The organism is Proteus sp. G2673 (genome assembly GCF_009915125.1).
GTDB classification, from domain to species: Bacteria; Pseudomonadota; Gammaproteobacteria; order Enterobacterales; family Enterobacteriaceae; genus Proteus; species Proteus penneri.
In genome coordinates this window covers 1-57,671 of sequence record NZ_JAABLT010000021.1, presented here as the reverse complement: position 1 = coordinate 57,671, position 57,671 = coordinate 1, and the positions used below count along the sequence as shown (strand labels likewise).

At 37.7% G+C, this 57,671-nt stretch carries 44 protein-coding genes (1 of these 44 running past the window's edge); 26 read left to right on the top strand and 18 right to left on the bottom strand.

Annotation, left to right across the window (positions count from 1 at the left end; all coding sequences use genetic code 11):
- On the bottom strand, positions 1 to 472 hold the start of the coding sequence (gene hcp, locus GWI59_RS12040) for a hydroxylamine reductase (RefSeq protein WP_115065532.1). Its footprint begins 1,181 nt before the window's first position; the window shows 472 of its 1,653 coding nt (coding positions 1-472); it begins with the start codon at positions 470 to 472; its stop codon lies beyond the left edge, outside the window.
- A gap of 494 nt (positions 473 to 966) precedes the next feature.
- Here hcp and GWI59_RS12035 point away from each other — a divergent pair, with 494 nt between their 5' ends.
- Positions 967 to 2,448, top strand: coding sequence for an aldehyde dehydrogenase family protein (locus tag GWI59_RS12035; protein WP_109847803.1), 1,482 nt, complete (start codon positions 967 to 969; stop codon positions 2,446 to 2,448).
- Between the two features lie 187 nt (positions 2,449 to 2,635).
- On the opposite strand, the gene GWI59_RS12030 is transcribed toward GWI59_RS12035, so the two are convergent.
- Entirely contained in the window at positions 2,636 to 4,036 is a 1,401-nt protein-coding gene (locus GWI59_RS12030) for an alanine/glycine:cation symporter family protein (protein ID WP_072063403.1), read from the bottom strand.
- 195 nt (positions 4,037 to 4,231) lie between these two features.
- On the opposite strand from GWI59_RS12030, the gene clcA reads away from it, so the two are divergent.
- Positions 4,232 to 5,653, top strand: coding sequence for a H(+)/Cl(-) exchange transporter ClcA (gene clcA, locus GWI59_RS12025; protein WP_109847805.1), 1,422 nt, complete (start codon positions 4,232 to 4,234; stop codon positions 5,651 to 5,653).
- 68 nt (positions 5,654 to 5,721) lie between these two features.
- Here clcA and tehB read toward each other — a convergent pair whose 3' ends face one another.
- From tehB to GWI59_RS12000, 5 genes are all read right to left on the bottom strand, one after another.
- The gene (tehB, locus tag GWI59_RS12020) at positions 5,722 to 6,576 is read right to left on the bottom strand and encodes an SAM-dependent methyltransferase TehB (RefSeq protein ID WP_109847806.1); all 855 of its coding nucleotides are present in this window, start codon (positions 6,574 to 6,576) and stop codon (positions 5,722 to 5,724) included.
- Positions 6,577 to 6,654: 78 nt separating this feature from the next.
- Positions 6,655 to 7,770: an NAD-binding protein gene (locus GWI59_RS12015; RefSeq protein ID WP_229096600.1), complete on the bottom strand. Its 1,116-nt coding sequence runs from the start codon at positions 7,768 to 7,770 to the stop codon at positions 6,655 to 6,657.
- A gap of 79 nt (positions 7,771 to 7,849) precedes the next feature.
- The gene (locus GWI59_RS12010) at positions 7,850 to 8,932 is read right to left on the bottom strand and encodes a linear amide C-N hydrolase (protein ID WP_202608842.1); all 1,083 of its coding nucleotides are present in this window, start codon (positions 8,930 to 8,932) and stop codon (positions 7,850 to 7,852) included.
- A 235-nt stretch (positions 8,933 to 9,167) separates the two neighbouring features.
- The gene (locus tag GWI59_RS12005; RefSeq protein ID WP_072063408.1) at positions 9,168 to 9,746 is read right to left on the bottom strand and encodes a YceI family protein; all 579 of its coding nucleotides are present in this window, start codon (positions 9,744 to 9,746) and stop codon (positions 9,168 to 9,170) included.
- 33 nt (positions 9,747 to 9,779) lie between these two features.
- Positions 9,780 to 10,334, bottom strand: coding sequence for a cytochrome b (locus tag GWI59_RS12000; RefSeq protein ID WP_072063409.1), 555 nt, complete (start codon positions 10,332 to 10,334; stop codon positions 9,780 to 9,782).
- A gap of 1,008 nt (positions 10,335 to 11,342) precedes the next feature.
- Here GWI59_RS12000 and GWI59_RS11995 point away from each other — a divergent pair.
- The 8 genes from GWI59_RS11995 to GWI59_RS11960 all read left to right on the top strand — a co-directional run bounded on the left by GWI59_RS11995 (position 11,343) and on the right by GWI59_RS11960 (position 25,173).
- Complete coding sequence (locus GWI59_RS11995) at positions 11,343 to 12,170, top strand: MurR/RpiR family transcriptional regulator (protein WP_072063411.1); 828 nt, start codon at positions 11,343 to 11,345, stop codon at positions 12,168 to 12,170.
- 228 nt (positions 12,171 to 12,398) lie between these two features.
- Positions 12,399 to 13,148 carry a YadA-like family protein gene (locus GWI59_RS11990; protein WP_161724749.1) on the top strand — a complete coding sequence of 250 codons (750 nt, stop codon included), beginning with the start codon at positions 12,399 to 12,401 and terminating at the stop codon, positions 13,146 to 13,148.
- Between the two features lie 228 nt (positions 13,149 to 13,376).
- On the top strand, positions 13,377 to 13,868 hold the full coding sequence (locus GWI59_RS11985) for an N-acetyltransferase (RefSeq protein WP_072063413.1): 492 nt from the start codon (positions 13,377 to 13,379) through the stop codon (positions 13,866 to 13,868).
- 325 nt (positions 13,869 to 14,193) lie between these two features.
- Positions 14,194 to 15,753 carry a sulfatase-like hydrolase/transferase gene (locus GWI59_RS11980; RefSeq protein WP_072063414.1) on the top strand — a complete coding sequence of 520 codons (1,560 nt, stop codon included), beginning with the start codon at positions 14,194 to 14,196 and terminating at the stop codon, positions 15,751 to 15,753.
- Between the two features lie 151 nt (positions 15,754 to 15,904).
- Complete coding sequence (locus GWI59_RS11975) at positions 15,905 to 16,789, top strand: OmpG porin family protein (protein ID WP_161669499.1); 885 nt, start codon at positions 15,905 to 15,907, stop codon at positions 16,787 to 16,789.
- 36 nt (positions 16,790 to 16,825) lie between these two features.
- On the top strand, positions 16,826 to 18,991 hold the full coding sequence (locus tag GWI59_RS11970; protein ID WP_161724746.1) for an autotransporter family protein: 2,166 nt from the start codon (positions 16,826 to 16,828) through the stop codon (positions 18,989 to 18,991).
- An 11-nt stretch (positions 18,992 to 19,002) separates the two neighbouring features.
- Positions 19,003 to 22,068 carry a chondroitinase family polysaccharide lyase gene (locus GWI59_RS11965; protein ID WP_161724743.1) on the top strand — a complete coding sequence of 1,022 codons (3,066 nt, stop codon included), beginning with the start codon at positions 19,003 to 19,005 and terminating at the stop codon, positions 22,066 to 22,068.
- A gap of 54 nt (positions 22,069 to 22,122) precedes the next feature.
- Complete coding sequence (locus tag GWI59_RS11960) at positions 22,123 to 25,173, top strand: chondroitinase family polysaccharide lyase (RefSeq protein ID WP_161724741.1); 3,051 nt, start codon at positions 22,123 to 22,125, stop codon at positions 25,171 to 25,173.
- A 1,199-nt stretch (positions 25,174 to 26,372) separates the two neighbouring features.
- Here GWI59_RS11960 and GWI59_RS11955 read toward each other — a convergent pair.
- From GWI59_RS11955 to agaR, 11 genes are all read right to left on the bottom strand, one after another.
- Complete coding sequence (locus GWI59_RS11955; protein WP_006533832.1) at positions 26,373 to 27,434, bottom strand: glycoside hydrolase family 88/105 protein; 1,062 nt, start codon at positions 27,432 to 27,434, stop codon at positions 26,373 to 26,375.
- Positions 27,435 to 27,451: 17 nt separating this feature from the next.
- Positions 27,452 to 28,207: a 2-dehydro-3-deoxy-D-gluconate 5-dehydrogenase KduD gene (gene kduD, locus GWI59_RS11950; protein ID WP_161724738.1), complete on the bottom strand. Its 756-nt coding sequence runs from the start codon at positions 28,205 to 28,207 to the stop codon at positions 27,452 to 27,454.
- 84 nt (positions 28,208 to 28,291) lie between these two features.
- Positions 28,292 to 29,122 (bottom strand): 5-dehydro-4-deoxy-D-glucuronate isomerase, encoded by an 831-nt coding sequence (gene kduI / locus GWI59_RS11945; protein WP_006533834.1) that lies wholly within the window; start codon positions 29,120 to 29,122, stop codon positions 28,292 to 28,294.
- A 42-nt stretch (positions 29,123 to 29,164) separates the two neighbouring features.
- Positions 29,165 to 30,334 carry an N-acetylglucosamine-6-phosphate deacetylase gene (gene nagA, locus GWI59_RS11940; protein ID WP_109847813.1) on the bottom strand — a complete coding sequence of 390 codons (1,170 nt, stop codon included), beginning with the start codon at positions 30,332 to 30,334 and terminating at the stop codon, positions 29,165 to 29,167.
- The gene (gene agaF, locus GWI59_RS11935) at positions 30,331 to 30,765 is read right to left on the bottom strand and encodes a PTS galactosamine/N-acetylgalactosamine transporter subunit IIA (protein WP_161724734.1); all 435 of its coding nucleotides are present in this window, start codon (positions 30,763 to 30,765) and stop codon (positions 30,331 to 30,333) included. Before agaF ends, nagA begins: the two co-directional genes overlap by 4 nt.
- Positions 30,766 to 30,864: 99 nt before the next feature.
- Entirely contained in the window at positions 30,865 to 31,755 is an 891-nt protein-coding gene (locus tag GWI59_RS11930) for a PTS system mannose/fructose/sorbose family transporter subunit IID (RefSeq protein ID WP_161724732.1), read from the bottom strand.
- Entirely contained in the window at positions 31,745 to 32,512 is a 768-nt protein-coding gene (gene agaW / locus GWI59_RS11925; RefSeq protein WP_006533840.1) for a PTS N-acetylgalactosamine transporter subunit IIC, read from the bottom strand. Before agaW ends, GWI59_RS11930 begins: the two co-directional genes overlap by 11 nt.
- Positions 32,513 to 32,559: 47 nt before the next feature.
- Positions 32,560 to 33,054: a PTS N-acetylgalactosamine transporter subunit IIB gene (gene agaV, locus GWI59_RS11920; RefSeq protein ID WP_072063422.1), complete on the bottom strand. Its 495-nt coding sequence runs from the start codon at positions 33,052 to 33,054 to the stop codon at positions 32,560 to 32,562.
- A gap of 24 nt (positions 33,055 to 33,078) precedes the next feature.
- Positions 33,079 to 34,269: an SIS domain-containing protein gene (locus GWI59_RS11915; RefSeq protein WP_109847815.1), complete on the bottom strand. Its 1,191-nt coding sequence runs from the start codon at positions 34,267 to 34,269 to the stop codon at positions 33,079 to 33,081.
- Between the two features lie 12 nt (positions 34,270 to 34,281).
- On the bottom strand, positions 34,282 to 35,562 hold the full coding sequence (kbaZ, locus tag GWI59_RS11910; protein ID WP_109399912.1) for a tagatose-bisphosphate aldolase subunit KbaZ: 1,281 nt from the start codon (positions 35,560 to 35,562) through the stop codon (positions 34,282 to 34,284).
- A 52-nt stretch (positions 35,563 to 35,614) separates the two neighbouring features.
- A complete protein-coding gene (gene agaR, locus GWI59_RS11905; RefSeq protein ID WP_006533848.1) occupies positions 35,615 to 36,394 on the bottom strand; it encodes a transcriptional repressor AgaR in 780 nt (259 codons plus the stop codon).
- A 535-nt stretch (positions 36,395 to 36,929) separates the two neighbouring features.
- On the opposite strand from agaR, the gene GWI59_RS11900 reads away from it, so the two are divergent.
- The 16 genes from GWI59_RS11900 to GWI59_RS11825 form a co-directional block, all read left to right on the top strand.
- Complete coding sequence (locus tag GWI59_RS11900) at positions 36,930 to 38,165, top strand: anaerobic sulfatase maturase (RefSeq protein ID WP_109399731.1); 1,236 nt, start codon at positions 36,930 to 36,932, stop codon at positions 38,163 to 38,165.
- 33 nt (positions 38,166 to 38,198) lie between these two features.
- A complete protein-coding gene (locus GWI59_RS11895) occupies positions 38,199 to 39,809 on the top strand; it encodes a sulfatase-like hydrolase/transferase (protein WP_161724729.1) in 1,611 nt (536 codons plus the stop codon).
- Between the two features lie 54 nt (positions 39,810 to 39,863).
- Positions 39,864 to 41,339, top strand: coding sequence for a DUF2264 domain-containing protein (locus GWI59_RS11890; protein WP_109847818.1), 1,476 nt, complete (start codon positions 39,864 to 39,866; stop codon positions 41,337 to 41,339).
- Between the two features lie 113 nt (positions 41,340 to 41,452).
- Positions 41,453 to 42,307: a tagatose bisphosphate family class II aldolase gene (locus GWI59_RS11885; protein WP_161669494.1), complete on the top strand. Its 855-nt coding sequence runs from the start codon at positions 41,453 to 41,455 to the stop codon at positions 42,305 to 42,307.
- A complete protein-coding gene (locus GWI59_RS11880; protein ID WP_109847820.1) occupies positions 42,304 to 43,275 on the top strand; it encodes a sugar kinase in 972 nt (323 codons plus the stop codon). Before GWI59_RS11885 ends, GWI59_RS11880 begins: the two co-directional genes overlap by 4 nt.
- Complete coding sequence (locus GWI59_RS11875) at positions 43,256 to 43,897, top strand: bifunctional 4-hydroxy-2-oxoglutarate aldolase/2-dehydro-3-deoxy-phosphogluconate aldolase (RefSeq protein ID WP_006533858.1); 642 nt, start codon at positions 43,256 to 43,258, stop codon at positions 43,895 to 43,897. Before GWI59_RS11880 ends, GWI59_RS11875 begins: the two co-directional genes overlap by 20 nt.
- A gap of 5 nt (positions 43,898 to 43,902) precedes the next feature.
- Positions 43,903 to 44,484 (top strand): DJ-1/PfpI family protein, encoded by a 582-nt coding sequence (locus tag GWI59_RS11870; protein ID WP_006533859.1) that lies wholly within the window; start codon positions 43,903 to 43,905, stop codon positions 44,482 to 44,484.
- Between the two features lie 706 nt (positions 44,485 to 45,190).
- Positions 45,191 to 45,688: a type VI secretion system contractile sheath small subunit gene (gene tssB / locus GWI59_RS11865; RefSeq protein WP_072063430.1), complete on the top strand. Its 498-nt coding sequence runs from the start codon at positions 45,191 to 45,193 to the stop codon at positions 45,686 to 45,688.
- Positions 45,689 to 45,711: 23 nt separating this feature from the next.
- Complete coding sequence (gene tssC, locus GWI59_RS11860; protein ID WP_109399726.1) at positions 45,712 to 47,259, top strand: type VI secretion system contractile sheath large subunit; 1,548 nt, start codon at positions 45,712 to 45,714, stop codon at positions 47,257 to 47,259.
- A 12-nt stretch (positions 47,260 to 47,271) separates the two neighbouring features.
- Positions 47,272 to 48,609 (top strand): type VI secretion system baseplate subunit TssK, encoded by a 1,338-nt coding sequence (tssK, locus tag GWI59_RS11855; protein WP_109399725.1) that lies wholly within the window; start codon positions 47,272 to 47,274, stop codon positions 48,607 to 48,609.
- Positions 48,606 to 49,274 (top strand): type VI secretion system protein TssL, short form, encoded by a 669-nt coding sequence (gene tssL / locus GWI59_RS11850; protein ID WP_006533865.1) that lies wholly within the window; start codon positions 48,606 to 48,608, stop codon positions 49,272 to 49,274. Before tssK ends, tssL begins: the two co-directional genes overlap by 4 nt.
- Complete coding sequence (locus GWI59_RS11845; protein WP_237585314.1) at positions 49,274 to 50,992, top strand: OmpA family protein; 1,719 nt, start codon at positions 49,274 to 49,276, stop codon at positions 50,990 to 50,992. The genes tssL and GWI59_RS11845 overlap by 1 nt, the downstream gene beginning before the upstream one ends.
- 22 nt (positions 50,993 to 51,014) lie before the next feature.
- Positions 51,015 to 51,506 (top strand): Hcp family type VI secretion system effector, encoded by a 492-nt coding sequence (locus tag GWI59_RS11840; protein WP_109399722.1) that lies wholly within the window; start codon positions 51,015 to 51,017, stop codon positions 51,504 to 51,506.
- 325 nt (positions 51,507 to 51,831) lie between these two features.
- Positions 51,832 to 54,540: a type VI secretion system ATPase TssH gene (gene tssH / locus GWI59_RS11835; RefSeq protein WP_161724723.1), complete on the top strand. Its 2,709-nt coding sequence runs from the start codon at positions 51,832 to 51,834 to the stop codon at positions 54,538 to 54,540.
- A complete protein-coding gene (locus tag GWI59_RS11830) occupies positions 54,537 to 57,065 on the top strand; it encodes a type VI secretion system Vgr family protein (RefSeq protein WP_161671315.1) in 2,529 nt (842 codons plus the stop codon). Before tssH ends, GWI59_RS11830 begins: the two co-directional genes overlap by 4 nt.
- On the top strand, positions 57,065 to 57,671 hold a 607-nt coding region (locus GWI59_RS11825), incomplete at its 3' end, for a T6SS immunity protein Tli3 family protein (RefSeq protein ID WP_161724720.1). The genes GWI59_RS11830 and GWI59_RS11825, both read left to right, overlap by 1 nt.

Sequence of the window (57,671 nt, the reverse complement as noted above, 5' to 3'; positions counted from 1 at the left end):
CATATAAACACAGCATACGTAAACCATGAAGGTCATCACCAATCTGTGCTTTATCACCATTTAAGGCAAAAAGCTGGGCTTGTTTTTGTAAACTGTCTAAATCATTTCCAGCTAATTGAATTTCAGCTCTTGGATTAGTGACTTGAATCGCTGCATTTTTTGCTAAGGTACGAGATTTTAGACTTTCACGGAAATAGATAGCTTCTTTCGCATAACCGACAATACGATCAGAATCAAAGTTGACGTTAGTTAATGTAGAGAAAAAAGCGCGAGGCGCAAAACTGTCTACATCATGATCAATAATATCAACACTACGTGCCGCTAATGCCCAAGCAGAAAGCCCTTCCAACACAGCAACCAGTAAATCTTGAAGATCTGAAGTTTCTGCTGTTTTACCACACATACCTTGCGCATAGGCACAACCATTGCCTACAGGCGTTTTCATTGTTTGTTCACATTGCACACAATACATATCGTATTCCTTCTAATTATAAGATAACGCTTTATTTTTATAAGTTGCATTCTATATGCAACATAAGAATACGCCATTTTTATCAGAGAGAAAGTGCAATATTGAACAATTTAAATGTTGTTTGATCTAACGCAATTTCTAGTGAATCTTTTAATATCTCTTTTTTTATCTTTTGATCTCACATAAGTCTAAAGCCTGCTTTTTTAAACAGATTGCTTAATCGCATTACACCTTTAATAAGTAAATAAGAAAGAATATTGAAGAATAACGGATGGGTATTTTTTATTTAATTATATAAAGACTGATAGATGAAACGATTAAGTTAATTCATTTTTGTTAAATCCGTAATATTCATTACTATTTTTTATAGTTAATATCACCTATTGCATCAATAGCTAATCAAATTATTTCATTTGATATATGTTATTGGCACGAGTATTACGAAATGAAACTATAAGTTTAAATGATGCTCACCCCTACATTGGAGATTAAAAATGATTAAATTAAATAATGTTCCATCAGAATTTCGTCCTCTAGAAAGCTACAAAATGCTAATTGGAGGAGAATGGGTAACTAGCACATCGCAAAAAACAACTAAAACCTATAGCCCTGCAACCGGTGAATTACTAAGTGAATACCAATCAGGAAGTGCCGAAGACGTAGATCGCGCAGTCACTGCCGCACGTAATGCATTCAAAACATGGAGTAAAACATCTCCAGCAGAGCGTCAAGCCCTCTTATTAAAAATTGCAGATCGCTTAGAGCAAGAGCAAGAACGCTTTGCTTGGATTGAATCATTAGATAATGGTAAGCCACTCAATGAGTCGAAAAACATAGATTTACCTGCCTCTATTGACCATTTTCGATATTTTGCAGGCGTGATACGCTCTCATACCGATGAAAGTGCCGTCCTAGACGAAAATACCATTAGCCTTGTTATTCGTGAACCCATTGGTGTAGTTGGACAAATTATTCCATGGAACTTCCCATTATTAATGGCTGCATGGAAATTAGCGCCAGCAATTGCCGCGGGTGATACTGTCGTAATAAACCCAGCAACACTGACTTCCCTTTCATTATTAGAGCTAGGTCGTATTTTAAATGAAATATTACCAGCTGGTGTAATTAATATTGTTACGGGACGTGGATCTGTTGTAGGACAAGCTATTTTAGAGCATCAAGATATTGATAAACTGGCGTTTACAGGTTCTACCAATGTGGGTTATACCGTAGCAGAAGCAGCAGCGAAAAAAATGGTTCCAGCAACATTAGAATTAGGCGGTAAATCAGCCAATATTGTGTTCCCTGATGCAAATATGAAAAAAGCAGTCAAATATTCAGCATTAGCTATATTGATGAACCAAGGACAAGCTTGTGAATCAGGTTCGCGTCTGTTCTTACATAAAGATATTCATGATGAATTCTTGAAAGCATTAAAAACTGAATTTGAGAGTATTCGTGTCGGTGATCCCCTTGATCCTAATACACAAATGGGTACACAAGTTAGTCAAGATCAAATGGATACCATCTTAGCCTACGTTGAACTCGCGAAAAAAGAAGGTGCAACTGTTTTAACAGGTGGTGAGCGTATTACGGGTGAAGGCTATGATGACGGATTCTTTGTTCGTCCTACTATCATCATCAACGCAACAAACCAAATGCGTGTAGCCCGAGAAGAAATTTTTGGACCTGTATTGTGTGTTATTCCATTCGATAATGAAGATGAAGTGATCGAAATGGCGAATGACTCTGAATATGGCCTCGGTGGTGGTGTTTGGACTCAAGATATTAACCGAGCCTTACGTGTTGCAAAAGCAGTAAGAACTGGTCGTATGTGGGTTAACACTTATCACGAACTCCCAGCTCATGCACCATTTGGGGGTTACAAAAAATCAGGTTTAGGACGTGAAACGCATAAAATGATGTTAGATGCTTATAGCCAAGTGAAAAATATCTTCATCAGTCTGAAAGAATAAGGTTATCTCTCTTTTCTAAATTCTTATAAATATAATATCTATACTCATCTCTTCGCCTTCTCCCCAGAAGGCTTTTTATTATCTGTAATTTCTCACACTTTAAGTTACCACCATAAAAAACCGTATGCCAAATTTTAAGTGCATACGGTTTTTGTGTTGTGTTTTTTAGCCAATAAGTAAGAACGAGTTACTCTGCTTCGGCTTCTTTTTTGTTCACTGGATGAGTTTCTTTATCTAACCCAATATTATCAGCGTTAACATCTTTTATATGATCTCTTGTTAAACGATAAACAACTGGGCTTAATAAAGCTAATGCGATTAAGTTAGGAATAGCCATCATTGCATTAAGTGTATCGGCTAACAACCAGACAAACTCTAATGATTGCGTTGCACCAACTGGTAACGCAATTAACCATGCAACCCTAAATGGTGTAATCGCTTTAGGCCCAAAAAGATATTGCACACATTTCTCACCGTAAAAGCTCCAACCTAAAATCGTGGTAAATGCAAAAATGGCTAATGCTATTGCCACAATATAGTTACCACCCGGAATAGCGGTAGAGAATGATGCAGCGGTTAATGTTGCTCCACTTTGCCCTGTTAGCCATTGTCCTGTGATAATAATAGTTAATCCTGTTACAGAGCAGACAATGATGGTATCAATAAAAGTCCCTAACATCGCAATCAAACCTTGGCGAACAGGATTTTGTGTTTTTGCCGTTGCATGAGCAATAGGCGCACTACCCAATCCCGCTTCATTTGAGAAAACACCACGCGCTACACCAAAACGGATCGCAGCCCAAACAGCGGCACCAGCAAACCCACCTTGAGCAGCAACGGGCGTAAATGCAGATTTAACAATAAGGACAATAGCATCTGGGATCGCAGTTGCATTCAGTGCTAAAACAACAATACCTGCACCAAAATAGCCAACGGTCATAATAGGAACTAATTTACCGGCAACATCAGCAATACGCTTAATGCCCCCAATTAATACGGCACCAACTAAAACAACCAGAACAATAGCGGTGATTGTGGTCGAAATACCAAAGTTACTTTCCAATACATCAGCCACAGAGTTGGCTTGTACTGTATTACCAATACCAAACCCCGCAAAACTACCAAAAACAGCAAAAACAGTACCTAACCAAACCCAATTTTTACCTAATCCATTTTTGATATAATACATTGGCCCACCGACATAGTTCCCATATTTATCAACTTCACGGAAACGTACAGCAAGCACAGCTTCTGAATATTTGGTTGCCATTCCCACTAATGCTGTCATCCACATCCAAAACAATGCACCGGGACCACCTAAGACAACCGCCGTTGCAACACCGGCAATATTACCAGTTCCGATAGTGGCAGATAATGCAGTCATCAATGCATTAAATGGCGATATTTGCCCTTCGCCTCTTTTATCATTTTTCTCAAATAAAAGTTTAAACCCTGTACCTAATTTCCTAATAGGTAAAAAACCAAGTCGAAACTGCATAAAAAGACCGATACCGAGAATACCGACAAGCATCGGAACTCCCCATACCACGCCATTTATAGCGCTTAATATGTTTGTGATGAAATCCATAATTTACCCTTTCTCGTCCAAATGTTATCTAAATATGTCTTTTTTGTTATCAATTACACTAAAGATGAAAAAGTGAAAATATGCTAGAAAAAAAAACGACTAAATCTAAAATTGATTACGTTATGTGAGAAATATCACTTCAATACAAAATTACGCTATCATTACGTTCATTGTTACAATACATAAATCAAAGTTATGCATAACCGTAAATCTATCCAAAATAGCCAAAATGAACGACGTTTTAATTTATTCAGAAAAGCACAAGAGACCAACCTTGCACCACTGAAAGTCCTGCTACTGTCTGCTATAGTCGGTTCGCTTGCAGGATTAGTAGGTGTTTTATTTGAAAAAAGCGTGAGTTGGGTTATAAATTTTAGACAAGAAGAGCTCGTCAAAACCTTCACCAATCCTTATGTTCTTGCAATGAGTACATTGCTCTTCTCCTCTATTTTAGCAATGCTAGGTTACTATTTAGTCAAGAAATTCTCACCGGAATCAGGGGGATCTGGTATCCCTGAAATTGAAGGAGCAATGATAGATATTCGCCCAGTTCGTTGGTGGCGAGTATTACCAGTAAAATTTATTGCTAGTATTGGAACATTAGGTTCAGGAATGGTATTAGGTCGAGAAGGCCCAACAGTTCAATTAGGCGCCAATATCGGTCAGCTCGTAAACGATATTTCTCGGGTAAATGATAAAGAGTCACGCCATACTTTATTAGCTACAGGAGCCGCCGCGGGATTAACCGCTGCTTTTAATGCGCCTCTGGCTGGTATTTTATTTATTATTGAGGAGATGCGACCTCAATTTAAATACAGTCTTATTTCAATTAAAGCGGTCTTTATTGGCGTTATTATGTCTTGCATTGTTTTTCGCCTATTTAATGGTGAAGGCGGTGTTATTCATATCGGTAAATTTTCATCTGCACCACTAAATACACTCTGGTTATATTTAGTTTTGGGGATGTTATTTGGCATTATTGGCGTTATATTCAGTAAATTACTTTTCTATGTCCAAACACAATTCCAACATTTTTATCAAGATAAAACCTCACGTTTTGTTTTAACCGGCGGTATTATTGGTGGGCTTTGTGGTCTATTGGCACTAATTATTCCTGAAATTACTGGCGGTGGATTTAGCATTATCCCAGCACTCAGTACCGGACAATATTCTCTTATTGCACTGTTACTTTTCTTTATTTTACGAACTATCACATCTATTATCAGTTTTGCCTCTGGTGCTCCTGGCGGTATATTCGCACCTACTCTAGCACTTGGTACTCTATTTGGTAGCGCATTCGGATTAACTGCAACCTTGCTTTTCCCTGATTATCAAATTCAAATTGGTACGTTTGCTATTGCAGGGATGGGCGCGTTATTCGCAGCAACGGTAAGAGCACCTCTAACAGGGATCGTTCTCGTATTAGAAATGACGGATAATTATCAGCTGATCCTGCCTATGATCATTACCTGTTTAGGTGCAACTATGTTGGCGCAACTATTAGGTGGTCGCCCTATCTATACGGTTTTATTAGAGCGGATATTGCAAAAATCTGAGGCAAAAGAGCAAAAAGACCAAACCCTAGATATTAAAAGCAATAAATCACCGCAACAATAAAATTCACTTAAACAGATAAAAAAACACCCCAATTATTTGGGGTATTTAAAAGAGATAATAGTTATTAACTATTTTTTGCGTGCGATTAAAGTAGCAAAATTTAAGGCGATACGATTACCATTGGCATCTGTTTTATGTAAATGACCTGGGTTTTCATTATATTTGATGATTTCCCAGTCTTTATAATAATCCGCTAACTCGCCTTGACGTAAAAAGGTCTTAAAAGGAATTTCTGCAGGATCACTATTTGACGATTCAACAGGACAAACAATTACATTGATACCGTTAGAGTTGGTACATTCCTGCATATTTTTAATAATACTTTCAATACGCTCCCGTTGGCAGAACATCAATACAACGGTTGAAAGAATAATATCGTATTTCTCTGTAAGTGAAGCTTCATTAATATCATATAAGCCACTTTTTACCGCTAATCCTGTTTTGGTTTTAACTGTTTCAATAGCATCAATATGTGAAGCATTAATATCTAACGCTGTTACATCATAACCTTGAGACGCTAAATAAAAGCTGTTTCGACCACGACCAGCACCTAAATCTAACACCTTACAAGGCTGGGTAAACGTTGCCATATAGCGTACTTCAGAATGGGGTAATGATAAGTCGTTTTCTTTAAATAACTTATCTTCTGGAGCACATAAAAAAGAGAGCTGGCAACGTACATCATCACTCGCTTTATCAATTTTATGCCACTGTTGAGGCTGAATTAGAGGTGGTTGGTTTTCTATATCACAATCCACCGAAATTTGTGAACCATCATCATTAAATACAATAAATGTCATATTACCTTGCAGGACTCGCATTTGAGCATAAGTACCTTCCTTTGTATTGTGGCGTTCTAACAACGCTAAAGGAATGGATGTGCGAGTCCACTCTGGCATTGTTTTATAATTTACAAGTTCCATCATTCAACCTCACTTAAGATGCATTTTAAATACATCTTATTGTAATCACGCTCTTTCGTAAAGAAGGTTTTATCAAGATTATGATTTTAAATATTTGTTTAACAGCAAATTAGTCACATCTGAGGAAGAAATAGATTCACCACACAAAACTTTCATCATAATTTCTTTACCTAATGATGCTAAAGAAAATAACATATCTGGGCGTAACCGACTGATTTTATCTCTATTTTCATCTTGATTAATAATAGTGATCAATTTGGCATCAACATTAGAACATTCTTGGATAGTCAACAAAATAAAGGTATTTTCTGCATCACTTTCAGATAAAGTCACAACCCAACTTGCTTTCGCGATATTGGCAGATAGCAATGTTTTAAGATTAGTAGGATCACCTTCAATAATATTGGCTTGAGCATCATAGGAGGCTCTATTTTTATCAACACAAATCGCAATAACGGGTTTCCCTTGTTCTCTTAGGCCTTTTTCTAACTGAGAAGCCAATGCTGATGAACCAATAATAATAAAATGATTATGCATTTTAGCGATCCTTTTCTTAACAATATCGCGAGTGCCGCGCGCAAGAAATCCCATGACATACACAATGGAAGTAGTAAAAACAGTTATTCCCAAGATAACAACAGTGAGAGTAAAAATACGTGCATTCGTGCTAATTGGCACAATATCGCCAAATCCTAGTGTCGTCATACAGACGATAGAAAAATAGAATGCATCCATTAATGTTGTAATATGTGGTTTAAATTCATCGCCAATATAAAGACTTCCCAGCATTGAGAATAACAGCAAAGAAAGAGTGCAGATAAAGGCCACAAAGCCTGCACTAGTTAAACTATGATGTGGAAATGCACGCCAGCTTATTAACAACCCAATCGCTAAAATAAAAGAAAAACAGGATTGAAAGTCCATTTGCTGATAAACAGCGACATCGAGAAAAACAATGGTGGCTAATAAAATCAAAGAGACACACCACGCAATTCTGGCACCAAGATACATAAATATTGAAAGCAAAATTAATGCGCAACCTAACATTACCTTAGGTATATCGAGCAGTTTTAATACACCTAAGGATTTTAGCCATGCTGAAAAACCATGAATTTCCCAATCCAGATAAACACCACGAGACAGCAAAATGGAATAAATGATGAAAATACCATTTAAGATAAGTAATAAAGACATCATTTTTCTTGTCACTTTAGATGTCTCTATCATATTTAATATTGCGGATAATTTCATATTAGATATTGTGAATACTCAGCTAGTTATTTAAAGGTATATTATCTAATCCTTGAAATTTAAAAGGCTCTGCAGGTTTAAAATGACTTGTAGCATCAGCTGAATAGATTATCGATTGCTCTTCACCTAATGGTAATGTCATTACTTTCCCACTCTCTTTTGAAAAATCAATTTCTTTTAAATTAACCCAAAAGATATTCGGCGATAATGCGGATTCGAAAAAATATAATTGGTTTTTATGATCAGCCACTGTTCTCCAGCGTGTAGATGATATTTCTGGTGATTCAACTGTACTTAATCCATAAGGTACAGATACATTTCTGATCACACCAAATACGCTAGCGAGCGATTTTTTACTCGATTGAGCTTTAGGAATGGCATTCACATAAAAAGAAGCTCGGGCAAAACGATCTGAAGCACGATTAGTCCCTGGTAACATCACGGTTCCACCAATTTGTTGCCAATAACTATTCAACGCTAGCTGTTCTGAAAAAATAGGAGAGTTCGTCATCACTTGATACTCTTTACTGTGATGAATCACTTGCCTTCCATTTATATATTCAATAATGGCGCTATCTCCCGTTGCATCTGAAAGAGAAAGATGTAGTGTAGCCATTCTATCTTGCCCAGGAACTTTATCCGTCAATACAATAAAAGGCTCACTGTCTAATGCATTCACGGCTTCTTCGACCGAAGCAAAATTATCTAACACATACTGTGCCCATGCAGAAATTGAAATAGCTGGTTTTTCTTTGGTGTATGCTGGATAATCAGACTCAGCCAACCACAATAAATTAGCTACTAAACCTTTTTCATTCATGCCATCTGTTGTAGAAATATCATAACCAGATGCAATTACGCTTCCATATTTAGATGTCCATTTTATCGAATTATCACCAGCTTCTCCCGAACGTTGCATCCCCTGTGGAAATATCCATAAATTTGTTCCTATGTCATATTTCCAGTCCATTGAGCGAGCCGTAATAATTTGATTATTGTCTCCTAAATAAACAAGCCGAGTACATGCATCAGCATCAGTAATACCTACTGTGAAAAGACCAGATATAAATAGAGTACCCAAAAAAGTATGACGTAATTTTTTCATTATGACTCTTTCCCGTTAAATAAATAGATGGTTTCTTTATCGTGACCTATCTTTACACTGACTAAAAATCGATAAAACCTTAAAATAAATATTAGTCCTATTAAAAAATAAAAATTATTACTTAAGTATAAGATCATTCATCATGATTGTGCATAAAAAAACCGATACGTTAAAGTATCGGTTTATAAATCATCTAGATAATAAAAGGGTTTATTACCTTACAAAAAGTATTTAATTACGCTTTTTTTACACCTTCAATAGAGATAATTAACTCTGCTTCTTGTGATTTTGGCCCTAAGTCTGATTTAAAATTAAACTCTTTCAGATTCACTTTACCCGTTGCTTCAAAACCAGCACGGTAACCTTTCCAAGGATCAGTACCTTCACCAATTAATTTTGCATTTAATGAAACAGGTTTCGTTACACCATTTAATGTTAAATCTCCTGTAACGATATAGTTTTCGCCATCACGAGTCACTTGTGTTGAAACGAATCGAGCTTCAGGATATTTACTTGTATTAAAGAAATCAGCACTACGTAAGTGCTTATCGCGTTCTGCGTGATTAGTATCTAAACTTCCTGTTTTAATTACGACATCAACTTTGTCTTTTGATGGATCTTCTTTATCATAGCTAAATGTACCATCGAAATCTTTAAAAGTGCCATATAACCAGCTATAGCCTAAATGTTGGATACGAAACTGTACAAATGCGTGTTGACCTTGTTTATCAATAGCATAATCTGCTGCTAAAGCAGTACTTGCATTAAATAACAACGCACCTGCAGTTAAACCTAATAAAGCTTTCTTAAACATTATTATCTCCATAATCTCGTTTTATAAGTTTAATTATTTAGTCCGCATTCCTAGCATGCGTTTTAACGTGACATCTTTATCAATAAAATGATGTTTTAAAGCACCAGCAGCATGTAATAGCGATAATAAAACCACAGCCCAGGCTAAATAAAGATGAATATCACCAGCTAAATCTGCTTGTTTTGCTTCTCCAGTAAAAATGGCAGGTACAGAAAACCAATCAAATACAGATATAGCTTGTCCATCAGCAGTCGAAATTAAATAACCGCTAATCAGAATAGAAAATAAGATTAAATATAAAAGCATATGTACAATATGAGCACTAATACGTGTCAGTTTACTGTAACTTGATAAAGCTTTTGGAGGTGGAGAAATCCAACGCCATATCACTCGCACTATCAAAACAATAAATAAAAGAATACCAATGCTTTTATGTATTTCAGGTGCAGAATGATACCAACTATCATAATACCCTAATGTCACCATCCAAAGCCCTAAAGCAAACATACCATAGACAGTAAGCGCCATCCCCCAATGTAAAAGGAGTGACAAGTGCCCATAGCGAGACGCATTATTTCGCCATTGCATAATAAAAACCCAATAGTTTCCAATTCATTAAGATAATGTTACATAGTCTAGTATATCTAGAGTAAATTGTTAGCCCATAGTTCAACAAATAATTTGCTTATCATTATCAATAATAATCAATAAGTAATGAGCTCTTATTAGTCACTCTGCTGATTATCTAATCAGTGCCATAGTTGAATTTTTTCAAAATAAGATAGGTATATTGGTGGGTGTTTATATACATAATAAAAAGAATAAATATAGAGGTAAAAATAAGAAACGAAATAAGATTAATACAACATTTGCCTAACTATAAAAACAATTGTTCCCTTCATTTATCCTAAATTAGAACTTATTAAGAAAAATACAATAATAATTAGAGGAACCGTAAAAAAAACGGATAACCAGCGCATTTCACGTATAACGCCAAAAATAATACCAACAATACAAATAAAAAATATAACTGGCATCATTTCTGAGTAATGATCATGACAATAGTGCATTAATAAATTAATCCACGGGTGATCGTTTTGCATATGAGAATTTCAACCAATAAAAATAAATTTTAATTAAGATAGAGATAAATTACTATCATTAACAAATAAAACAAGCGTTGTATTATAAATATCAATCATCGCGCACAAAGATATTAAAACACTTCATATTTCAAATAAAGAAAACACTGATAAATAAAAATAACAATTTAAGCCAAACTTACAACAAGATAAAACAAACAAGGTGAAATAAAACAAAACGTCACAATGAAAGTAATATCATTATTAATATCACCTTAGTTAAATGAAATAATAATTTCATTTAACTCCAAATAAAGAACATTAATTTCATTAAGTTATTATGAAATCAGTAAACAATAAATAAAATAGAGTTTTAAACATCAAATAATTACCTTTAGGTTATTCATTTATTTGGAATTAACTCTATATTTCATTTTAAATATTATTAGCTAAAAACATTCAAATACCATGCAAAAAACACTACAATTACAATAGTATTTTTATTGAGGGTACTATGTCTACTGCAACAAATCTGAATGAACTACAGGAACAAGTTCGCTCCCGCTATAATGGATTAAGTAAAAGGCTACAGCAGGTTGCACATTATCTACTTGATAATAAAAACAGTGTGGCATTTGATACAATTGCAATCCTTGCAGATAAAGCAAATGTTCCTCCATCGACATTAATTCGTTTTGCCAACGCATTTCATTTCAATGGCTTTAATGAAATGAAACAGTTATTTCAAAATCACTTGATGAATGAAATGGTAAATGAAAATGAAAATTTAACTTATAAACAAAAATATAAAGAGGAGCCTCCTAATCTGAATGAGCCTGCCTATATTTTGCAAGAATTTGCGCAAGCAAATAGCCATTCATTGCAACAATTGGCAAATCAGACTCACAGAGAAATGTTAAATAAAACATTACAATTGCTCGAACACGCTGACACAATTTATATTTGTGGCTTTCATCACTCATTCAGTGCTGCAAGTTATTTTTTTCATGCTCTCTCGCATATCTCTTGTGAGACTGTTTTTGTCAACAGTCTAGGTGGAATGTACAAAGAGCAATTAAGAAACATTACGCATCGTGATGTACTCTTTGGTATTCACTTCCACCCGTATTCAGATGAAATGCAAAAAATGTGTGAAATGGCAACTTACAAAGAAGCAAAACAGATTATTGTTACTGATAGTCCAATTAGCCCATTAGCGAGTTTAAGCGATGTTTGTTTAACTGTTAAAGAAGCTCAAATAAAAACCTTTCGTTCTCAAACGTCAACCATGTGTTTACTACAAGCAATCTCTGTCGCTTTTGCTTTTAGAAAAAAACATTAATAACTTTTTTATCCTAAACTGTATCTTAATTAAGATACAGTTTTTTTATAAAATAAATATTTATTAAGTACTATTAATGAATAACAACTATTAAACACATATTAAATAGCTTAGTATTTTATTTAGAACTATTTTTAAGAATGAATACAGATTTTTTTGTTTGTGATGAAAAAATTAATCATTTAGCATTAATTTATGCCACCTAAGATCATTAAAGGATTAAATTAAATGTTATTTAAAAAATTATTTTTAATTGTTTTTTTATTTCCAAACTTCTCCTATTCAAACACACATTCAATAAAAGAAAATAAAGAATCGCCAATAACTGTTAATATTCCTAGTGTTTCATTTGGTGATCAAAGTAATGCATCTGGTAACGGTTCAATTGCAATAGGAACAAATAGCCAAGCTAAAAGTGCACACTCAGTTGCTATTGGTACTAATTCATTAGCAACAGAAGAAAATACAGTATCATTTGGAAACATTGAAAATCAACACACTTCTCGATTAGTTAATATTAGTGACGGTAAAAATAATACAGATGCCGTTAATCTTATTCAGACTAAAAAAATGGTAGATAAAAATAGAATAGCAACAAATAATACTATCAATCAGCTAAAGAGAACTGTTAGTACAGATATCGGTAATATCAAAACCCATGTTAATGATTTTGATCATTATTACAGGAAAAGACAGGCCGAAATTACTGATTCAGTTGCAAATTTAGACAAAGAAATTATCGCGTTAGAAAAAAAAATATTTGCGGGCATTGCATCATCAGTTGCAATGACTAGCATTCCTTATCTTGCCCATCATACTCTAAGTGGCGGAATTGGTATTAGTAATTATCGAACAGGTACAGCATTTGCTGGAGGTGTGCAATATAAACCCAATAACGATATTGCATTTCGATTAAACTCTTCCATTAATAGCGAAAAAGAAATTATTATTGGAGGTGGATTAGCTTATGGCTGGTAAACAATTTTGATTCTCTATAATCCGATTATAAAAATATAACCTTATAATTAAAGCAGTAATAATTTAAGTAACATTACTGCTTATTTATAAAAAGAATTTTAATTAGTAATAAATAAATCACCTAAAGAAGAATTGATAAGTTTAACTTTAGTATTTTTAATATATTTTTGTAATATATATCATTTTTTATATACTAGGATTATAAGCTAGAGCCAAAAGGAATAAAAAATGAATTATATATTTCAAAAAATGACTGCTAAAGATATAAGTGCAGTAGCACGACTATTACAGGCAAATTCAGAATCTCAACAAGGTGGATTATATGGTGAATACCCTCTAAATAAAGTTGAGACAATGTATCAAAGTAGCACTAACGCCATTGTTGCACTCTACCAAAAAAATATTGTTGCTGTTGTTTTTAGCTTTCCTGTCACCTCTTTTTCGATCCCTCCAATTGCTCAAGCTATTAATCAACAATTTCCAGAAATAACACAAAACAATTGGTTTTATGGCCCTGTTTGTATTGATAAATCGCACCGAGGAAAATCACTATTAAAAAATCTCTACCAACAAATCTGTTCTTTACATGGTGGAAACCCTATCGCATTTGTTAATAGTGAAAATATTCGGTCACTAAAAGCACATCAAAAATTAGGCATGAAGGTCGTTAAAAACTTTGAATTTAAAAGCACATCTTGGTGGATCATTAAAGGACAATGAAAACAAACGAAAGAAAAATACTTACACTTTCTGATATACAATTTTCAGGCTGAAAATGAAGGCTTTTAAGTATTTTTGTTATCATCATCACAAAATAAATAATAAACATATAAATCAACATGATACATAAAACAATGAAAAGTTAATCTATTCTTAACAATATTACAACTCCTATTTTAGCTGTCAATTTGCTTACAATTTGACATCATTCTGTGATCTCCCTTTCAATTCTTGATCTTTCGTTAACTTACTTTTTGATATTATGCAAAAGTATAAATAAGATAAATACACCAATTCGAAAGTAAACGTAAAATAGGAGGAAGCAATGACTGTTTCCCGCAGAACTTTTATCAAAGGACTCGCAGCTAGCGGTGCAGCAATGACTGTTTCTACCCCTGTTATTGCTAATTCAGAGAGTTCAACTTCTAACCCGCGCTCGCGCCCAGAGAATGCCCCTAACCTATTAATTGTTTTCCCAGATGAAATGCGTGCTCATGCATTACAGTTTATGGGGGAAGATCCTTCAATCACACCTAATTTGAATAAATTTGCGAAACAATCCAAAGTAATGACGCAGATGGCTTCAAACTACCCTCTTTGTTCTCCATTTCGTGGCATGTTTATGACTGGTCAATACCCTGTTCGTAATGGTATTACAGGAAATGCACATGACTATGGTGGCAAAGTGGGTATCGATTTATCGCCTTATGCAAAATGTTGGTCGGATGTTTTAAAATCCCTCGATTACAGCACAGGCTATATTGGTAAATGGCACCTTGATGCACCTTACGAACCGTTTATTGAAAGTTACAACAATCCAATGGAAGGTCGTTATTGGAATGAATGGGCTGCACCGGATAGACGCCATGGTTTTGATTTCTGGTATTCTTACGGCACTTATGATTTACATTTGAAACCAATGTATTGGGCAAACGATACCCCTCGTGATAAACCAATTTACATTGATCAATGGGGACCTGAACATGAAGCGGATATGGCAATCAAGTTCCTCAAAAATGAAAACAATCAATTTAGAGATAATTCAAAACCATTTGCATTAGTGGTTTCAATGAACCCGCCTCATTCACCTTATGATCAAGTACCGAAAAAATACCTCGATGCTTATCAAGGTAAAACGTCAAAAGAGCTAAATACACGCCCTAATGTACAGTGGGATACTGAATATCAAGAAGGCTATGGACCTCAATATTTCAAAGAATATATGGCTATGGTCAACGGTGTTGATGAGCAATTTGGTCGTATCGTCGATGAATTAGAAAAACAAGGCCTTGCAGATAATACTCTTGTTGTTTTCTTCTCTGATCATGGTAGTTGCTTGGGGGCAAATGGGCAAGCCACCAAAAATAATCCTTATGAAGAATCCATGCGTGTTCCGATGATGTTCCGTTTACCGGGTAAAATTAAACCAGGCACTGATGATGCATTAATGTCAGCACCTGATATTTATCCAACTATCTTAGGGCTACTTGGTTTATCTGAATGGATCCCTGATTCAGTAGAAGGTACTGATCTTGCAGATAGAGTAGTTACTGGCAAAGGCGACACAGCAAACTCTCAGCTTTATCTTTTTATTCCTTATGGCGAACCTTCATTCGGTAAACGAGGAGTAAGAACAAAAACTCATACTTTGGTTATAGATAGACAAGATGGACAACCATTAAAATATACTTTATATGACAATGTGAACGATCCATATCAAATGAAAAATATTGCCAAAGAGAATATGCCTTTAATTGAAAAATTAATTAAAGAAGAACTAACCCCTTGGTTGGAAAAAACAGGAGATTCTTGGCGTGCCACTGAATTCATTACGGCAACAACCAATAAATTAAATAAAACAATATCTACATGTAAAGAAAAATAATAAAAATATCTGCGCCATAATTTTATGGCGCTATATATAAACCCAATTCGCTGATATAAAAAATCCTTTTAATAAAATTAAATAAAAGGAAAGATGTCCTACACCTAAAAATTGACACAAATAAAAGCGAATAAAGAATTGGATATATACCATGAACAAACTTCGTATTGCTCTTTTTTTACCTCTTCTTGGCTTAGGTTTAACTTCTTTTCATTCTCAGGCAGCTAATGTCAACGCCATGTTTTCTTGGGAAACGGCCGATTACGACACACCAAATAACTATTCTGGTTATCGTGTAGATTTTAATATTAATCCAGATAAGTCTAACTGGTATTTCGATGTTGGTTTTCGTCAACGTGAGCATGACAATAAGAACCGTTATCAGCGTTATGATTTACAGGGTAGTTATCGTTTTAAATTAAATAATGGTTGGATCCAACCGGGTTTAAAAATACGTCAAGATCTCACAAATTATGATAATGGTAGCCGATTAACTATTGATTTTTATGAATCAAAAACTAATTACCAATTTCCAATTAATAAAGATTGGGTTTTAACTGGTAGCGTTTTATTTGGCTTACAAAAGAAAGAAGACAAACGTAGTAATGGCGTCACAAATACGGATTACTTAGGCTGGGAAATTGAACCTGGTCTACGTTATTTTGTCACCCCTAATATTAATACTACTGTTGCTTATTTTGATGGCGGTAAGCAAGCAATACGACATGAAGAATACGACACAAAAGAAACAAACCATAATCAACAATTACGTATGTATGTGAACTGGACAACACCAATAGGATTAATTGTTTCTCCATCAATGCGTAAATCTATTTTTGGAAAAATAGAAGATAGAACAAATAAAGGCGTTTATATCGAAAAAGATATGACACGTTATACCCTACAAATGGCTTATCAAATATCACCTCAATGGCGAATCATGACGGAATATTATAATGAACGAGTTGAAAACAAAAATGATGGTAAAAAATCAACTCAGGATTATTTCAAAGTTTCATTCCGAGCAACATTCTAATAATTAAAACCATATAATTGTTCATGGAGTTATATTATGAAAAATAAAAAATTGTTATTTTTGAGCGCTGCTATTTTATCAGCTATTTATGGTTCAGCATGGGCGGCAGAATGTGATCCCACTTTAAATATCTGTGAAACGGTTAATGTTAATGACGGTAATACAGCTCAAATAAATAAAGATGTCACTGTTTCTCAAGGTGATGGCGTTGTCTTTAATGGCTCATCAACAGAATATAAAGCTCAAGCAATTACAAAAAACATTACTGTTACTGGTGATGGCGCAAGTGCCATCAAGATAAATCAAGGAGCTTCTTTTAGCAGTAACATCAACTTAAATGGTGCTAATGTGACCAGTGAAAATGGTACAGCCATATTGGTTGAAGGTGATTTTCCTAAACGAGGTACTGGCGTTTATGTAAGAGACGGTGCCATTATTCGAGGAAAAACTGCAGCTATTGATTTTAGTACACTGAAAACAGGTTTTAGAAGTGATGTAAATGGTGAGATCCACGGTGATATTTTAGGAAATGGGCATGCTGATACTAAAATAAATTTTGCTTATCAAGGTGGTTCTCAAAATGCGCTATTTGACGGATATAAAATTACCGGTGTTCCGTTAATTGAAAACCACGGCAACTTGACTATCCAAGGAAAAGACAGAACGATTAACTGGGAAGGTAATTTCCTGAATAAGGAAAATAGCCAGTTAATTTTCCGTATTGATGATAATACCAATACTAATGAAACTATTCTTCATGTTGACGGTGATGTCACTTTTAAAAAAGGCAGCCAAGCCAAATTGGATTTTAAAGGTACCAGTGTCGATAACATTATAAATAAAGATATTGTTTTGATTTCTTCCAATTCAGCGATTAAAGATGAAGCTGGAATTACGGTTACTGACGCCAATGCCATTGCACCCGATGTATCTCCTTTATTAGAAAAAACAGATTCATGGTTAGAAACTACACCGCCTAATATTAGTGGTGGTGTTAGTGGTAATCAATTAGTTGCACGTTATGGAATTAGCTATGAAGGTGGCAATAATTTTATTAGTGCGGCTGAACGAGGCGGTGTCAATGAAAATGGATTAGCAGCAGCTAATTTTGTTATTCCAACGGTTTTAAATGAGTTTAATAATACACGTAGCCAAATTTCAGATGAGGCTTTGAGTTTATTAGTCGTGGCTGGAAATGACGATAATAATATTGCTGCATTATCGAATGATTTAGCTCCTATCGCTGATGGTAGTGATATTCAAGCGGGACTAATCATGGTTGAAGATATGCGAAATAATATTGCACATCGTTATTTACGCTATGATAACCAATTACCTATTGAAGAAAAAGAAGCTGGCTGGAATAGTTGGGCTAATATGTTGTACGGTTACGGCACACAAAGTAATCAAGGTGGCATAAACGGTTACAACACTTATCGTACTGGTATTCAAATCGGCGCTGATTATGAAATTAATCAAGATGCTCTTATCGGTGTTTCTTTTGCTTATAACTATGCAAAGGCTGACGCAAAACAACGTAACGCAAGCAAAGAAATTAGCCATTTTGAATTTATGCCTTACACCGGTTGGTATAGTGACACATTATTCCTAAACGGTAATTTAAATATTGGTTATTACACTGTCGATAGTGAGCGAGATATCGGTGGCAATACTGGATGGGAAGGAAATACCAAAGCAAAAGGTGATTATTCTGGTGTGCAATTGGGTTATCAGATTAATGCTGGAACCTATTTTGATTTTGATTTTATCCATATTAAACCGATGCTGACTTACCAGTATCAATGGCTCAATATTGATTCTTGGGAAGAAACAGGTTCGGCGTTATCAATGCGTACTTATGGCCAACGCTATGCTGTCAATCAACTCGGTGGTTCAGTAGCATTTTGGAATACCTATCAAACCTCTTATGGCAAATTAACCCCTTCTCTTAATCTGCGTTATATCAAAGATATAGCAGGTGATAATCATATCGATCAACGTCATAGCCTCACCTATTTTAATACTGGAGGAAGTACCTTTGATATTAAAGGCAATCGTGTTGGTGGTGACATCATTAGTGCTGAATTAGGTGCCAATCTCGATATTACCCAGTCGTTGAATTTAGGTACAACAATGGGCTATCAGCGTTATGACAAATTTAATGAAGGACGCATTGGTTTCACTGTTAGCCAGCGTTTCTAAGGAGAAAAATAATGCCGATATTTCGCTTTACTGCACTTGCTATAACATTGGGGCTATTATCAGCTCCTTATAACGCGATGGCAGCCACCAGTAATCCTGCATTTGCTCCTAAAAATCTGATGCAGTCAGAAATCTATCATTTTGCCCAAAATAACCCGTTAGCTGATTTCACAACAGATAAAAACTCAACACTGACGTTATCTGATAAGCGTAGCATTATGGGAAGCCAATCCCTTTTGTGGAAATGGAAAGGTGGAAGTAGCTTTACTTTACATAAAAAGCTTATTGTACCAACAGATAAAGAAGCGTCTAAAGCATGGGGACGCGCATCTACACCTGTTTTATCATTTTGGCTTTATAACGAAAAACCCATTGATGGCTATCTCACTATCGACCTAGGAGAAAAACTTAATTCAATCAGTGAAGCTCAGGCTGGATTTAAAGTAAAACTAAATTTCACGGGCTGGCGTGCTGTGGGGGTCTCTTTAAATAACGATCTTGAAAATCGAGAGGTGACTTTAAATGCAATCAATACCTCCTCTGATGGCTCTCAAGATAGTATTGGTCGATCTTTAGGTGCTAATGTTGATAGCCTACGATTTAAAGCCCCTTCTAATGTGGGGCAAGGTGAAATCTATATCGATCGGATCATGTTTTCTATCGATGATGCTCGCTACCAATGGTCTGATTATCAAGTAAAAACTCGCTTATCAGAACCAGAAATTCAGTTTCATAACGTACAACCTCAGTTGCCAGCAACGCCCGAAAACTTAGCTGCGGTTGATCTTATTCGCCAGCGTCTGATTAACGAATTTGTTGGCGGTGAAAAAGAGACAAATCTCGCGCTAGAAGAAAATATTAGTAAATTAAAAAGTGATTTTGATGCACTCAATATTCACGCCCTAGCAGATGGTGGAACACAAGGGCGGCATCTGATCACGGATAAACAAACTATTATTTATCAGCCAGAAAACCTTAATTCTCAAGATAAGCCACTTTTTGATAATTATGTCATTCTTGGTAACTACACAACATTAATGTTTAATATCAGCCGTGCTTATGTTCTTGAAAAAGATCCGACACAAAAAGCCCAATTAAAACAAATGTACTTATTAATGACAAAGCACTTATTAGACCAAGGCTTTGTTAAGGGGAGTGCATTAGTCACAACCCATCATTGGGGATACAGTTCTCGTTGGTGGTATATTTCTACACTATTAATGTCTGATGCCTTAAAAGAAGCAAATCTACAAACTCAAGTTTATGATTCATTACTGTGGTATTCACGAGAGTTTAAAAGTAGTTTTGATATGAAAGTAGGAGCAAATAGCTCAGATTTAGACTATTTCAACACCTTATCTCGTCAGCACTTAGCCTTATTACTGCTAGAACCTGATGATCAAAAACGTATCAACTTAGTTAATACCTTCAGTCATTACATTACTGGCGCATTAACTCAAGTACCGCCGGGTAGTAAAGATGGTTTACGCCCTGATGGTACGGCGTGGCGACATGAAGGCAACTATCCGGGCTACTCTTTCCCTGCATTTAAAAATGCCTCTCAGCTTATTTATTTATTACGTAGTACTCCATTTGCCGTTGGTGAAAGCGGTTGGGATAACTTGAAAAAAGCGATGGTATCGGCGTGGATTTACAGTAATCCAGAAGTTGGATTACCTCTTGCTGGAAGGCATCCTTTTAACTCACCTTCGTTAAAATCAGTCGCTCAAGGTTACTACTGGCTTGCCATGTCTGCAAAACCGTCTCCAGATAAAACACTCGCATCTATTTATCTTGCAATAAGTGATAAAACACAAAATGAATCGAGTGCTATTTTTGGAGAAACTATTGCGCCAGCGGCTTTACCTCAAGGCTTCTATGCCTTTAATGGTGGTGCTTTTGGTATTCATCGTTGGCAAGATAAAATGGTGACACTGAAAGCTTATAACACCAATGTTTGGTCATCTGAAATTTATAACAAAGATAACCGTTATGGTCGTTATCAAAGTCATGGTGTCGCTCAAATAGTGAGTAATGGTTCGCAGCTTTCACAGGGCTATCAGCAAGAAGGTTGGGATTGGAATCGAATGCCAGGAGCGACGACGATCCACCTTCCTCTTAAAGAATTAGACAGCCCTAAACCTCATACGTTAATGCAACGTGGAGAGCGTGGATTTAGCGGAACATCCGCCCTTGACGGTAAATATGGGATGATGGCATTCGATCTTATTTATCCCGCCAATCTTGAGCGTTTTGATCCTAACTTCACTGCCAAAAAAAGTGTATTAGCCGCTGATAATCACTTAATTTTTATTGGTAGTAATATAAATAGTAGTGATAAAAATAAAAATGTGGAGACCACCTTATTCCAACATGCCATTACTCCAACATTAAATACCATTTGGATTAATGGACAAAAAATCGAAGCCATTCCTTACCAAACAACACTTAAACAAGGTGATTGGTTAATTGATAGCAACGGTAATGGTTATTTAATTACTCAAGCTGAAAAAGTGAATGTCAGTCGTCAACACCAGACTTCGGCTGAAAATAAAAATCGCCAACCAACAGAAGGAAACTTCAGTTCAGCGTGGATTGATCACAGCGTTCAACCTAAAGATTCCAATTATGAGTATATGGTCTTTTTAGATGCGACTCCTGAAAAAATGGGAGAGATGGCAAAGAAATTTCGTGAAAATAATGGGTTATATCAAGTTGTTCGTAAAGATAAAGATGTTCATATTATTTACGATAAACTCAGCAATGTGACGGGATATGCCTTTTATCAGCCTGCTTCAATTGAAGATAAGTGGATCAAAAAAGTTGATAAACCCGCGATTGTGATGACTCATCGACAAAAAGACACTCTTATTGTCAGTGCTGTTACACCTGATTTAAATATGACACGCCAAAAAGCAGCAACGGCTGTTACTATCAATGTCGTCGTCAACGGAAAATGGCAACCTACTGATAAAAATAGTGAAGTGAAATATAACCTTTCAGGTGATAACACTGAACTGACTTTTACCAGCTACTTTGGTATTCCACAAGAAATCAAACTCTCACCACTCCCATGATTTAATTAAAAGGAACGCCCTTGCGTTCCTTTTTTATTTGCAGGAAATCTGATTATGCTAATAAAAAACTCTTTAGCCCACGCGGTTACATTAAGCCTCTGTTTATCATTACCCGCACAAGCATTCTCCTCTCTATCTCATGAAACTTTCGGCGATATTTATCTTTTTGAAAATGAACTGCCTAATACCCTTATTACTTCAAATAATAATCAATTATCACTGAGTAAACAGCACGCTAAAGATGGTGAACAATCACTAAAATGGCAATATCAACCACAAGCAACATTAACGCTAAATAATATTGTTAATTACCAAGATGATAAAAATACAGCAACTCCACTCACTTTTATGATGTGGATTTATAATGAAAAACCTCAATCTTCCCCATTAACGTTCGCATTTAAACAAAATAATAAAATTGCACTAAGTTTTAATGCTGAACTTAATTTTACGGGATGGCGAGGTATTGCTGTTCCTTTTCGTGATATGCAAGGCTCTGCAACAGGTCAATTTGAACAATTAGTGATAACTGCCCCAGATCAGGCAGGAACTCTCTTTTTTGATCAAATTATGATGAGTGTACCTTTAGACAATCGATGGGCCGTTCCTGATTATCAAACTCCTTACGTCAATAACGCAGTAAACACGATGGTCAGTAAAAACTGGAGTGCTTTACTGATGTATGATCAGATGTTTAAAGCTCATTATCCAACTCTAAATTTCAATACTGAGTTTCATGATGCTCAAACTGAAATGGCATCAATTTATCAGCGTTTTGAATATTATCAGGGAATTAATGCTGATAAAAAAATCACCTCAGACATGCTTAATAAAAATTTAGCACTCTGGGAAAAATTAGGATTAACGCAACACGCTGATGGTTCAATAACAGGAAAAGCACTCGATCATCCTAACCGACAAAACTTTATGAAGGTTGAAGGCGTATTTAGTGAAGAGACGAAAAAAACATTACTTGATACCAATATGTTAAGAGATGTGGGCAAAACGCTTCTTCAAACTGCCATTTACTTGCGTAGTAATTCCTTATCAGCAACTGATAGAAAAAAATTAGAAGAACGCTATTTATTAGGAACTCGTTACGTCCTTGAACAAGGTTTTACACGAGGTAGTGGTTATCAAATTATTACTCATGTTGGATATCAAACTAGAGAGCTTTTTGATGCATGGTTTATTGGTCGTCACATTCTGGCAAAAAATAACCTTTTAGCACCGACTCAACAAGCGATGATGTGGTACAACGCCACAGGACGAATTTTTGAAAAAGACGATGAAATCATTGATGCAAACGTTGATATTCTTAACACACAACTACAGTGGATGATAAAAAGCCTACTGATGTTGCCAGATTATCAACAACGTCAACAAGCCTTAGTACAACTGCAAAACTGGCTAAATAAAACCATACTAAGTTCAAAAGGTGTTGCAGGTGGTTTTAAACCTGATGGTTCTATTTTTCATCATTCACAGCATTACCCTGCTTACGCTAAAGATGCATTTGGTGGTTTAGCACCGAGTGTTTATGCATTGAGCGATTCGCCTTTTCGCTTATCGACTTCAGCACATGAGCGTTTAAAAGATGTGTTATTAAAAATGCGAATCTACACCAAAGAGACACAAATCCCTGTGGTATTAAGTGGCCGTCATCCCACAGGATTACATAAAATAGGAATTGCTCCATTTAAATGGATGGCATTAGCAGGAACACCTGATGGCAAACAAAAATTAGATACCACATTGGCTGCTGCCTATGCAAAATTAGATAACAAAGACAATTTTGACGGTATTAAAGCTGAAAATGAACCCACTGGTGCATGGGCGATGAACTATGCTTCAATGGCAATACAGCGTAGGGCTTCTATTCAAGTACCACAGCAAAGCTGGCTTGCAATTGCTCGTGGTTTTAGTCGTTATCTTGTTGGCAATGAAAGTTATGAAAATAACAATCGTTATGGTCGTTATTTACAATATGGACAATTAGAAATTATTCCAGCTGATTTAACTCAATCGGGATTTAGCCATGCAGGATGGGATTGGAATAGATATCCAGGAACAACCACAATCCATCTTCCCTATCACGAACTTGAAGCAAAACTTAATCAATTACCAGCCGCCGGTATTGAAGAAATGTTGCTTTCAACAGAAAGCTATTCTGGTGCCAATACACTTAATAATAACAGTATGTTTGCCATGAAATTACATGGCCATAGTAAATATCAACAACAAAGCTTAAGAGCTAATAAATCCTATTTCTTATTTGATAATAGAGTTATCGCCTTAGGCTCTGGTATTGAAAATAACGATAAACAACATACGACAGAAACAACATTATTCCAGTTTGCCGTCCCTAAATTACAATCAGTGAGCATTAATGGTAAAGAGGTTAATCAATTAGGTACTCGATTAACTTTAAATAATGCAGATACCTTAATTGATCCTGCTGGTAATTTATATAAGCTCGCTAAAGATCAAACCGTAGAATTTAGTTATCAAAAACAACATTCACTTGATGATAGAAATTCAAAACCTACAGAACAATTATTTGCAACAGCTGTTATTTCTCATGGTAACGCACCTAGTGATGCAACTTATGAGTATGCGATAGCGATTGAATCTCAAGATAATAAAGCCCCCGAATACACAGTATTACAACATAATAATCAACTTCATGCGGTAAAAGATAAATTAACTCAAGAGGAGGGATATGCTTTCTTTGAATCTTCTCAAGTAAGTTCACCTGAGGCAACAATATTATCCAGTAATGCACCTGTTATGATTATGGCTAAAACACAAAACCAGCAATTAACATTAAGTATTGTTAACCCTGATTTAAATTTATATCAGGGCATTGAAGCAGATCAAGTTGATCATAAAGGTAATCAAATTGAAGTTAGTGTTTATTCTCGTAAATGGCTCACAGCAGAATCGCAACCAGTAAATAGTACAATTACTGTAAAAGGAAGATGGAAATTAATGACACCTCAATCTGGTATTATGATTAAGCATCAGGATAATAATACACTTATCACTACGACGACAATACAAGCAACACCGATTGTTATTAATTTAGTTAAGTCAACTTCTTAAATTTTAAAACAAAGAGTCTCGATATAAAATATCGAGGCTCTATTGTTATTAAAAGTAATTAACGAATTAATTAATAATTTAAAATAACGCGAAGAAATCGACACATTTATTATTGCTAATAAATGTGTTGTCTCATTTAAATAATTTGATATTCTCTGCGCGGGTGCTTGGATCAATCTGGTTCAAGCATTTGCTAAATGCCAGAAAGAGAAAAGCCCCGGAAAATATATTTATATTAACCGAGGCGGACTCAAACCTGAGAACTTGATTCTGCCTCCTTATAGAGGAGCTGTCAAGAAAATGAACAAATATTCTCTTATTAGTATGATTGTTATTAGTATAAATATCACCGTATTGCTGATATTTTTATTTTATAACAATCCAATTGAAAATTTCACAATTAATAGTGAATATATAAATGTTCAGGTTAAGTTTATCAGTAATAAACACTAACCTTGTGGGGGAGTCATCCCCCACAGTTTTCTAATTAAGTCATTATGGTTTAATCTAAGCACCCAAATTTATAATAAAAGGTAACAAATTACCGTTACCTCTTATTTTATTTACTCGCGCAGTTAGCGAATTAATTACTTATTTAAAATAATAAAAAAAATCGCATGATTTATTATTGATAATAAATATGTTGTCTCATTTTAATAGTTTGCTATGCTCTGCGCGGGTGCTTGGATCAATCTGGTTCAAGCATTTTGCAAACACCAGAAAGAGAAAAGCCCCGATTATGTTATTTAACATTAACCGAGGCCGAATCTAACCCAACAACTTGATTCTGCCTCCTTATAGAGGTGCTGTCAAGAAAATGAACAAATATTCTCTTATTAGTATGATTGTTATTAGTATAAATATCACCGTATTGCTGATATTTTTATTTTATAACAATCCAATTGAAAATTTCACAATTAATAGTGAATATATAAATGTTCAGGTTAAGTTTATCAATAACAAACATTAACCTTGTGGGGGAGAAATCCCCTGCAATTTTCTAATTAAGTTATTACGGTTTAATCTAAGCACCCAAATTTATAATAAAAGGTAACAGATTTATGTTACCTCTTATTATATTAAAAATAAAAAAGCCGACCCCTATTTTTGGTCGGCATCCTAGATAGGAAAATATTGCGCGGAAGGCATGTAAAGCGCAAGAAAAACAACAAAGCGTCAATATCAAAGCTCTAGCAATTTTACAAAAGATTTAAAACTTCACTTCCTGCTAATAAATAAGCACCAGCACCATAATCCATATTATGTTCAAACTTCACTTCACGAGGGTTAAATGCTGGAAGTTGAACCCAACCTATCATGCCGTTGTCATGAATACAGGTTTGTAATGCCGACCATGCTTTATTTAAAGCAGGAAAATAAATTTCTTTCTCTAATACTCCCTGATTAATTCCCCATGCTAGTCCATAACAAAATAGTGCTGTAGCTGAACTTTCTGGTGCAGGAAAATTATCAGGATCAAGTAAACTGGTTCGCCAAAAACCATCTTCATGTTGATAATCTAGGATGGATGTCGCTAATTCTTTAAACAATACAATATAACGTTCACGGCCATGATAATCATCAGGCATATATTTTAGGATGCGAGGTATCGACGCTAAAACCCAACCGATACCACGGCTCCAAAATACTTTTTCACCATTAGCTTCACGTAATTCATTGCCTTGACCATCAGGAATATAGCGATGATCACGAAAGATAAGCCCTGTTTCAGGATCACGTAAATGGTCAATCGCATCCCAATAAGCTGTGTGCATATAATCTAAATAACGTCGCTCATTGGTGATTTCAGCTAACGCAGCAAAACCAGGAGGCGCCATAAAGAGTGCATCACACCACCACCAGTCTTCACGACCAGGTTTTGGCTCATCAATCATAATATCAAATGCTTTGATTGTTGGCTCAACCACTTCAGATTGTTCAAACAATGGACTAATAGCCAGATAGGCTTGTGCACACACATGATCATCTGCAAAACGAGGATTAGGACCCGTTCTAAACCCAGTATGTAGTGTGTAATTCAATACACCATTAAGATATTCTTCATCTTGTGTGGCTTGCCATGCTGCACTGACACAACTCCATAAAACACCGCGTTCCCAATCTGTGTCTTTAATAAAACGGGTTTTTCCACTACGGCGGCGGACACTGCGAACTTGATTAGCCGATTGATAACGATACACTCGCTTCATATTTTGCAATACGGTATTCTTTTGCAAAGCCTCTGTATTAGCGTGTTCCATCCTACTTCTCCATGAAATTAACGAGCCAACCAACCACCATCAACTGCAATAGTGTATCCATTAACATAATCACTGGCTTTAGACGCTAAAAAAATCGCAGGACCAGCAACATCTTCTGGCGTTCCCCAACGTCCTGCAGGAATACGTTCTAGGATAGCGGCATTACGCACGTCATCTGCGCGTAGTGCTACGGTGTTATCTGTTGCCATATAACCCGGAGCAATTGCATTTACATTGATATTATATTGAGAGAGTTCAGTCGCCAATGCGCGAGTTAATCCCATTACAGCGGATTTACTTGCGGTGTAAGAAGGTACACGAATACCACCTTGATAAGAGAGCATAGAAGCAATGTTAATTATCTTTCCACCCTCTCCTTGTTTTACAAATTGGCGAGCGACTTTTTGGGATAAAAAGAATAGTGTTTTCTGATTAATATCAATCACATCATCCCAATCTTTTTCACTAAATTCTAAAAGGTCTTCTCGACGAATAATCCCTGCATTATTCACCAAAATATCAATACGCCCCATCACAGAAACAGCTTCATCCACCAGCGCTTGTAATCCATCTTGTTTCATTAAATTTTGCGTAATGTAATGAAAGCGACGACCCAATGCTTCTACTTGTTGGCGAGTTTCTGGTGCATCTTGAATACCCACTCCCACAATATCTGCACCCGCTTTGGCTAAACCAATAGCCATGCCTTGACCTAAACCTGTATTACAACCTGTGACAATAGCAACTTTGCCATTTAAATCGAATAAATTCATAGCAGTAACCTCTCAGGTGTGGCTTCATTGCCACACCTTTTTTATAAGTAGAGTAAGAAGAAAATGTAACTATTCGTATCGTAGTTACTTCAGATCTTTCATTGCCACATGATCCATATCGTGGAAGACCTGATTCTCACCAACCATTCCCCAAATAAAGGTATAAGATGCAGAGCCCACACCAGAATGAATTGACCAGCTAGGGCTTATCACTGCTTGCTCATTACGAACCACTAAATGACGAGTTTCCGTTGGTTCCCCCATATAATGGAAAACCACATTGTCATCTTTCATATCAAAATAGAGATACACTTCCATACGACGCTCATGGGTATGACAAGGCATGGTATTCCATAAACTACCTGGTTCAAGAACCGTCATCCCCATAGATAATTGGCACGTTGGCAGAACTGAAGGGTGTAAGAATTTATAAATAGTACGAACGTTACAGTTTTCTGCATTACCTAATTTTTCAGGCGATGCTTGCTGTTGCGTTATTTTGCGCGTTGGGTAGGTATGATGAGCTGGCGCACAATTCATATAAAAACGCGCGGGTGTTTCTACACAATCACTGGTAAATTCAACACTTTTAGCACCCATTCCGATATAAATTGCTTCACGAGCACCAATATCAAACACTTCACCATCAACAATTACTTTACCAGCACCACCAATATTAATGGCACCTAACTCACGTCTTTCTAAAAAGAAATCAACGCCTAATGCTTTACCTGCCATTAACGCTAAAGGCTGTGTTGTGGGAACAATACCGCCAACAATAATGCGATCTATATGGCTATAAGTGAGATTCATTTCCCCTTCACAGAATAGGTTTTCAATCAGGAACTCCTTGCGAAGTCCTTCTGTATCAAGCCTTTTAGCATGTTCACTATGAATTGGCTGACGAATTTCCATTATAAATACCTCATTTTTACTGATGGGTGCATAACAGAAAAGCTATGCATTTTCCCCGGATACAGAGTAAATATGATTTCCTCTGATGAATGTATCGGTGAGATGAAAGCACTCATCCACCACAGCAAAGCTGGCTTGTCGCCCCACTTTGATATAACCCAATTTATCGCCGATGCCGAGATACTCTGCGGGGATCGCAGTTGCCATTTGTACCGCTTCCCACTCAGGTACGTGCGCAAGTTGCACCATATTTCGCAATGCACTATCTAAGCTACAAGTACTCCCAGCCAAAGAACCATCGGCAGTTTTTGCTTGACCTTGGGTAACGCTAACTGTTTGAGCACCTAGCGTATAATCACCATCAGGTAATCCCCCTGCACGCATACAATCTGTAATTAGCGCAAGTTGTTGGTAACCTTTCATGCGATACGCTAATTGCATCATCACGGGATGAACATGAATGCCATCGGCAATCAATTCCGCCAATACATCGTGATACAACACGGCACCACAACATCCTGGCTCTCGGTGATGAAGTCCCGTCATCCCGTTATACAAGTGCACGCCACAATCAGCGCCATGTAAAAATGCATCTGACGTTTGTTCATAAGTTGCCGCCGTATGTGCCACACTAGGTTTAATGCCTCGATTGACCAACCAATCAATCGCTTCTATTGAACCTTGTGCTTCTGGCGCAACAGCGACACGCAATAATGAGTCACCCGCACTTTCAAGTAGTGTTTCTAACTCTGATATTGTCGGTGCTTTTAGATATTTCACCGGGTGAGAGCCTCGATGGCGCTCGGTAAAATAAGGCCCTTCTAAAAAGCTCCCAAGCAACAACGCACCGGACGTTTGTGGCTTTGATAAGAACTCACGTACTTGTGATAATGCGAGACGAATATCATCTATAGGCGCAGTAACCGTTGTACCAACCCACGCTACAACGCCTGTTTTCACTAAAGCATCCGCGATGGTTTGCAATCCTTGCTCAGTCGCATCCATAACATCCGCACCTTCACGGCCATGAATATGGATATCCACAAAACCGGGTAATAATGATTTCCCTTTTAGGCGAATAATGGGGCAATCAGTTGGTGCTTGCGAGGTGATCGATTCAATGACATCGCCCCTAACACAGACATAACAGAGATAACGAATCCCTTCAGGTGTAAACGTTCTATCTGCCAAAATGGCGTATCGCTGACTCATAAGCCGTCTTCTTCATCAGCATCATTGCTGTCTATTTGTGCCAATTGCTCACGAATATCCTGAATACTCTCTTGACCTATTTCGCGTAACGTTTGCACTAACTCTGACGTTGAACACCCTTCTCGTTCAAAAGCGGCATTAACAATCATCGGTAAATTCACCCCAGCTAACACCTCAACATCAAGATTTTGCATCATAATGGCCATTGCTCGATTACAAGGGGTTCCACCAGGTAAATCTGTTAAGAACAAATATTGCTGACATGACATTGAGTTAATCGCTTCACGCATTTTTTCTTCTAATTCATCAGGGGAAATAGACTCAACAAAATCAATAAACGCGATATTTTCCTGTTCTCCAGCAATCGCTTTTACGGCTGATGCCATACCAGAAGCAAAATTAAGATGTCCTGAAACAATAAGACCTATCATGAGTGACTCCTTGCGGGCAGCAGAAGACTCTCCTGCCCGTTTATAGCAAGTTAATAATGTATTTCGATTGACAATAACGACTGTGGTAAAGGCTCTCTGTTATAAGAATCCTAATACATGGCCGATAACGCCAAATGCAAGAGTTGAGAAAATCAATACCGGAGGTTTACCCCAAAAACCGGTGCTTTTTACCATTTTGTACATCAGGAAAACTAAGCACAAAGGCAGTAAATTCGGCATGATTTTGTCAAAGAGCGCGGTTTGCAATTCGACCACCTTTCCTCCCAGCTCTAACGAGGCGGTGGTTTGCACCTTGATAAAGGTCGCGGAGAGCGCCCCAATGACAAAGATCCCCATAATATTGGCGGCTTTAGCCAGTTTTTCAGTGGCATCACTCATATTGACCATCGCAGCGGTTCCCGCGCGATAACCCATAAACATCAGCCCGAAATACACTAAAAAGTGCACAATTTGATATAAAAAGAAGAAAACAAAAGGCCCCGCAATCGAACCCTCCATAGCAATAGATGCGCCCAATGCTAATGTCAGTGGCATTAAGGTCATGTGGTCAATAGCATCGCCAATACCCCCTGTTGGCCCCATTCCTGCTACTTTCATCACGTTAACAGTTGATGGTTTTTCTTTGTTTTCTTCCATTGCAACAGCTGTACCTAATAAAAAGGTAAACAGCTTAGGACTGGCATTAAAAAATTGCAGATGGTTTTTCAGTGATGTTGCATAATCGCGTTTATTATTCCCATGGATCTTCTTTAATGCTGGAATAATTGAGAAGGCAAATCCACCACCTTGCATACGTTCAAAGTTAAAGTTACCTTCCATAAATAACCCTCGGAACGCACACTTCCAAAGGTCACCTTTCGTGATCACTTTTCTGACTGTGGTATCTTGATACTCATCAATGCCATCAATCAAAGAACCTGTTTCTGTTTTATCCTGCGTTTTCAATGCGGTGCTGTTATCAGATACCATCTTCGAAATCCTCATTCTGCTGACTTGTATTTTTGTTGTTACCACTAAAGAAGAAGTAGAGCGCGGCGGCTGATGCGCCTAAAATAGCGACCGCCATAATTGGCAGTTTTAAATAGGTTGTCATAACGAAACCAATGAAGAACACACCGGCAACTTCTTTTGACCACATGATTTTCAGCAACATGGCGAAACCAATAGCAGGAACCATCTTCGCACCAATACCTAAACCTTCAAGCAACACTTTCGGGGTATTCTCATCAATCCATTGAGCTGCATGTTCACCAAAATAGACCGTTACGAAGGCAACTAAAGCATAGAGTAATGAACGTACTATAATCGTGATAATCAGTAGCCGTGACACACCACCAGCATCGGCTCTTTCTGCGTATCTATCGGCTTTTCCCATAGTGAATGCCGTCATTGCAAAGAAGCCAATCACCAACATTTGCATTAACACAGCAATTGGCATACCAATCCCCATAGCAACTTCAGGTGATTGATTTGTCATTACCGCAAAAGCAACCGCAGCAATGGTGCCTAATGTTACATCTGGTGGCTGAGCACCGGCGTTAGGAACAAGTCCTAACCAAGCAAGTTCTAATGTTGCACCTGCAATCAATCCAACCTGCATATCACCCATAATCAGGCCAACAACAGGCCCTGTAATTAATGGTCTGTGAATATTTAATGCAACATCATACTTATCTATACCGCAAAAGAAGGCCCATAAAGCCACTAAAGAAGCTTCAAAAATCATAAATAATCCTCAAACCTGCTAATGCAGGTTTTTTGTTCAGGAAATTATCAGGCTGATGCTAGCGCTAACACGTCAACCGGTGTCTGATCGGGGGTGTTTTGGATTGTGCAAGTCACACCGTTTGCGACAAGGCGTTTAAACGCATCAATGTCGGCATCATTGACTGATACGGTTTTCGCAATTTGGCGTTTCCCTTCATGAAAATGCATATTGCCAACATTACAGTGAGTAATGGGCACACCGCCTTCCACTAAACGGGCAACATCTTTCGGGTTATTACACAAAACAAAAATTTTCTGACGAGGAGATGCTTTACTAATAACATCAATAGTTTTTTGAATAGAGAAGAAGCGAACAGCGTACTCACCACCCGCTGACGCTTTCATACCTGCTTGCATAAATGCGGCATTAGGGCCTTCTGCTGCATCATCATTAGCCACTAAAATCAGGTTTGCTTCGGTATGTTTACCCCATGTAATGCGGATTTGACCATGGAGTAAACGTTCATCAATGCGAGTCCAGACAATATTAGGTGTGTTCATAATTAGCTCTCTTATTATATTTTATTAATTTAAAGCAGACTGTGTGTCGTCTTTTTTGTGTGAGAACGGATAAATTGTGACGCCTTGTACAACGCGGTTGATTTCTCCTGTCGGAGACGGGTTATCAGGCGTATTCCCTAGTGCAATGGAACTGTGAAATGCGAATGATTGCGCCAACATCAAGTAAGGGAACAATAGCGCCACATCAGAACAGTTCTCTAACGCAGGAATATAAACAAAACTCTCTGGTGAGAAAGCGTTATCATTTCGTGCGGTGATCGCGATCACCTTGCCTGATGCATTATCGTGAATAACCTCTCGTAATAAGTCTGTCTCATATTGACGTGTATAAGGATCATTAGAGAAAAACATCACCACTAAAGTTTCTTTATTTACGATAGACTTAGGCCCATGTCGAAAACCTAATGGAGTATCAAAGCTTGCAACCACTTTACCCGCTGTAAGCTCTAACATTTTCAACGCAGCTTCTTGCGCTAAACCTTGCAATCCACCGCTTCCTAGATAAATAACTCGTTTAAACTTACCCGCGTATTTATCCCGAATAATTTGATTGGCTTTATTAAACTGTGCTTTATAGTGACTAAAAAAAGGTGCGATAGAATCCCTAAAGACGTTATCCCCTAAAAAGATGGTCACTGCCGCCATCATCATGGATGAAAAGCTAGAGGTCATTGCTAAAGAACGGTCATTGGATTCTTCAGGCATCAACAATGCCAATGCACTACTGTTATTTTGGCAATATTCATAAAGCTTGCCATTTGCATTACATGTCAGCACTAAGTGATGACACTGAGATAGACATTCAGTCGCAACATCTAACGCTGCCACACTTTCAGGGCTATTACCCGAGCGAGCAAAAGAGATTAATAATGTTGGGATATCTTCTGCTAAATATTCTTGTGGATCAGCCACTAAATCGGTTGTTGCAATCGCATCTACTCGACGTTTTGTATGGCCACTTAAAATAGGCGCCAATGCTTTTCCAGCGAATGCGGACGTACCTGCACCTGTTAAAATAATTCGTGCATGAGGCACTGCAAGCGCTTTATCTAAAAAGGCCTCAATATCAGCACGTTTCTCTTTTACTGATTGCCATGTTTTCTTCCAACATTCTGGTTGTTGCTCAATTTCTTTCGCAGTCCAAAATGCATTCAGTTGCTCTAATTTAGCGGTCTGATAACTTAAATATTCCATGGTTTCCCTCAATTAATGGACATAGCACGCATCGGCATACACCGATAACACATCACGAATTTTCGCAATAACAAAAGATTCAGGCGATCCGTCAATCATGCCTTCTCTAAATTGGGTAAATTGATAAGGCAGATATTGACTCAGTAATGGCAATGGAATTGGTTTAACGGATAAGTTATCCATTAGCGTATCGATGGCGGCATTAATTTCAGCATCAGGCCAGTAATAGCGAATACGATCACTAAAACTATATACTCGAGCAAAGGCTTGTTGACGCTCATCACCGTGATAATATTTTTGCCAAAATCCAGGCTCTCGGCACATCAGTTGTTCCATTTTTTCGCGCAATTTAGAGCACTGTTCTTGAGGGAATAATGTTTCTTCAATGGAGCAAAGTGCGTATAAACCTTCACGCATTGCAAAGGTTAATGCTGGCCCAACTTTTAAAATGGCAAAGTGATCATGAACTAGCTGTTTATAAGCTTCTTTAGTTTGATAATCCGTAGAGTGGGCTTCAAAAACAAGGTGAGAATAATCATTTACCACTTGGCTTAATGCTTGTGCTTCTTCTTGTTGATAATCAATGATACCCGTATGATCAAATTCAACGCCGGGTTGAACAACTAAACCAATAACGCGTTGCCAACAATCACCAACCCCCACATCATGAAAAGCTTGGCGATGGCATTCTAAGGTTTTACGCGCAGCATCAGGTGAAGTAACTTCAACAGTATCAAGCTCTTCAGCAGCACCGCCTGGAACGGGTACTTCTGTACCAACAACATAAACAATATCACTTGTACCAAATGTCTCTTTTGCCGTATTTTCTGCAATTACAGCGAGGCGAGCGGCACGAGATGCCACAATTTCATCCGTCAAAGGAATAGGATCATCAGCACAAGACATACTGCAATCAAGATGGATTTTCTTAAAACCCGCAGCAACATAATGTGCAATCAACACATCTGCATTTGCCATCGCATCTTCAGCATTAAGGTGTTGCCAACGATTAGGCCCTAAATGATCGCCACCAAGAATAAGCTTCTCGATAGGAAAACCGACATTTTTCGCCTGCTCAATAACATATTGGTAGAAGTCAGCGGGGGTCATTCCTGTATAGCCACCAAACTGATCAACCTGATTAGAGGTGGCTTCAATTAGCAGAAAGGAATCATTATCCAGCGCTTGTAATAGAGCTGCTTCTATTACTAAAGGATGGGCAGAACAAACAGAATAAATACCATTCTGTTTGCCTGATTTATGTTGCTGAACAATCTTTTCTAAAGGATGCATTAATACTAACTCCATAATCAACACCGGCGGTGTTGCTAATGGAGTTAGCAAATTACGATGCCTTATCGTCGACGATAATCACTTCGATTTTATGATCTTTCAGTTCCTGAACATATTCTTCAGGAATACCTGAATCGGTCACTAATATATCAATATCACCAAATTCTCTGATCATATGACAGCTGCGTTTACTGAATTTCGTAGAATCGGCAACCGCAATAATCGTTTCTGAGATATCACACATTAAACGGTTAAGACTGGCTTCCTGTTCATTGTGTGTAGTAATACCAACACGTAAATCGAATCCGTCAACACCTAGAAAAACCTTATCAAAACGGTAATTTCTAAGGCTATTTTCAGCTTGTGAGCCAGAAAAAGACAACGCACTTTTTCGCAATACACCACCGGTCATTAATACTTCCACACCTGAGGTATTTGCTAACTCCATTGCGACATCCAGACCGTTAGTCATGACCACTACATTTTCGCGCGACTTTAAATGTGTCGCGATTTCGCGAGTAGTTGTCCCCGAGTCAAGAATGACGGTGTCTCCATCCTTTATCAGCGTTGCGGCTGCTTTCCCGATTAATGTTTTTATGCCCGCGTTTTGTCCACGTTTTTCGTGGATACTCAATTCGGCAATAAATCCTGTGTTAGGAATTGCTGCGCCATGAGAGCGAACGATATAACCATTTTTTTCAAGAAAGCTTAGATCGCTGCGGATAGTGACACTTGAGACTTTAAATAATTCAGCGAGATCTTCGACTCTGGCTTTACCTTGCTGGTTTACCATATCGAGGATTTCCATACGCCTCTCAACTGCCGCTTTCACTTTCGTCTCCTTACGAAACCAAAAGACTTTCTTTCGATTGGTTTCGAATATAGTTTACTACGCCAATTTTTACCGACAATGCAAAAAAACAAAACTTTTGATCTCTTTCACAAAGTTTCGAATCATCATCGATTACTTACGATTATTTTCGTGTAGCTTCAATGATAGCCTTGAGGCCATCAGTTTCCAATAATTAAAATGATATAACGCAACACTACACTTGTTATTACACCATCTACAGCTAGATAAAATACAATAATATAGATTTTATCTCGCCTTATCTCACAAAATAAAGATTAAAACTTCATTACATTCATTTATTTTCGAAAAAAAAATCATAATAAATAACTCAAATAGTCAATAGAATATGAAATAGTATCGAATCGAAAGTATTTTTATCGAAAATAATCGTATTTATCTTTCGTAAAAATCTTTCATTTGCTTTCGATATCTCGTATTTGTGATTTTAATCTCTTTTGTTTTGATAAATTTTACGTAATGTAACAGGATAAAAAAGAAACTCAGGAAATAACTAATGGCATTAAATCAACCTGCTTATTTTCATATGATGGCAAAACCGACAAGCTACCACTGTAATATTAAGTGTGAATACTGCTTTTATCTGGAAAAAGAAAATATTTTTCAAGATAAAACAAAAGAGACAGGCCATACCGTGATGCCAGATGGTGTACTTCGTCGTTATATTAAAGACTATATTCAGTCACACGGTGGAGATCAGGTTGATTTTTCTTGGCAAGGTGGCGAGCCAACGCTTGCAGGATTAGCTTTCTTTGAACAAGTCGTCAAATATCAAAAGCAATTTGCTAACGGCAAGACAATTACAAATAGTGTACAAACCAATGCAATTGCTATTAATCGCCAATGGGCACAATTCTTTGCTGATAATCACTTTCTATTAGGTGTTTCAATTGATGGCATTGAAGCTGTTCACGATAAATATCGTATTTCAGTCAATGGAAGCCCTACTTTTGAACGAGTAAAACGTGCAATTAAGTTACTCAATGAATATGGTGTCGAATTTAACACACTCACTGTCGTTAATGACCAAAACTGGAATAAAGGAAAAGAAACTTATCAAGCCTTAAAAGAATTAGGCTCCACTTTCTTTCAATTTATTCCCATTGTCGAAGTCGATAGACGCTTTCCTCATACTCACGGAGGACATTATGCACCGGGCCCTAATGCACAATTAGCGCCGTTTTCTGTTCCGGCTGAAGGTTATGGGCAATTTATGGCTGAAGTATTTGATGAATGGGTACGGCAAGGCGATATCGGGAAAATATATATCCGCTTATTTGATAGTTTATTAGGCACATGGATGGGATATCCCGCATCAACTTGTATTCAATCTAAAACCTGTGGTCAGGCATTGATCATTGAAGCCAATGGTGATGTTTACTCTTGCGATCACTATGTCTATCCCGCTAATAATTTGGGCAATATTCATCAAAATAGTCTTGCTCATTTAGCCACATCAAAACAGCAACAGCGCTTTGGCCAAAATAAATATGATAAACAAACTCGCCTTTGCAAACAGTGTGAAGTGCAAAGCTTATGTTACGGCGGTTGCCCTAAACATCGCATTATTGCTATTGAAGGCGAAAAACATCGCCATAACTACCTATGTCGCTCTTATAAAAAAATATTTCACCATACCGCGATAGGCATGCAATTAATGCAACAAGCTATTTCACGTGGGGGGCTTGCTAGTGATGCACTCCCTGCGATGAAAAAAAATTACTTAAAGTAACTCTTTTTATTTTGTTTATTCTGGAGACAATTCGTGATCTTACCTTCTGTTAAAAAAAGTTTACTCGCTGGGCTGATTGCTACGTCATGTTTAAGCATTCCAATCTCTGCCAATGCAGGCGGTACACCTGAAAAGCCGAATATTTTACTGATAGTGATGGATGATTTAGGAACAGGGCAGCTTGATTTTGTACTGGATACCTTAAATGTTGATGAATTAGCACAAAGACCAACACCGCCACGTTATGAAGGCGATATCAATAAGATGGTTGAAGCTGCACGCATTGCAATGCCAAATGTCAGTCAAATGGCAACTAATGGTGCCAAAATGACCAATGCATTTGTTGCTCATCCTGTTTGTGGCCCTTCTCGAGCAGGTATTTTTACTGGGCGTTCTCCTGCAAGCTTTGGTACTTACAGTAATGATGATGCCATTTTAGGTATTCCCCAAGATATCAAACTATTGCCTTCACTTTTCCAAGAAAATGGTTATGCCACAGCCAGTATTGGAAAATGGCACAATACAAAAGTGATCCGCAAACCGAAAATTAATGAAAGTAAACAAACCCGCGATTATCACGACAACATGATCTCAACACCAGAAGCGGGTTACGCACCTCATGAACGAGGTTTTGATTATGACTTTAGCTATTACGCATCGGGTGTGGCTTTATGGAATTCGCCTGCATTTTGGCGTAATGGTGTCAATGTTCCAGCTCCGGGCTATACCACGCATTTATTAACGGATGAGACCTTAAAATTTATTGATCAACATAAAGATAAACCATTCTTTATTAATCTCTCCTATAGCGTTCCTCATATTCCGTTGGAACAAGCATCACCTGCTAAATATATGGAGAAATTTGATACGGGTAATGTTGAAGCAGATAAATACTTTGCTGCCTTAAACGCAGCCGATGAAGGTATTGGCCAAATAATTGCAAAATTAAAAGCAAATGGTGAATTAGAAAATACACTTATCTTTTTCTTATCCGACAATGGTGCCGTTAATGAATCACCAATGCCAATGAATGCAATGGATAGAGGCTTTAAAGGACAAATGTTTAATGGTGGGGTTAGAGTTCCTTTTATTGCTTATCAACCTGGTACCATTCCAGCAGGTACAAAAAGTGATGAGATGATTTCCGCACTTGATATTTTACCGACTGCACTACAAACAGCAGGTATTACTATTCCTGACGATCTAAACGTTGAAGGGAAAAACATCATGCCTTTACTTAAAGGCGAAACAACAAAATCCCCTCACAACTATCTTTATTGGGCAGGCCCAGGCACTAAACATTATAGTGAAGAAAACCAAGAGTTTTGGCATGGATATCACCAATGGATAACCTATCAACGTAAAACACCACCTACAAATCCTAATTTAGAAAAACTCTCTAAAGGTGCTTGGGCTGTACGTGACGGTGAATGGGCGCTCTATTTTTATGATGATGGGAAAAATCAGCCTCAGCTTTTTAACGATAAAAAAGATCCGGCTGAATCAATTGATTTATCTAAACAAAATCCACAAAAAGTTGCTGAACTAAAAAATGCGTATTACCAGTGGATCAAAGATAAACCGAAACCGGTTATTTGGGGACAAGACCACTATCAAATATTAGTGGATTCCGCAAAACCTTAATACGGAGCTTCCGTTTTGTTTCGCAAGGATGCGTCTTTTTTCTGAGATACGAAAATGGCTATTAAAATTGCATCTTCAGCACGTCCCAAGCTTCCTTATGAGCACCCAAACGTAGAAATCTACCAACGCTTATTTAAGGAAAATATCATTCGACGCTTAGTCAGGAAATCAGCTTATCGTCGCTATGATAAAACGATCACTGACTTTTTTAATGATGAAAACAAGTCACTTTTCTCTTTATGCGAAATGTTGACACAGTATGTCACACAGGCTTTTCATCATTACCAAGTCTGGGGTTACTCTCATGCTTATTATCCCGGAAGTCCAGGGCAACAAACGGCAAGAACTGATGCTCTTGAAGGTGTAAGCAGAGTACTTCCTCTACTTGCCGCATGGATAGTTAGCAGCCAGAAAAGTACATTGTTAGGACTAAATCATCAAGTTTTCAACTTACCTTTAATCATCACACAAAGCTTTATTCATGGTACTGACCCACTTCATAAAGGCTATTGGGGGAAACTTGAAGATTACGATCAACGGATCTGTGAAGCATCTGATTTAGCACTCACTCTTTGGATAAGCCGTGAATGGGTGTGGGATACATTAGCACCTGCAACACAACAACAAATTATTACTTGGTTCGAACAAGTTAATCACTGTGAAATTGTTGATAATAATTGGCATTTCTTCCCTCTTACCGTTCAATTTGTCATTAAAGCACTCACAGGAAAAGACACGATTGCACATTGGCGCTATGAACGATTAAAAGAGTTTTATGTTGGTGATGGGTGGTTTCGTGATGGTGCAAAAGGTAATTATGATTACTACAATGCGTGGGGTTTTTACTATTCACTGTATTGGTTAGCACAAATTGACCCTCAATTCGATGCGACATTTATTACTCAATCACTTAACACCTTTAATCAACATTACCTTTATTTTATGACCCCAAAAGGTATTCCTTTTTTTGGTCGTAGCGCCTGCTATCGCCTTGCCGTTTCTGCTCCATTATTAGCGGGTGTCGATTTACATTGTCCTTCAGTCAAAGTAGGCGAGGCAAAACGCGCTTTTGAAAGTAGTCTACGTTATTTTATTTCTCAAGGTGCATTAAAAAATGGTGCGCCAACGCAAGGTTTATTTGCTCACGATCCTCGTTTGGTTGATAACTACAGTGGACCTGCTAGTAGTTTTTGGTCATTACGTGCCGTGATTATCGCGCTTTATTGTGCTGATCGTATCAATTTATGGCAAACACCTTCACTTCCTTTACCTATCGAAAAAGATAACTTTCGTTTCGAAATCCCTGCGATTCAAGCTTTAGTGACTGGAGTGAAAGCAACACAAGAGGTAAACGTCATTTTTTGCGAAGATTATACCACTCAGCAAACGCCATTAACCCGCCGTTTAGAAAAACAGACCTTAGCACAAAAAGTCGCTGAAACCGTGATAGGGCAGTCAAGACGACCGAAAAATAATTTATTACGCAAAGGGATCACCAGTTACAGCTCTAAAATGGCACATTTTTTCTAATCATCTTTCATTTGCTTTCACTGTAATAGCAATAAAATGTGATTTAGATCTTTTACCTTTCTATTTCTTTCATTTATTATAATTCGTAATTAAACGAAAGATGAGAGGCAAACATGTATCTGGTTTCTACTCGTAATATGCTCAATAAAGCACAGCGTGAAAATTATGCTGTGCCTGCTTTTAATATTCATAACTTGGAAACGATTCAAGTCGTGATGGAAACAGCCGCTGAAATGGCATCACCTGTTATCTTAGCAGGTACACCAAGCACGTTTGCTTATGCTGGTAGTGATTATTTGATCTCTATTTGCCAGCAGGCCGCAGAGCAATATCGTATCCCAGTTGCTCTACATTTAGATCACCATGAAGATATTCCTGATATTTGTCATAAAGTCACTTCAGGTGTGCGATCCGCTATGATCGATGCCTCTCATTTTCATTTTGAAGAAAACATTCGCATTGTCAAAGAAGTGGTAAATTTCTGCCATCATTGGGATTGCACTGTAGAGGCTGAATTAGGTCGTCTTGGTGGACAGGAAGATGATCTTATCGTTGATACAAAAGATGCCCTATTCACCGATCCGGATTCAGCAGTACAATTTATTAAAGCAACTGGCATTGATTCATTAGCCGTTGCAATCGGTACAGCACATGGTATGTACAAACATGAACCTCATCTCGATTTTGAACGCTTAGAGATTATTCGCCAAAAAACAGATATTCCTTTAGTTCTTCATGGTGCATCGGGTATTCCTGATACTGATGTACGACACTGTATCGATTTAGGTATATGCAAAGTTAACGTCGCAACCGAACTGAAAATTGCCTTCTCTAACGCAATCAAGCAGTACTTCTTGGATAACCCTGATGCAAGTGATCCTCGTCATTACCTTGTGCCGGGCAAAGCCGCAATGAAAGCAGTGGTTGCAGATAAAATTCGTGTCTGTAAAAGTGATGGGAAACTGTGAAAACAAATAGAACTGTCGCCATTATTGGCGAATGTATGATAGAGCTTAGTGGTCAGCCTTTTTTACCGCAACAACAACGTTTTGGTGGTGATACGTTAAATACAGCACTCTATCTATCACGACTTATCCCTTCATTACATCCGTACTATATGACAGGTTTAGGCACTGATACTTACAGTGCCTTAATGCAAAAAGCATGGGAAAACGAGGGGATCAACTGCCAATCTGTTATTACTATTCCCGAAAAACTGCCCGGTCTGTATGCCATTGAAATTGATGCTTGTGGTGAGCGCAGTTTCCACTATTGGCGTAATGATGCAGCAGCACGTTATATTGCAACAGATAGCCGTTTTACAACACATCTCAATGCACTACCTGATAATAGTGTGATTTATCTCAGCGGAATTTCTCTTGCTATTTTAACGCAGGAAGGTAAAGAGGCTCTACTCACGCAATTAACCCACCTTAAACAACGAGGGTTCACTTTAATTGTGGATTCAAATTATCGACCTCGTTTATGGGATTCAATACCTCATGCACAAGCGTGGTTTGAAAAACTGTACAGACTTAGCGATATCGCTTTAGTTACGGGGGATGATGAGCAAATGCTTTGGCAACAACCCGTTTTGACAGAACAAGATATTGCACAACGCCTTCATCAATGGGGCAATCAAAACGTGATTGTCAAACTCGGTGCTCATGGCGCTTTCTGGTCTGATGGTAAAAATTCGGGCTATATTTCTCCCAAACCGATAGATTCTGTTGTTGATACCACTGCCGCAGGTGACTCGTTTAATGCTGGCTTTATTGCTGCTTGGCTACAAAATAATCGCTTACCAACTTGCTGTTTATGGGGAAACACCTTAGCCGGACTCGTTATTCAACACCATGGCGCTATCATTCCTCATGAAATAACGGATTCATTCTACACACTAATCAAGGACAACCATGACACAGTCAATTGTTGATACTCTTTCATCACTGAAAGTGATCCCCGTGATCCAAATTAATCGCGCTGAAGATGCAATCTGGCTGGGTGAAATTCTAACCCAAAATCAATTACCTGTTGCTGAAATCACCTTTCGTACACCTGCGGCAGCTAAAGCTATTAAGCTAATGCATGAGCATTTTCCTGAGCTTATTTTATGCGCAGGAACCGTGCTGACAGCACAACAAGCAGATATGGCAAAAGAAGCTGGGGCTAGCTTTGTTATTTCTCCGGGCTATAACCCAAGTACCGTTGATTATTGTCTGAATAATGGCATCAACATTGTGCCGGGAATTAACAACCCAAGCCAGATAGAAGTTGCCCTTGAAAGAGGCCTAACCTTAGTTAAATTCTTCCCAGCAGAAGCCTCTGGCGGTGTAAAAATGCTAAAAGCACTTGCGGCACCTTACGCACAAGTACAATTTATGCCAACGGGTGGCATTAGTTTAAATAACGTGAGTGATTATCTTGCTATTCCACAAGTTGTTGCTTGCGGAGGAAGCTGGATTGCCACAGCAGATACGATTGATAAACAAGATAAACAGACCATTGTTAATCATATTCAAAATATCCACTCATTACTAAAAACAGATAAGGGATAAATAAAATGAAACAGGTTGCCGTTTTATTAGCTGATGGATTTGAAGAAGGTGAAGCTGTTGTTTTTATTGATATCATGCGCCGTCTTGATATTCATGTTGATGTACTTTCTTGCATGGATAGTTTGGTATTAAATACTTATTTTGAAACTAAAATCAGTGCTGATTTTTTATTAACTGAAAAACTGACACATAGCTATGACGCAATAATGATGCCGGGAGGTCCTAAAGGCACCGATCGTTTATGCGCTAACGAGCAAGTTATTCAATTTATTAAACGCCATATTGCTGAAGATAAATATATTTGTGCACTGTGCTCTTCAGGAGCAAAAGTATTAGCGGCACATCATCTTCTTGAAGGTCGTCATTACAGTACAGGTGATAAATTGGCAGATAAATATGATGATGGCAATTATCTTGATCAAGATGTTGTTGTCGATGGAAAATTTATCAGTGCAAAAGGATTAGGTGTAAGTTTTGAATTTGCCTTTACCGTGGCTCGCCATTTATTAAACGACAATACAGAAAAAGTAGACTGGCAAGCTAATCATATTTATTTCAAACATTGGCCATTAGATTACCTAAAGTAGCTAAATTAATTATTATTAACGATATAAAGGGGATTTACGCCCCTTTATATTTTCATTTTAATTATCATCGTAAAACGATAATTCCTTTTCTCCCCAATACCCTCAATCATTGCTAGCTCTATTATTGGGATTTATCTCAAGAATAGTTTTATCTGCATTCCTTCTGATTTAATCAAAGTATTTATAAAATCACACATTAATTAATCAAAAAAAGAATGAAAGAAAGGAAGTTAAATAGCTCTTTTTTACTTAATAATTAATACTTAGAAATACAAATATTAAAGTTTAAGATTTAAAGAGTGCCATTGCTTTATTTCTATTCTCTTATCATCCAGTATATTACTTAATAACGATAGTAATAATAACAAATCGTTACCAATAAGAATATCTACTATGTATATATACTAGTCAATCCAACATAAACAACTTAATTAAGAAGTGTTTTATTGGAAAATCAAATAATATATAGAATAAACATCAATATATGATGTTTATTTGGAATGTACCTCTAATTGTTTATGAGGTATTTTCTTTCTATTTCATTTTAATTTTAGAGACACCTCTTAAAAATATTAAGATAAATTGATTTATTTAATTTTATTTAATATAAAAAGGTATGCCTTAAAATAAATTTCTTGGTAGTGAAATTACTTAATATCCCCCACTCTCAAGAGATCCTTTATTCGTTTAATACAAGGATTTTATTATGTCAGATAGTTTTCAAAATGAAGTGCCTAAAGCTCGGGTAAATATAAAACTCGACTTACATACAGGTGGTGCACAGAAAAAAGTTGAGTTGCCTTTAAAACTATTGTCTATCGGCGACTACAGCAACGGAAAGGATAAACGCGTTCTTTCAGAAAGAGAAAAGGTCAACATTAATAAAAATAACTTCAACAATGTACTTACTGAATTTTCCCCTTCCGTCAATCTTACTGTAAAAAATACATTAGCTAATGATGGTAGCGAGGAAAACATTAATCTGTCATTTAAAGAGATGGCAGACTTTGAACCAGAACAAGTTGCTCGCCAGATACCTCAACTACGCGCCATGTTAGCAATGCGTAATCTCTTACGTGACTTAAAGTCTAACCTCCTTGATAACATCACTTTTCGCCGTGAACTCGAAAATATCCTTAAAGATCCTGCACTAAGTGATGAACTACGCGAGGAATTATCTCAACTCGCACCGAAAAAAGACTAATTAGGTTTTATCATTACAGGATTATGCTTATGTCAGTTAATAGCGAAAGTATTTCAAAAAGTACAACAACAGTACTTGATGAGTCCGCGAATAGCGGTGTTTACGCCTCACTCTTTGAAAAAATTAATCTCACACCTGTTTCTCAGGTAAGTGATATTAATATCTTCCAAGACAATAGCGCTCTGGCAGATACAACAGCAAATGAGCGCGTTACTATTGCCGTTCAAGTTTTTCTCGATCGTCTAAAATCCTCAGGTCAAAAAGTCGAACGTTTAGACCGAAACTTACTTGATCACCATATTGCTGATCTAGATAGACAAATTAGCCAACAACTTGATGAAGTCATGCATCACGCTGAATTTCAAAAAATTGAATCCGCATGGCGTGGGTTAAAATTCTTAGTTGATCGCACTGATTTTCGTCAAAATGTTAGAATTGAGCTACTCGATATAGCTAAAGATGATTTACGCCAAGATTTTGAGGATTGCCCAGAAACAATCCAAAGCGGTCTATATCACCATACTTATATCGAAGAATACGATACTCCGGGTGGCGAACCTATTGCGGCTATTATCTCTAACTATGAGTTTGATCGTGGTCCTCAAGATATCGCTTTACTACGTAATATTGCGAAAGTTTCAGCTTCTGCACATATGCCATTCATAGGTTCTGTTGGTCCAGCCTTTTTTGGTAAAGAATCCATGGAAGAAGTTGCTGCCATTAAAGACATCAGTAACTACTTTGACCGTGCTGAATACATCAAATGGAAATCTTTCCGTGACTCTGATGATGCCCGCTATATTGGCTTGACGATGCCGCGCGTTTTAGGTCGTCTTCCTTATGGACCAGACACCATTCCTGTACGTAGCTTTAATTATATTGAAGAAGTAAAAGGTCCAGATCATGAAAAATATTTGTGGACAAATGCAACCTTTGCTTTTGCTGCCAATATGGTTAAAAGCTTTATTAACAATGGTTGGTGTGTACAAATTCGTGGCCCTCAAGCAGGTGGTGCGGTAAAAGATTTACCTATTCATCTTTTTGATTTAGGAACAGGGAGTCAGGTCAAAATTCCATCTGAAGTGATGATCCCTGAAACACGAGAATTTGAATTTGCCAATCTCGGTTTTATTCCATTGTCTTACTATAAAAACCGTGATTATTCTTGTTTCTTCTCTGCAAACTCTGCGCAAAAACCTGCTATTTATGAAACATCTGATGCAACAGCGAATAGCCGTATCAATGCGCGTTTACCTTATATTTTCCTCCTTTCCCGAATTGCTCATTATCTGAAATTAATTCAACGTGAAAATATTGGTACGACAAAAGATCGTCGTTTATTAGAACTTGAGTTGAATAATTGGGTTCGTAGTTTAGTGACCGAAATGACTGATCCAAGTGATGATTTGCAAGCCTCTCACCCGCTTCGTGATGCCAAAGTGGTAGTCGAAGATATTGAAGATAATCCAGGCTTTTTCAGAGTGAAGCTGTATGCCGTTCCTCACTTCCAAGTGGAAGGAATGGATGTCGATCTCTCGTTAGTATCTCAAATGCCAAAAGCGAAAGCATAAGGTGAAACACGGATGAAAATATACCGCCCCCTCTGGAGTGATGGGGCCTTTTTGGCTCCTCAGCAATTTCAACAACAAGCAAGATGGGATAGCTATCTCACTAGCACTATTGCCAATATGACGATTGCATCAACATGGGGCGTGATTTGTGCTGAGTTTGATGAAAGTGCTTTAACTATTTCACGCCTTAGCGCACAAAAATTAATTGTGCGTTTTCCTGACGGCACGCTAGTTGATACAACGCTAGCTGACAACTTACCGCCCGTTAATGAGCTTAGTCATTATTCACAACATCAAACACTTGATATCGTTCTCGCATTACCTCTATTACTGGCTAATGGTGGCAATCTTATGCAAGAAGGACGCTCTGATAGGCCACAACCGTTCTATCAAGAGTGGATGAAAGTACAAGATTTAATTGGTCAAGAACAGACGGATATCGCCGTGTTAAGGCACAATATTACTTTGCGTTATGCTCATGAAGAAAATAGCGCATACATGACTTGTCCCATCGCTCGATTAATCCGCAATGCCCAAGGTGCATGGGAAATAGATAAACATTTTATTCCCCCATTATTGAGTTGTAGTGCAAGCGATGAATTAACCACATTATTCTCAGAATTCATGCATCGTTTAGTCGCCAAGCGTCGCCGCCTAATGACTATGCGCCGTGAAAATAATGAGCAGATGGCTGATTTTGCTGTCGCTGATGTCTCGCTCTTTTGGCTACTAAATGCGATAAACAGTGCTGAGCCTGTATTAAGTGAATTACTCTCATCAATGGGGCGTCATCCAGAGCTTCTTTATCGTGAATTAGTACGTCTAGCGGGTGCACTACTGACATTTTCACTCGACCATGAAAATGGTGATATTCCGCTTTATCAACACTCATTTCCTGAACAGGTTTTTCCACCGTTATTTAGCTTACTGAATACTCTGTTAGAAGCGAGTTTACCTTCACGTGTGATTAGTATTGCTCTTGATAAAGAAGGGCCATTCTGGCGTGGCGAATTGCATGATCCTCGCCTACGCGAAGATGCTGATTTCTATCTTTCAGTACGTTCTGCATTGCCAGCTCATTTGTTGATCACTCAGTTTCCATTACTTTGTAAAGCGGGTAGTAATGACGATGTTGCTAGTGTGGTTAATGTCGCACTTAATGGTATTCCATTACAGCCATTAACACATGTTCCTGCCGCTATCCCACTGCGTTTAGAAAATCACTATTTTGCACTTGAACTCAATAATTCAGCTGGTCAAGCCATGCTCTCTTCAGGTCACTGTGCTTTTTATGTGCCAGGAACATTAGGTGAAATTCAGCTAGAACTTTTTGCGGTACTTCGCTCATGATAACGAATACAAGAACAGCTAAAAATAACATGATTGATATGCTTTTTGCTGATACTTGGTTAATGGTATGTCAGCTACGTCAAGGTGCTGAAATTACTGATGGCAAAGCCTTCTATCAACGCGTCTGTGAACATATTGATAAAACACGCCAACAACTCACAGAAAAAGGCTATTCCCAATCTGCCATCGAAAATATGCTTTATGCACAATGTGCATTAATTGATGAAAGCGTGATGAATCGTACCGAGCGTGATGACGGTTACATTCAGTGGATACAATCCCCATTACAAGCCAAGTATTTCAATACATTAGAAGCAGGTGACAAACTATGGGATAGGTTGCGTAATCTATTAAATGAGCCAGCACCTAACCATGATGTACTTATTTGTTTTCACCGTGTGATTACACTGGGCTTTGTTGGTAAATATCGCCAAACCAATGCCCCTGAACGTGAACAAATTATTGAACTACTCAATACTCAACTTCCCACCTATGCACTATCAAATGATTTACCTTTAGTGATGAAACCCAAGCCTCGTATAAATCGTCGTCATATTTATTGGTTAGGTTGGTTTGGGGGAATTGTGGTGCTTGCCATGCTGTGGTGGGGTTTTTCTGTGTCATTAGAAAATTTACTTCAACAATGGGTCATACAAGGAAAGTGATGCAAAAAAATAGGATAAAACAGTGTATTACATTGTTTTCAGCAAGCTTATTATTGTGGTTGCTTTGGGGATTTTGGTCTTTTGGTAAAGAGATCTCCTATTTTCTGACGGCCTTTATTTGTATTGTCACACTCTCTTTATGCGTCTGGTTTTTCCGTCAGCAGAAAAGTACTCCCTACCTTAAAAATGCGCTTACAAATCTGCTCCCTCCTGATAACTATCAAGGCGCTGTTATTATTGTTTGTGGTCAATCACAAATGCTTTTTCATGAAAACCAGACCTATCGGGAAACAGCGAAAGGTTGGTATATTCGCGCTGTCTCTCCTATTGATTTGATCAACATCACTCAACATATTGTTGATATTGCCCCCTTACAATTACGTCGATTATCACTGTTATACGCTTTATTACCTGAACAGCAATTACAGCTAGAAGAAGTAACTCAAGAAACACTTAATTGGCGTCGTGCTATTCATGAAAGCAATAAAAAAACAGGTAAAACATTACCTTTTTGGGTAACACTTTATCTTAACTCTCCAGTTAATTATCTCAATTCACATTTTGATGACATAACACCGTGGATAATCTATTTAAATGACCAACCAGAGTTACTTGTTATCTCTGATAATCTGGCAACTCAATCTATTTCAACATGGTTATCACAAAATAGAGAGCAAACCGAAAACCAACTCACCATGGCTCTCTGGCTTGATCAATTACTCGCTTGGTTAAAAAGTGAATTTATTCCTCTGCTTACAGTTGCTCAGTCAGGTACTCCGAGTCTCATACCTGTTGCTTGGGCAATGCAATTTACAACTGTTCCTACCATTTCAAATAATAGTTGGGCTCAATTTATTCACCATAAAACCACGTTATTTCCGACGATTATTAAAACATCAAATAATAATGACGAATTACCCTTACCAGACATTGTGATTGATAAACTCACTTACGATGTCAATTTATTAAAAATAGAAACTACCTTTGGTGTTATTGGCATGATTTGTGGATTATTTCTTATTGGTGCACTCTCTGGTAGCTATCACCATAACAAGCAATTAATCTACGATAATAGTAATGATATCAATCACTTTAAAAGTATTAGCGATGAGAATTTAGAACCTAAAAAAGTGGCTTATCAACAGTTACTTTCAGATGCAACATTTCTTTCTCATTGGCAACGAGAAGGTATTCCTGCTCGCTATTCTTTAGCGTTATATCAAGGAAATAACATCTTACCTTATTTGCATGCCTTGCTCAGTTCATGGGCTCTCCCACAACCACCAGCACCGATCATCGTACAAGAAGTTCCTGAAATGGTGACGCTAGATAGTCTGGCTCTCTTCGCTTCAGGTCAATACAAATTAAAAAATGAAGCCACCAAAGTGCTTGTTGATACGCTTATCAATATAAAAGCCAAACCTGGTTGGTTAATTGTTATTTCTGGGTACACCGACAACACTGGTAATCCCGATTTAAACCAAAAACTTTCTCTTAAACGAGCTGAAGCCGTACGTGACTGGATGATCAAAACCAGTGATATCGCCCCCTCTTGCTTTGCAGTGCAAGGATATGGCCAACATCAGCCCGTTGCAGATAACTCAACACTAGATGGACGAGCTCGTAATCGTCGAGTTGAAATTCGCCTGATACCTCAAGCTGACGCTTGTCAGGTATTAGCTGATGACCTTACGCCACTGAAGGATAGTGGCAACTAACCCTTAAAAAGGAGATGTAAAAATGGCTATTCCTGTATACCTCTGGTTAAAAGATGACGGTAATGCGGATATCAAAGGCTCTGTGAATGTTCAAGATCGTGAAGGCAGTATTGAAGTCGTTGCTCAAGATCACAACTTGTATATTCCAACAGATAACAATACTGGCAAATTAACCGGTACACGTATCCATACCCCCTTTATTTTTGTCAAAGAAATTGATGCTTCCAGCCCGTATCTATACAAGGCAGTGACAACTGGACAAACATTGAAAAAGGCCGAGTTTAAGTGGTATCGCATCGATGACGCAGGCCAAGAAGTTGAATATTTCAATACCACACTTGAAAACGTCAAAGTAGTCAAAGTAGCGCCTAAGATGCACAACATCAAAGATCCAACCAAAGAGAAACACAATCACCTCGAAGAAATTGAATTGCGTTACGAAAAAATCACTTGGACTTACAAAGACGGAAATATCATTCATTCAGATTCATGGAATGAACGTGCCACTGCGTAAAACCAAAACAAACAGGCGGTTAACCGCCTGTTTTTAAACCTATTGAAATCAAACACTATTACTTATTTATACCCTAAATAATTTAAAGCCCGACGAGTAAATACTCTAAATAGTTCAAGGTGTAGCTAGGCGACAAATGAATGAGTCGCTAGGAACATGTGACTAGTGCGAGTGAGTGTAGTCAACAACGCTACAACTTGAAATATGACGAGTAAACGCTACAGCTTGAAATATGAAGAATATAACCTTATGAGCCTCGGTCTATGGCTAGGGGCGGTAGCGTACCTAAATTCCCTCAATAGGGACTTCATTACTGGGAGAAAACATGGAAAATCAATCTGTTATGCTATTGCGTCGATTAAATCCTTATTGTGCAAAAGCGCTGGAAGCTGCGGCATCATTATGCCAAACCCGCGCCCATGCAGAAGTCACTATTGAACACTGGTTATTAAAAATTCTAGAGCTAGGTGAAAGCGATATCACTGTTTTAGCTCGTCGCTATGAATGGGATTTATCAGCACTTTGGCAAGACTTACTTGACGCAATTGATAAATTACCTCGCTCAGTACGTAGCCGACCTCAATTATCCAAACCCTTATTAGAACTGATTAAAAATGCATGGGTAATTGCTTCTCTTGATGAAGATATCGAACAAATTCGCAGCGTACACCTCTTACACACCATGACAAAACAGCCCGCATTAGTTCAACTTGATGCACTCTGGCCTTTAATGACATTGGGTGAAACACAGCTACAACGATTAAGACCTTTACTTGATGCCCAATCAGATGAAAGACCTGAAGTTCAACAACTTGCGGTGCATAATCATACTGCTGAAAATAACCTAGACCACGAAAATAACGATCACCCTTCAACTTCCCCTGACAACGCCATTATTGGTCATACATTAAGTGAAGCACTACTAGCTGTATTAAATAAGTTTACGATTGATGTCACTGAAAAAGCGCGTCTTGGTGAGATTGATCCAGTATTTGGTCGTGACGATGAAATCCGTCAAATGGTCGATATCCTCTCTCGTCGTCGTAAAAACAACCCTATTCTTGTTGGTGAGCCAGGGGTTGGTAAAACAGCATTAGTCGAAGGGCTTGCACTGCGAATTGCTGAGAAAAATGTCCCTATCAGTTTACAAACCACCTCATTACGCACTCTGGATTTAGGCCTATTACAAGCAGGAGCAGGAGTAAAAGGCGAATTTGAACAACGACTCAAAAATGTAATTGATGCTGTTCAGCAATCACCTACACCTATTTTATTATTTATTGATGAAGCACATACCATTATTGGTGCAGGTAACCAAGCCGGTGGCGCAGATGCCGCTAACTTATTAAAACCCGCATTAGCACGAGGTGAATTACGCACAATCGCAGCAACCACTTGGTCGGAATACAAACAATTTTTTGAACGTGATGCCGCATTAGAACGCCGTTTTCATATCGTAAAAGTTGATGAACCCGATGATGAAAAAGCCTTTTTAATGCTACGGGGGCTTAAATCGCGTTATGCCAAATATCATGGTGTACATATTACCGATGATGCCGTAAAAGCCGCAGTAACATTATCACGTCGTTATTTAACAGGTAGACAACTTCCTGATAAAGCAGTGGATTTACTTGATACAGCCAGTGCAAGAATTCGCATGAGTTTAGATACATTACCTGAAGAGCTTACCCGAATTAAAGCTAAACGCTATGCGCTAGAACTAGAACAAAAAGCGATACTAGATGACATCACTATCGGTGATTTAACCAATCAAACAAAATTATCTGATTTATCTTCTCAAGATGCCCAATTAGCACTTCAACTCGAAACACTAGAACAGCGCTTTGAACAAGAAAAAGAGATTATCTGTCAGTTAATTGAAAGCAGACAAGATCCTAAAAATGCAAAGCTTTCAGCACAACTTCAGCAACAACTTATTCAGTTACAACAAGACGCTCCGCTATTAAATCCCGATGTTGATGTTCGTACTGTAGCAACTGTTATTGCTGATTGGACAGGTGTTCCGCTTTCAAGCCTACTTAAAGATGAACAAATTGGCTTATTAGAGTTAGAAAGTAACTTATCAAAATACGTTATAGGGCAAGACAACGCGCTACTCGCGTTGGCACAGCGTCTACGTGCATCAAGAACCGGATTAGTTTCTGAAAATGGGCCTCAAGGTGTCTTTTTATTAGTGGGTCCTAGTGGTATAGGTAAAACAGAAACCGCACTTGCATTGGCAGAATGTCTATTTGGTGGCCAAAAATCGTTAATCACAATTAACATGTCTGAATACCAAGAAGCTCACACCGTCAGTCAATTAAAAGGTTCTCCTCCGGGTTATGTCGGATACGGTCAAGGTGGCGTATTAACGGAAGCGGTCAGAAAACGCCCTTACAGTATTGTGTTACTGGATGAAGTTGAAAAAGCACATCGTGATGTTTTAAATCTGTTCTATCAAGTATTTGATAGAGGCTTTATGCGTGATGGTGAAGGTCGTGAAATTGATTTTCGTAATACAGTTATTTTAATGACTGCAAATTTAGGCAGTGATTATTTAATGCAACAACTAGAAGAGTCACCATTAAGTACCGATAGCGATTTACAAGAAACGCTTCGCCCTATTTTGCGTGAACATTTCCAACCTGCACTACTGGCACGCTTCCAAACATTAATTTATCGCCCTCTCGATGCAACAGCACTACGCATTATTGTTGAGATGAAATTAAAAAATGTGATCGAGCGACTTTATACCCACTATCGATTAACTGGTATTGTTGAAGAAACGCTCTACGATACCATTGTTGATGCCTGTTTATTACCAGACACAGGTGCCCGAAATATCGATAGTCTACTTAATCAACAGATCCTGCCTATTCTTAGCCAACAACTTCTTTTGCGCCAAGCCTGTGCTGAAAAATCGCAATATGTCATTTTGGGCTTTAATGAAGAAGAAGGTATTACGTTGAGTTTTAGTGATGAGTTGCCAACAAAAAAACAGGTATTAGATAAACAACAGGAGATTGAGGAATGAGCATAATTGATCTCGTGAAAAATACACTAATCGGACAAAATCGCTATCATCTCAATGTACAAGGTTGTAATATTTTATTTGATGTTGAACATTTCACGGGTCGTGAAGCAATTAGCGATACCTATCATTATCAAATTACCTTTACTTGCCAAGCTCAGGATTTACAACCGCAACAACTATTGCGCCGTAGTGCAACGCTCTCTTTTACCCCCCCTCTCAATAGCATTGCGGAATTAGCAACTCAAAATTCCATCAACAAGCAAGTTCATGGTGTGATCACACAATTTCGGCGTCTATCGGGCTCGGTTGATGAAGCGCGTTATCAACTCGTCATTGAACCTGTTTTTGCCTTATTACGTCATCAAATTCGCTCTCATCGATTTTTCCTCAATCAATCTGTTCCTGATGTCGTGAGTCAAATTTTACGTGAACATAATTTTAAAGATTGGGAATTTGAATTTACGCTTAAAAATGAATATCCAAAGCGTGAGCAAATTAATCAATATAATGAAAGTGATCGTCAATTTATCGAACGACTATTAAGTGAAGTTGGTATTTTTTACTCTTTTTATTTACAAGATCAAACCCAAACCGAAGTTATTCGTTTTGCCGATCGCCAAAGTGCTTATACCTTTGATAAAACCTTACCACTCAATAGTCCGTCTGGTATGAATGATAATCACCAAGAAAGTGTGTGGGGATTATCATTACATCATCAAGTAGTCGAGCAAAATGTACTAACCAAAGATTACAACCATCGGCAAGCTCAAGACACCTTGATTTCAGCAGTAACGGATATGACACGCGGTGAAGGAGATGAAATTCACTATGGTGAAGTTTATCACTATCAAGCTAGACATCTTTCTCGCGGTGATAAACTCAATCCAGAAGCAGAAACCGCAAACTTTTGGGCACGGCTTGATCATGAGCGTTTTTTAACTCGTCAAACACGCTTAAAAGGCGAAAGTAATGCAGATACTTTATCACCGCTACAAGTGCTTTCTATCACTGATAACACAATACCTTCATCACTACCCTCTGTGTTTCAATCACCGATTTTAATCACTCGTCTACGTTTTAGTGGCGGTCGAGAAAAAGCGCTGCAAGTGCGATTTAATGCTATTCCTTACAGTGAAACCCTTTGCTGGCGCCCAGCCGTTAAACCTCGCCCAATTATCACCGGTACACTTACCGCACGTATCACCAGTGCTAAAGATAACGATATTTATGCGCATCAAAATGAAGATGGCTTTTATTGGGTAAAATTTGATGCCGATCGTGACGAAAAACCCTTAGGTTATGAAAGTATGCCAGTACGTTTGGCAAAACCTTATGCCGGCGATACCTATGGGATGCATTTTCCATTAATTCAAGGCACAGAAGTCGCTATCGCCTTTCATGAAGGCGACCCTGACCGACCTTATATCGCTCATGCACTTCATGATTCACGCCATCCCGATCATGTAACGGATAGAAACAACACACGTAATGTGATTCGTACCCCTGCAAATAATAAATTGCGAATGGAAGATAAACGCGGGCAGGAGCATATTAAACTCAGTACCGAATATGGGGGAAAATCACAATTAAATTTAGGGCATATTGTCGATGCTAACCGCGATAAACGAGGAGAAGGTTTTGAATTACGCACCGATAGTTGGGGAGCTATAAGAGCAGGTAAAGGATTATTTATTAGTGCAGATAATCAAGCCAAAGCAGGCGGTGAAGTGCTGGCGATGAAGGAGGCTCAATCACAACTCACTGCTGCATTAATAGAAATGCAAACATTGACCCAAAGTGCGGAACATGCCAGTGCTCTCGCTTCAAATATCCAACAGCAGCAAGAAAGCTTAGAAAAAAAATTAATCCAATTAAAAAAATCAGTGCTATTAGCCACCGCACCTGACGGAATAGCACTAACCAGTGGTGATAATTTACAACTTTCTGCTGAAGAAAATTTAACACTAACAGCAAACCAACAAGTTGATATTGGAGCATTTAAAAAATTCACTTTAGCAGCTGGTGAAATGATGAGTTTCTTTTCCAGAATGGGAGCAAAAATCTTTGCCAAAACAGGTGATATAGAAATTCAGGCACAAGACGGTCGTCTATCAACATGGTCAACACAAGATTCAATAATAAGTAGTGGTAAAAAAATGGTGCTATCAGCTCAAGAGGAACTCCTCTTATCTTGTGGTGGCGGATATATACGAATTAAAGATGGAAATGTAGAAATTGGTGGGCCTGGAAAGTTATTGATTAAAAATAATGGTATTCAAAAATTAGGCCCACAAAGTGTAGAAAGTGCTATGAAATCTTTTTCACCAGAAGAATTTAGTGAATGGTTTGTTATTAAAAACCCACTTTCAGGAGAGCCGATAGCTAATCAGCGTTATCAAATTACCTTACCTAGTGGAGAAATTATAAAAGGTATTTCTGACTCCGAAGGTAAAACAACTCGTATAAATTCTAATGCAATAAACGACATTTTAATTAAATTATTACCTTATGGAGAAAATGAATAATGCAATATAAATTATCCTACTTTTTTATTTTACTCCTATCTACATCGACACTTTCTGGCTGTTTATCATTAAAAGAAAAAGCTGCGATTAAAGCGGAGCAAGATAGAGCCGAACAACAACGCTTAATCGCCGAAGAAATTAAAAGTTATGGCCCTCCCACCGTCATTTACCGTATTGATGACCACCGCTTTTTTACCTTGGAGCAATATAATGAAAGACGTGAAGGGATCACCTATTACAACAATACAAAAAATAATATCCATCAAGAAATATTATACGGCTCAGCCTGTTTATACCAAGGACGCCTAATTTGGGCAACCGAGCGCGATGATGCTTTAGTTTTCCCTGCGGTACTGAGTCGAAAAACCGATCAATGTGCAGGCACTAAATGGGGGTGTGTTAACGCTATTCTTGTCACCTTGGATGGTGGGAAAAACTTTAGACCCACAAATGGGGGGTTTGGTATTCATACTGATCATCCCGGTTACTACTCTTCTTTTTTCGATATTATTGTAACCGATGAGGGGTTTTATTTAGGAAAATCAACTGTCAGTCGGCGGAAAACTAACGATGAATTAGCCGACCCTTGGTGGCGTGTCATTTATT

Excerpts from the sequence above, each read along its gene's own strand:
- tehB (WP_109847806.1), bottom strand. The coding sequence starts at position 6,576 with ATGGAACTTGTAAATTATAAAACAATGCCAGAGTGGACTCGCACATCC.
- GWI59_RS11990 (WP_161724749.1), top strand. The coding sequence starts at position 12,399 with ATGTTATTTAAAAAATTATTTTTAATTGTTTTTTTATTTCCAAACTTC.
- agaF (WP_161724734.1), bottom strand. The coding sequence starts at position 30,765 with ATGATAGGTCTTATTGTTTCAGGACATCTTAATTTTGCTTCTGGTATG.
- GWI59_RS12010 (WP_202608842.1), bottom strand. The coding sequence starts at position 8,932 with ATGAAAAAATTACGTCATACTTTTTTGGGTACTCTATTTATATCTGGT.
- tssH (WP_161724723.1), top strand. The coding sequence starts at position 51,832 with ATGGAAAATCAATCTGTTATGCTATTGCGTCGATTAAATCCTTATTGT.
- tssL (WP_006533865.1), top strand. The coding sequence starts at position 48,606 with ATGATAACGAATACAAGAACAGCTAAAAATAACATGATTGATATGCTT.
- GWI59_RS11875 (WP_006533858.1), top strand. The coding sequence starts at position 43,256 with ATGACACAGTCAATTGTTGATACTCTTTCATCACTGAAAGTGATCCCC.
- nagA (WP_109847813.1), bottom strand. The coding sequence starts at position 30,334 with ATGAGTCAGCGATACGCCATTTTGGCAGATAGAACGTTTACACCTGAA.
- GWI59_RS12005 (WP_072063408.1), bottom strand. The coding sequence starts at position 9,746 with ATGTTTAAGAAAGCTTTATTAGGTTTAACTGCAGGTGCGTTGTTATTT.
- GWI59_RS11840 (WP_109399722.1), top strand. The coding sequence starts at position 51,015 with ATGGCTATTCCTGTATACCTCTGGTTAAAAGATGACGGTAATGCGGAT.
- GWI59_RS11995 (WP_072063411.1), top strand. The coding sequence starts at position 11,343 with ATGTCTACTGCAACAAATCTGAATGAACTACAGGAACAAGTTCGCTCC.
- tssB (WP_072063430.1), top strand. The coding sequence starts at position 45,191 with ATGTCAGATAGTTTTCAAAATGAAGTGCCTAAAGCTCGGGTAAATATA.
- GWI59_RS11900 (WP_109399731.1), top strand. The coding sequence starts at position 36,930 with ATGGCATTAAATCAACCTGCTTATTTTCATATGATGGCAAAACCGACA.
- GWI59_RS11885 (WP_161669494.1), top strand. The coding sequence starts at position 41,453 with ATGTATCTGGTTTCTACTCGTAATATGCTCAATAAAGCACAGCGTGAA.
- GWI59_RS11870 (WP_006533859.1), top strand. The coding sequence starts at position 43,903 with ATGAAACAGGTTGCCGTTTTATTAGCTGATGGATTTGAAGAAGGTGAA.
- GWI59_RS11890 (WP_109847818.1), top strand. The coding sequence starts at position 39,864 with ATGGCTATTAAAATTGCATCTTCAGCACGTCCCAAGCTTCCTTATGAG.
- GWI59_RS11930 (WP_161724732.1), bottom strand. The coding sequence starts at position 31,755 with ATGGTATCTGATAACAGCACCGCATTGAAAACGCAGGATAAAACAGAA.
- clcA (WP_109847805.1), top strand. The coding sequence starts at position 4,232 with ATGCATAACCGTAAATCTATCCAAAATAGCCAAAATGAACGACGTTTT.
- GWI59_RS11955 (WP_006533832.1), bottom strand. The coding sequence starts at position 27,434 with ATGGAACACGCTAATACAGAGGCTTTGCAAAAGAATACCGTATTGCAA.
- GWI59_RS11970 (WP_161724746.1), top strand. The coding sequence starts at position 16,826 with ATGAAAAATAAAAAATTGTTATTTTTGAGCGCTGCTATTTTATCAGCT.
- GWI59_RS11965 (WP_161724743.1), top strand. The coding sequence starts at position 19,003 with ATGCCGATATTTCGCTTTACTGCACTTGCTATAACATTGGGGCTATTA.
- kbaZ (WP_109399912.1), bottom strand. The coding sequence starts at position 35,562 with ATGCATCCTTTAGAAAAGATTGTTCAGCAACATAAATCAGGCAAACAG.
- tssK (WP_109399725.1), top strand. The coding sequence starts at position 47,272 with ATGAAAATATACCGCCCCCTCTGGAGTGATGGGGCCTTTTTGGCTCCT.
- GWI59_RS12030 (WP_072063403.1), bottom strand. The coding sequence starts at position 4,036 with ATGGATTTCATCACAAACATATTAAGCGCTATAAATGGCGTGGTATGG.
- GWI59_RS11845 (WP_237585314.1), top strand. The coding sequence starts at position 49,274 with ATGCAAAAAAATAGGATAAAACAGTGTATTACATTGTTTTCAGCAAGC.
- kduD (WP_161724738.1), bottom strand. The coding sequence starts at position 28,207 with ATGAATTTATTCGATTTAAATGGCAAAGTTGCTATTGTCACAGGTTGT.
- GWI59_RS12015 (WP_229096600.1), bottom strand. The coding sequence starts at position 7,770 with ATGTCTTTATTACTTATCTTAAATGGTATTTTCATCATTTATTCCATT.
- GWI59_RS11980 (WP_072063414.1), top strand. The coding sequence starts at position 14,194 with ATGACTGTTTCCCGCAGAACTTTTATCAAAGGACTCGCAGCTAGCGGT.
- GWI59_RS11960 (WP_161724741.1), top strand. The coding sequence starts at position 22,123 with ATGCTAATAAAAAACTCTTTAGCCCACGCGGTTACATTAAGCCTCTGT.
- GWI59_RS11985 (WP_072063413.1), top strand. The coding sequence starts at position 13,377 with ATGAATTATATATTTCAAAAAATGACTGCTAAAGATATAAGTGCAGTA.
- tssC (WP_109399726.1), top strand. The coding sequence starts at position 45,712 with ATGCTTATGTCAGTTAATAGCGAAAGTATTTCAAAAAGTACAACAACA.
- GWI59_RS12035 (WP_109847803.1), top strand. The coding sequence starts at position 967 with ATGATTAAATTAAATAATGTTCCATCAGAATTTCGTCCTCTAGAAAGC.
- agaV (WP_072063422.1), bottom strand. The coding sequence starts at position 33,054 with ATGAACACACCTAATATTGTCTGGACTCGCATTGATGAACGTTTACTC.
- agaW (WP_006533840.1), bottom strand. The coding sequence starts at position 32,512 with ATGATTTTTGAAGCTTCTTTAGTGGCTTTATGGGCCTTCTTTTGCGGT.
- GWI59_RS12000 (WP_072063409.1), bottom strand. The coding sequence starts at position 10,334 with ATGCAATGGCGAAATAATGCGTCTCGCTATGGGCACTTGTCACTCCTT.
- GWI59_RS11830 (WP_161671315.1), top strand. The coding sequence starts at position 54,537 with ATGAGCATAATTGATCTCGTGAAAAATACACTAATCGGACAAAATCGC.
- kduI (WP_006533834.1), bottom strand. The coding sequence starts at position 29,122 with ATGGAAATTCGTCAGCCAATTCATAGTGAACATGCTAAAAGGCTTGAT.
- GWI59_RS11915 (WP_109847815.1), bottom strand. The coding sequence starts at position 34,269 with ATGGAATATTTAAGTTATCAGACCGCTAAATTAGAGCAACTGAATGCA.
- GWI59_RS11975 (WP_161669499.1), top strand. The coding sequence starts at position 15,905 with ATGAACAAACTTCGTATTGCTCTTTTTTTACCTCTTCTTGGCTTAGGT.